The sequence below is a fragment of the Lentisphaera araneosa HTCC2155 genome, from assembly GCF_000170755.1.
Classification (GTDB): domain Bacteria; phylum Verrucomicrobiota; class Lentisphaeria; order Lentisphaerales; family Lentisphaeraceae; genus Lentisphaera; species Lentisphaera araneosa.
This window is the reverse complement of the sequence record NZ_ABCK01000005.1, coordinates 230,555-288,225: the sequence shown is the minus strand read 5'-3', so window position 1 is coordinate 288,225 and position 57,671 is coordinate 230,555. Positions and strand designations below refer to the sequence as shown.

Here is a 57,671-nt window from a genome sequence, read left to right as displayed (position 1 = left end):
GAGCATTCTGTAAGTCATATCGGATTGCTTATTACGCCAGACTTTTTCTATGGTTTCGGGTTTAAATTCTTTTGCCACAGGATCAGGCTCAGGGTTAGGACTTTGGGCTTTGAGTATGGAGGGTGCAAGTGTCAGTCCCAGAGTGGAGGTGACCGAAGTGCCAAAGAAACGGCGTCTGGAAAAATTATTTGAGTTCATGGAGTCCTTTGTTTTCGGTTTTTTGTACTTTGAGCTTAAAGATAGTTTTAAATAAAAAGAGGAGATAGTTGCTTGAGCTGAGCAAAATGCAGTGTGAGAAAAACCAAACTTCATTTCAAGAATCGTATTTTGACTTATATATAAATCGCATCCAAAAATAAGACCTTTACAAAGATAAATTTTTTATAATACAATTGTATGGGCTGATGATCTAAAGTGATACTTTTCTAGAAAATATAAATAATGGATCTGTCATTGTGAACTAATTCACTTTAAAATTTAAGGTGAATGTATAGATGGGGATAGTTGATTGCGTTTAGTGATGAAATGACTTGCTGAAAATCATCAATTGTCTTGAACTAATAATGATGCTCAGTGATTCTATAAATAACTTTGATTGCTAAAAGGGTTAGCTATGAACAAACAACTGCTCAATATTTCAATGATAATAATGCTTTTTACTTTGTGTGGTGCGAATACACTGCAGGCCAAGTCAACAAAAGATATGAATGTGCTTTTTATTGCCATTGATGACCTCAACGACTGGATCGGCTGCTTTGAAGGCAATCCTCAAATCAAAACTCCCAACTTTGATAAGTTTAATGCCAATGGCGGTATGGTGATGTTCGACGCTCATTGTTCATCCACCGTTTGCGGTCCATCGCGTTCCTCACTACTAACGGGTAAACACTGCTACAAGACCGGAGTGTACGGCAATAAAACTAATCTTAAGGATGCACCAAAGACAAAAGATGTGCTGACGATCCCTGAATACTTTAGTAAGCATGGTTATCATTCTTTATCCATGGGCAAGATTTTTCATAAACATGGCACAGCCGTGGCAGGTAAACTAGATCATGGAGAATGGGCTTTTGATGAATGGCACAAAGCCAGTGGTTATGCAGCGCCAATTAATAAGCAGCGACCAGCCAATGGCATCAAACCCTTGGATCATGAAAGAGGTTACCATAGAACCGGTTTTGATTGGGGAGCCACTCAAGGTAATGATGAAACAAAAATGAAAGATTACAATACGGTAAAATGGGCCTCAGAGCAGTTCAATACTCGCGACTTCGATGGCAAACCTTTTTTCATGGCCTTGGGAATCAGTCAGCCCCACCTGCCTTGGTATGTACCACAAAAATATTTTGACATGTATCCGCTGGATGAAATTGATCTTCCCAAAACCCTTGCCAATGACCGCGATGATATTATTAGCGATAAAGGCAAGCCCTTATATGCCTTAAGTACCACCTGGGAACGTTTTGAAAAAGCTGATAAGCACAAAGAGGTGGTGCAGGCTTATATGGCCAATGTCTCATTTGTCGACGATTGTTTAGGCGTTTTACTCGAGGGTTTAAATAAGAGTAAATACGCAGATAATACCATTGTCATTCTCTGGGGAGATCATGGCTGGCACCTAGGTGAAAAACAGCGCTATGGTAAAACATTGCTTTGGCAAGAATCGGCTCGTGTACCGATGATGATTAAAGTGCCTGGAGTGACGCCTAAGAGCAAGCGCTGTAATGGTGTGGTTAACCTCATTGATATGTACCCAACACTTGCCGATTTATGTGGTTTGCCTCCTTACTCAGAAAATGATGGACGTAGCTTTGCTGAACTGGTACACAATCCGGATATGACTTGGGATAAGCCTACCTTAACGACTTACGGTATGGGCAACCATCGCATCTATGACGGTCGCTACAGTTACATTATCTACAAGGGTGGCGAAGAACTCTATGATCATAAAACAGATCCAATGGAATGGACCAATCAGGCTCGCAATCCCGAGTTCGCATCCATAAAGAAGAGGCTGCACGCTTTCGTCCCCAAAACTAATGAGCCGACCTCACCCATAAATAAATTCGATGGTAACAAAAAACCTAAGAAAAAATAGTAGCGCACTTCGTGCTTAGGTAGCGCTTCGCTTAGGTTGCGCTTCGCTTAGGTTGCGCTTCGCTTAGGTTGCGCTTCGCTTAGGTTTCAGATGATAGATAAAAAACTAATTGGCTTATGGCAACACCTGGGAGCGCCGATTGCTAATCGGCATTAACTGCATGTGAAGATATTCAACCACGGATAAACACGAATAAACACAGATAGGGATCGCTTTGCTTTGCTTAGGTAGCAGGTGTTTGATAAGCAGCTGGGAGCTCCGCATTCCAATGCGGTATTAACTACATGTAAAATTTTTCATCCACAGATTCACACGGATTCACCCAGGTAGTGACTACTTCGCTTAGGTAGCGCTTCGCTTAGGTAGCGCTTCGCTTTGATTTCAGGAATCATTTGACAGATTAAAATTTTCTGTGTTGTTTTGTGATTTTCTGTGGTTAAATAAAATTATCTAATATTAGAAAAAAATCGAATCACTAAAGAGCATAAAAAAGCACAAGAATCCTAATGAATTTACATAAGTAATACGAGCGCCTAATTAATAATGTTTTATGATATATGCGTCGTTCCTTTAGAACGGGATGGGGCTTAAATGTAAGGTCCTATGGTTAAAAACCATAGGCTGAATTATGCTTTGTGCCTTTGGCACGATTACAGTTAAATGCTTTAGGTTTGAATGAAAATAATTGCCAAAATACTTATATGTTTTTTTGTGAAAACCTTGAGTGAAGAGATACCTAAGAACGCAGTGCGCTTCCTAAGGTAACTTGTTGCCGCTACCTTGAGCGAAGCGACATCTCTCTGTGTTTATCCGTGGTTCAATTTAGCTCTATAAAAAATATCTTTGCGGAGTCCGTAATAGGGTGCCGCATTGGAATGCGGGGCTCCCAGCTGCTTATCAAACACCTGTTTCCTGTCACCTAAGCGAAGCGCTACCTAAGCCGACAGGCGCTTCCTAAGCCGACAGGTGCTTCCTAAGGCAACTTGTCACTACGCTCAAACTTGGGTTTGTTTGAGCTTATATTGAAAAATAATGTTTTTCTATGTAAAGAGCGTCCCAGTTGTGTACGATTAAAGGTGTAGATTTTAAAACACAGGAAAAATGAATTATGATCAAAAAGTTTCTTACTCTCTTATTTTTGGCCTCGGCGGCCACAGCCAATGAAAAACCTAATGTTATCTTGATTAATTCAGATGATTATGGCATCGGCGATGTCAATTGTTATAATCCGGATTCGAAGTTCTACACACCCACACTAGATAAGCTCGCGGCTCGCGGCATGCGCTTTACGGATCACCACACGACGGCATCAACTTGTGCACCAACGCGCTACAGTATTTTGACGGGGAACTATGTTCAGCGTGGTTTAAATCCTCGCGGCGTATGGAATTATAGTACCAAGAGTCAGATCCTCCCTGATCAGAAAGTTACTATTGGTAAGCTCATGCAACAGGCGGGCTACAACACGGCTATGCTGGGAAAATTTCATATCGGCGGAACTTTTTATGAGCGTGGATCAGATAAGCTTGCGGAGAATGAGAAAGACTATAAAAAACTCGACTTTAGCCGTCCCTTTAAAATGGGGCCATTAGATTTGGGTTTTGATTATTCCTTTATTCTGCCCAATGGTATCCAAGAATCGCCTTATGCTCACTTTGAAAATGATGTGATGATTGGCGATCAGGATGATTTGAGATTACAGGAAGGTCGTTGGACACGTGCAGCGAAAGGCCAAAATACTCATCGTGGTTACTATCAGGTGGGCATGCCATATTGGGATTTTTTACAGGTGGGACCAACTCTCGCGAATAAAGCTCTTGGCTTTATCGATAATCATTATAAAGAAAATGAGGATAAGCCCTTCTTTTTATATTTCTGTACCCAAAGTATCCATGGGCCCAATACGGCAGCTAAAGAAATTAATGGTATTCAAGTTGAAGGGATTACGGCTGAGCGTCATCCTGATAAAAAGGGGAATTACAACTTCTGTTCTTATGGCGACTTTGTTTATGAAACGGACGTAACACTTCGTCTAATTATGGAGAATTTAGAAAAAAAGGGTGAGCTCAAAAATACTCTCATTATCTTCACTGCAGATAATGGAGCATCTCCGGGGGCGTATCCCTTTGGTCAAGACTCCAGTGGGATTTACTCTGGTTTCAAAGGTTCCATTTGGGAAGGTGGTCATCGCGTTCCTTTCATTGCAGCTTGGGGAGATGGTACAAAAGAAGGTTCGGTTATTGAGCCGGGTACAGTGAATGATAACCTCATTGGTCAGCAAGATATTTATGGGACTCTCGCAGAATTAACGGGTCAATCTACTCTACAGGGCGCTTGTGGTCAGGACTCAATTAGTTTCCTCTCACAATTAAAAGGTGATTCTAAATCAACTCGCGAGTATATGTACTCGCAGGGTAAAATCGAAGCTCGTATACGCAAGCCAAAAAAGGGTGGTTCAAAAGATCCAGAAGCTCGCATGATGCGCAAAGGCAAGTGGAAGCTCTGTGTTCATTGGGATATGAAAGACAAATCACTTAATAATAAGCCTTTTGCTCTGTATAATCTCGAAGATGACCCACAGGAAGAAAAAGATTTACTCAAGAACCCTGAATATAAAAAGATGGTTGATGAGATCATGCAAGAAGTACTTAAAGTTGCCAGTATAAGATAGTTAAATTTTTCAAAGCAATGGCTTTAGATCAAGTTTTAGAACAGGAAAAGAAATGATTAAAAATATAATCTTTGCGGCACTCTTTTTAGTGGCTTCACTAAGTGCGGATGAACTTAAAAAGACCAAAGTTCAAGTGCCGACTTTTCCTCATGAAGCGGCTGGGATTTATTCCTGGTGCAATTGGTCACCTAGAAAAACGAATCGTCAGACCGCACCTGATTTACGCGGGGTTGCCATTGTTTTAACTTGGAGAAAACTGGAGCCACGTGAGGGTGAGTATAAATTTGATGAGCGCTTTGGTGAATTACTCAAGCAAGCTCATGAGAATGATTACTACGTGCACACCATGATTTGGGTGGCACCAGGGACACCTAAATGGCTCTATGAAATCGGAGTTCCCAAAGTCGAGACGGATCGTAAAACTAATGCTTTGGGTGAAGCGACGAATCAAACCGCATTTCCCTATTATTTTGATGCGCTCTACCAGGAAAAGTACTTCAAATTACTGAAGGCCTGGGCCCAATATATTGATGCTTTACCCGAGGAACTTCACAAGCGCATTCTTTTTGTTCAAAGTTGCGAAGGTTCGACGGGTGACGGTTGGGGCTATAAAGGCAATCCCTTGGATAAAAAGTACGCTATTAGCCGTGAGCAATGGGATGATTATCGCATCAAGGTTTGGGGCAAGATGAAAAAGTATTTTCAGGAAGAAGTAAAGAGGCCGCTGCCCATAGCGGTGAACTCCGATGCAAATACTGAAAAATCTAATCTTTGGTTAGAGCAGAATTTAGGTGATTATGGATTGAAAATGGGAATGTCGAGTCATGGTTATCACGTTAGTGAAAATAGGGACCGCTTAAAAGCCTGGGAACAAACAAAGGCGAGTAATGGGCACCACTTTTCTCGAGGTGAAATGGATGGTGAACTCTACAAGATGAATTGGTCAAAAAGAGATGTTCCTATAGTTCTCTATTGGTCGGGACTCTTTTCGCTGCACATGAACTTGGATGTGTGGAATATCCCTCAGGGTGCCTTGGTAGATTCGGATAATTCTCATGCATTTGAGTTTTTTAATGAGTACGCTCCCATGCGGGATCCGCAAAAATCTAAGAAGGGTTTTTGCGCTCTTCGCAAAGGTTTAGATGCCTCTGATACAAAAGAATTTCCTCTAGCTGAATTTGGTTCAGGTAAAGAAATGGCAAGATTTGATAAAAAACGTTATGCGGATATTGCTGAAAAATTTCAAGCCTATGGAGCTCAGCAAAATGATACTAAATCAGCTATGGGCGGTGGCATGGCTAATCGCAATCGTACCGGAGTTAATGATGTGGGCTGGGGGATTATCTCAGGTAATTACGAACGTTTTGTTCATCAAGTGAAGCCCGATCAAAGCAGTCAGCCCTGGTGGAGTGTGGATAATTCGCTTTATGGGCGTTTTACCCGCTCATTTGGCATTAAGGGCGGCAGCATGTTTTTTAAACTGAATGAAGCTTTTGCGAAGAAGGCTAAAAAATTAAAATTGACAATTAGCTATCTCGACAAAGGTACTGGCCGTTGGCGAGTAAAAACCCCTCAGGCCGGTCTCAAGACTATTGAATGCAAAAACTCAGGAGAATGGAAGAAGGCCGAGTTTATTTATGAATTTAGTGCAAAGGCGAATGAGGAACCTGCTGATTTCATCATTAAAAAACTTTCAGATGAGGATGTACACTTTCACCTTATAGAAGTAGAAAAACTATGATTTTTTTATTTCTTGATCAGAAACTCATGCAAGAAAGCGATTATTGAGGAGAATATTTATTTAAATTATAAACATTAAGCTTATTGCTGTTAAGTTAAGCCCAGGTCAAGTGAATAAATTAGAGAGTATTATTTATAAATTAGGAGAAATAATGTTTTTAAAGAAATTGCTTTTCACAGGCATGTTAGGTGCGATGGCACTTTCAGCTTGTGCTAAAGAAAATCAACGTCCCAATGTGGTGTTCATTCTTACGGATGATCAGCGTGGAGATGCAGTAGGTTATCACAAGAAGCCTCTACTTGGAATCGATACCCCAAGTATTAACAAAATTGCAGCTGAGGGTGTGCAGTTCGAGAATATGTATTGTACAACTTCTCTCTGTTCCCCAAGTCGCGCGGCCTTTCTTTCCGGAACGTATACTCACACACACAAAGTGTACGATAACTTTACCGATTACCCCCATGACCTCAAGAGTTTTCCGCTGCTACTTCAGCAGGAAGGCTACACAACGGGTTGGATTGGCAAGTGGCATATGGGAGAAGAAGACGATAGCAAACGCCCAGGTTTTGACTATTGGGTAACCCACAAAGGGCAGGGTAAGTACTGGGATACCACTTTCAATGTTAATGGCGAAAGAAAGAAAGTCCCAGGCTACTACGCTCACAAAGTGACTGACATGGCGATTGACTTCCTCAATAAAGTTGACAAAAGCAAGCCTTTTGCTCTGTGTCTCGGTCACAAAGCTCCTCACGGACCTTTCATTCCGGAAGCCAAATACGATAGCATTTACAACGATACACCAGTTCCTTATCCCGATAGTTCTTGGAAGCTCGGCGATAAACCAAAATGGATTGTCGACCGTCTCCCAACCTGGCACGGTATTTATGGTCCTCTTTATGGTTTCCGTAAAGACTTTCCCAACGATAAAGCTTCTGCGATTGTCGATTTTGAACACTTTGTTCGCAGCTACACGGCCACGATCAATTCGGTAGATGACAGCGTAGGTCGCATTTATGATCACCTGGAAGAGATGGGCATTTTGGATAACACCATTCTCATCTTTACTTCTGATAATGGTTTCCTCCTCGGTGAGCACGGTATGATTGATAAAAGAACCATGCATGAAGCGAGTGTCAGTATTCCACTCACGGTTCGTTTCCCAAAGAAAATCAAAGGCGGTACAGTGATTAAAGAGCAAGTGCTTTCCATTGATATGGCACCAACAATTATGGAACTCACAGTCGGCAAGAAAATGCCTTCAGCTCAAGGTCTTTCCTGGGCAACTTTACTCGACGACACCAAAGATGCTGAGTGGCGTAAAACTTGGCTCTATGAATACAATTATGAGGTTCAGTTCCCTTACACGCCAAATGTTCGCGGCATCCGCCATGGCAAATGGAAGTACGTTGCTTACCCACATGGTGATGGCGGTAAATTGCGTCACATGGAAGAGCTTTACAATATGGAGCGCGACCCTTCAGAGAGCAGTAACTTAGCCGAGGATCCAGCATACGCTGATATTAAATCCATGCTTGCCATGGAGTTGGCAAAAACTCTCAAATCTACGGGAGCTAATCCCGATAAGATGCCGATTGATCAAGGCATTAAAACGGAATTGCCCGAAGAGTCCATTCGCTAAAGATCTCTTCATAATCATTTCATTAAGCTCCATCATTCATGCTGATTGATGGAGCTTTTTTATTTTCACTGTCCCAAAATGGCATTTCGTCGGTGCTTATATTACAAATATTAATTGATCCGAATGAAAATTTTTGCTGAAAAGGTGAAGGGAAAAAGGAATATAAAATGTTAAGAAAACTTCTAGTGACTTGGGCAATTTGTGCCTCATCTGTAATCAGCCAAGCTTTTGAGCTAGAGCGCCCTAATATTCTATGGCTGACGAGTGAAGATAATAATGCATCTTGGTTGGGCTGTTATGGTAACGAAAATGCCAAAACTCCAAATCTTGACAAGCTAGCGGCCGATGGCTTCTTGTATGAGAATACCTTTGCCAATGCACCCGTTTGTGCTCCCTCGCGTTGCACGTGGTTAACAGGTGTGAATGCCGTTTCTATGGGCACGCACCCAATGCGAAGTTCGCATGCAATTCCCTATGACAAGATCAAACTTTATCCACAGCAGCTGCAGAAGGCAGGTTATTTTACCGCAAATGGATTTAAAACAGATTATAACTTGGGGTCTAAGGGGCGCACGACTAAAAAGATTTGGGACTTTCAATCGAAAAAAGAAAACAAGGACATCCGCAGTACCTTTCATTTTTGGCGTCTGCGCAAGAAGGATCAACCATTTTTCTGTGTGATCAATACGATGACGAGTCACGAAAGTAAGGCACATGGCCTCAAGGACTACAAACTTGATCCAGCCAAGGTACAGCTCGCAAAGTACCACCCAGACACACCCATAATGAGACAAAATTACTCTAAATACCATGACCAAATATCGAAGATGGATACGGAAATTGGTTATACTTTGAAGCTTTTGGAAGAAGATGGTTTAGCAGATGATACAATTGTCATCTATTGCTCCGATCATGGTGGAGTTTTACCACGGAGTAAGCGCTTTCTCTTTGAGAGCGGAATTCATGCACCGCTAATTATTCGTATTCCGGAAAAGTATAAGCATCTCTGGCCAGCGGAGAAGCGAGGCGCACGCATTAAAGAATTGGTCAGCTTTGTGGATATGCCCAAAACTTGGTTGAGTATTACGGGATCAGAAATTCCACAATCAATGCAGGGACGTGTCTTTTTAGGAAAGGAGAAAGAAGCAGAGGCAGAGTATCACTTCAGTTTCCGTGGACGCATGGACGAACGCGTCGATAATGAGCGTTCAGTACGCAAGGGCCGATACACTTATATTAGAAACTACATGCCCTTTGCCCCTCGAGGAGCGATGTTAAATTATTTGTGGAAAATGCCTGCCGCGCAGTCCTGGGTCGCGGAGCATAAAGCGGGAAATACCAATGAAGTCAGTAGCCGTTTTTTCCATGCAAAGACGCATACAGAAGAACTCTATGATAGGAGCTCGGACTCAGATAATATCAATAACCTCATTGATCACCCAGAGTTTAAAGAAGTAGCAGTACAGATGCGTAAGGCTTTGCGAAATGCGCAGGAAAAGTATTATGATGCGGGACTTCTTCCTGAATATGAAATGCTACGCCTAGCTGAAAAACATAATACAAGCATGTATGACTTAGTTCGTGATCCCAAAATGTTTAATCATGCGGGGTGTTTGGATGCAATAGATGTGGCACTAGCGAAAGATCCCGCGAACTTAGAGCAGCTCATTCACTTACTTGAGGACCAGTCCCCGGAACTTCGTTATTGGGGCGCTATGGGATTGCTTCTCCTTGAAGAAGCTGCGAAGTCCGCAAGAACACCATTGATAAAGGCTTTAAATGACGAATCAGATCACGTGCGCATCATTGCAGCATGGGCACTTTTGAAAATTGGTGATGCGGATAAATGCTATGAGACTATCGGAGCGATTATCGAGAAGGAAGCTCCTGCTTTGTTATTTGCTTTGAATGTGCTTGACTGGATGGGTGAGCAAGGTCGACCTTTGGCCAAACAAGCTCTTGCGAGTAAAGCAGGGGGATATGTACCACGGATGCAGATGGCAATTGCCGAGACTTTGGGTTTGGAAGTGAAGATAAGTACAGGTAAGAAAGATAAAAAAAGTAAGAAGAAAAAGAAGTAAGACCGCTACGCTGAAAAACCGCTACGCTGAAAAACCGCTACGCTGAAAGATCGCTGCGCTGAAAGATCGCTACGCTGAAAGATCGCTACGCTGAAAGATCGCTACGCTGAAAGAAGCAAGAGGCCTGCAGGTTTTTTTGCTGGGAGCGCAGGAATCCTTCCTGCTTTAAAAAAGTGATTAGTTATCTGTTGGCAGTTTTATCTGTGTTAATCTGGGGAATCTGTGGATGAATTTTGTTTTCTCTATGCCGTACCTTCGGCACTCACGTTTTTGATCGACCTTATCTCCTAGCTCTCACGAGCCAAGCTTCTTTATGGCGTACCTTCGGTACTCAAAACTGCTCAATTGAATGCCGAAGGCATGATATAGTACGCCTATGCGTACACAACATCAGCGAGGTGAAAGACCTCGTCAGGGTTGACCGTCAGCCCTGTAGTCGAAGTCAACTGCGTCGTTGTGAAACGGGGTGGGTAGTAGGGCCTAGACGAAATATCAGTCCGTAGGATGACGAACGCGTTTCGGCCGGTCAGGGTGTCGAGCCTGCTATATCATGGCGAAGACCAGAGAGTGGGAGGAAGAGCTGCGTAGCCTGAGGGCGAAGTAAGCCAACTGCTCAAGTTATACACGCTGAAGAAAGGCGGAAAGAAAAGCGGTGTATAGACGCTGACAGGTGTTTGGTGACGGAATGGTGTGAAGGTGTTGTGGATCAAGTAGGGAGACCTGTGTGGGCAGTACGGATTAATCCGCCACGCAGGAGTCAGAGCCCTCATAGTAGCGATGAAGGTGGTGAAAGTCACTGGAGCAAAGGGGGGCAGGAAGGTGAAACTGAGAAGAAAAGAATAGAAGGAATATAAGAATGTCAGAAATGGCTAAACAAATATTAGGACGAGATGAACGCTTTGTTGAAATACAAGCGTGGGCGTCACCTTCTGTCTGGACGGATCAGATGCTGAAAACTCTTCATAGAGGAGTTGAAAGAGGCAAGTGGTACAGCTTATCAGATAAGCTGATGCGTAAGAATAATATTATGGAGGCTTGGGAGAAAGTGTGTTCAAATAAGGGCAAACATGGAGTGGACATGGTATCAATCGAGCGCTACGAATCAGAGCTGGAGTATAATAATGCTAAGCTTCTCGAAGAACTGCAAGACGGAAGGTATGATCCCAGTGCAGTGCGCCGAGTGGAAATCCCAAAAGGTGATGGTCGAAAGACCAGACCTCTGGGAATACCCACAGTGCGTGATCGAGTAGTTCAAACAGCTCTGAAACATGTGATAGAGCCGATATTCGATATCGACTTCTCGCCCTACAGTTTTGGATTTCGTCCAAAGCTGGGTTGCAAGGATGCACTTAGACGAGTGAATGAATTGTTAAAGCAGGGCTATCTCTATGTTATGGATGCCGACATCCAAAGCTACTTCGATACTATACCACATGAGAAACTCATGAGTCGAGTCAAGGAAAAGATCATTGATGGTAAAATTCTTGATCTGATCGAACAATTCCTCAAAGCCAATATCTTTGATGGTCTCAAACATTGGGAACCTGAAGAAGGTACACCGCAGGGAGGAATTATCAGTCCTCTGTTAGCAAATATCTATCTTGATCCCTTTGATCACAAGATGACCGAGGCTGGATTCGAGATAGTGCGCTATGCAGACGATTTCCTGATCATGTGTAAAAGTAAAGAATCAGCCAAAAGGGCATTGCGCAAAACGCGAAGGTGGATGAAAGCCAATGGGCTGAAACTTCATCCAGAAAAAACGCGAATTGCCGACATGACAGAGAAGTGCGAGTACTTCGAGTTTCTCGGATACCATTTCGAGAGAACGCGAAATACACATCGCATTAAACGTTGGCCAAGGAAGCAGAGCCTGAAGAAATGCAAAGATGCCATACGCAAGAAAACGAGGAGAAGCAATAAGGACTCAATAGAGGACATAATTGCTTACCTTCGGCCAAATCTTGTCGGATGGTATCAATACTTCAAGCACTCCACTGTGTATGCAATGCGAGGTATAGATGAATTTACACGCAGAAGACTGCGCAGCATTATAGCCAAATATAATCGCAAGAAAGGTTCTCATCGCATGATTGATACTCGTAAATACAATAAAGCCTACTTTACAGATCTAGGCTTCTTTTCACTGGAAGAAGCTTGGAAACTGGAATTTCAGTCTCTTCGGAGTAAGCACTGACTGGAGAGCCGTATGCGGGAGAACCGCACGTACGGTTCGGAAGGAGGGGAGACTCCGCAAGGAGTCTTCCCTACCCTTATACTTAGCCCAATGGCGGTAGCCTTGGGTGACGGAATGCACAATTCAAATTGAATGCCAAGGGCATGACATAGAGCTCTATGCCGTACCTTCGGTACTCAAAACTGCTCATTTGGAATGCCGAAGGCATGGTATAATATAGCCCAATGGCGGTAGCCTTGGGTGACGGAATGCACGATTCAAATTGAATGCCAAGGGCATGACATAGAGCTCTATACCGTACCTTCGGCACTCACTTTTTTTATCGACCTTATCTCCTAGCTCTCACGAGCCAGGCTAGCGTATGCCGTACCTTAGGTACTCAAAACTGCTCATTTGGAATGCCAAGGGCATGACATAGAGCTCTATGCCGTACCTTCGGCACTGAATGTGCTTATTTCTTACGTACTTTTTGAGGGATTTCTACGACTTGGTATTTTTCTCGAAGATTGGCTAATTCGATTTTCAGCTTTGCGATTTCCGCAGCGTATTCAGGGTTGCCGTATTGACTCGTCATTTCTTTGGGATCATTTTTCAGATCAAAAAACTCCCATTCTTCGCCATTTGGCACATCAATACCATAAAAACGAATGAGTTTGAAGCGCTTGCCAGAGACGCCTTCATGTCGTCGGACACTATGGACCGCGGGATACTCGTAATAATGGTAGTAAAGGTGACTTCTCCAGTCCGCAGGAGTCTCGCCTTTGAGTAAGGGGACCAAGCTCTCGCCCTGCATATCTTCTGGAGCCTTAATGCCTGCCATGGCTAGAAAAGTTTCAGCGAAATCAATGTTTTGAACTAGATCGGAATTGTGTGATCCAGGTGCAGTGACTCCTGGCCAATGAGCTAAAAATGGCGTGCGGTATGATTCTTCATACATAAAGCGTTTATCGAACCAGCCGTGCTCCCCCAAGTAAAAGCCTTGGTCTGCTGAGTACATGACAATGGTATTTTTATCTAAACCAGTTTCTTTTAGGTAATCGAGTAAGAAGCCAATGTTTTCATCTACACCTGCGATACAGGCTAAATAATCACGCATATACCACTGATATTTTAAGCGGATTAAAGCTTTTTTGTCATAGGGGTCTATTTTGCTCAACTCTTCTGTACGTTCGGGAAGTTTTGATTTTACATCACGGCTCATACGCATGGTTACGTCAATCGACATATCTTGCTTATTAGCGGCAGTTCCACGTCCTTGGTAATCATCAAAAAGTGTATCTGGCTCAGGGAAAGTCATCGCCTTAAATTTTTCTTTCCAACGTGTGGTTGGTTGCCAAGCTCTATGTGGGGCTTTGTAATGAACCATAAGCATGAAAGGCTTTTCTTGATCACGATCATTTTGTAACCAGTTCTTAGCGCGCTTAGTGATCACATCTGTGGAGTGTTCATCTTTGTAAGTAGTTTTTCCGTTAGTAGTTACAAATTCAGGATGCCAGTACTTGCCCTGCCCAGGTAAAACTTCCCAATAATCGAAGCCTTGCATGGCACCTTTTAAATGGATTTTCCCAATCATGGCCGTTTGATAGCCTTGCTTTTGAAGGATTTTTGGAACTGTTGCTGGTCGTGATCAAAGGGGCCGCCATTGGTCGTCTTACCGTTAATATGACTATGTTTGCCAGTCAAGAGAGTGGCACGGCTTGGAGCACAGATGGAGTTCCCCACATAAGCTCTATCAAAAGTCATTCCTTCTTTAGCAATACGATCGATATTTGGAGTTAAATTGAGATCTTTAAATCGCCCACCATAAGCACCGATAGCTTGGAAGGCATGGTCATCGGAAAACATTCAAAGAATATTAGGGCGTTCGCTAGCGAAACTGACTCCGCTTAGGAGCAGGAATAAAAAGACTAGAGCTTTTTTCATAGAGCTTCCTCATTGTTAAATTTAGTGATTGTCAAGTCCTGAAAAATAGTTGTCACTTTTGTTTATGTTAATTGACTAATATTTATGCACATTGTGTTTCATGAACAACACTTGGAAATGAATATTCCAAAGCTGTATGAGGGCGACAATTATTGTATAAGTAAATAGCCTGCTTAATTGCTTTTTTAGCATCTTTAAAGTTCTTAAATGTTTCGCGTAAATGATATTCATACTTCAGTATTCCGTTGACTCTTTCAGCTTTTGAATTTTCATAGCAATGGTTTTCTTCAGTCATACTGACAGGAAGATTTCTATTCGTCAAGATTTCAATGTAATCGTGACAGCAGTACTGAGACCCACGGTCAGAGTGATGGATGGGGTATGACCCTTTTGGGAGACTTTTTAAAGCCATCTTTAATGCTTTGATACATCCTACAGCTTCTAAACTCTCTCCCACATTATAAGCAATAATTTTTCTAGAGAAGGCATCTGTGATTAACGCTAGATAAACAAAGCTTTTTGCAACTCTGATGTAGGTTATATCACAAACCCACACCTGGTTAGGTGCGGTTAACACCTTATCCTTTATTAGATTTTTGTAGACTTTAAAACGATGCCTAGAGTCAGTAGTTCGACAGTACTTCCTCTTTCTTTTGATTAATAGGCGTTCTTCGCGAGCTATATCGAATAAGCGATCTCGTCCTATCTGTATAGAATTCTCTTTGAAGTTATCTACTAACATATTCTGCAGCTTTCGAATTCCGAGCTCAGATTGAATGCAACGTTGTTCTTTAATAAGATCGATCACAAGTTTTCTATCTACTTCTTTTTTGGTGCTTAAAGATTTATTTTTATAGAAATTTTGCCGACTCATATGGAGGTGATTACAAAGTTGTTTAACAGTAAAGTGGCTATTCATTGATCTGACTCTTTTGACCGCTTCACACCGACTTTTTTTTTGAAGGCTTCTTTATCAGATACGCCGAACTCATCACAAGCTATATCAAAGTAAGCTTTATTCATAACATCACTTATCGCTAGTTCGGTTACTGTTTTCTCTAACTCAGCAATATGCTTTTTAAGAGCTTTAATCTCATCAATATCATTTTCTGTTTCCACTTTAATCACCTTTGGTAATAAGTCTGTTCTACCATACTTTTTGACCCAGGCTCTTACTGTACAAGAGCCTGATATCCCATAAGCTTGGCTCGCTTCTCCACAGCTTATAAATTTACCTTTGGAGATCTCGTTTACCACTTTTTGTTTAAATGATTCACTATATCTTATTGTATCTTTCATAGGTTTTTCCTATTTTAGATGACAACCTATATCAGGACAAGACAATTACTACCTTGCACAGGCCACTGACGACTTATGTGACGCAAGAGGCCAGATAAATGTATGATAAGCTTGGGGTTTTTATATCTATTGACGGGGGAAAATAAGTTCTTGATCTATGTCGCTCGAGTAGCTATTGAGATTGCTTTATTTTTTTCTCTTTAGACTTTTTATCTTTTTTAGGTTTCTTACGCTTTTTTCGTTCTAAAGTAGGGTACTGATTGTGTAGATCCATGGCTTTTTGGCGTAGTTCATTAGTGATTTCAGGCATACTTGCAGAGAGGTCAGTCATTTCTGCAGGGTCATTTTCAAGATCAAAAAGTTGCCAGTGACCCTCGGGATATTTCTTTTCGTCTTTCATTGAAGCAATCACTTTCCATTTACCCTTTCTTGCCATGCGGTAATGTTTGTAAGAAAAGACGAATTCCCGATCAAGAATTGACTCACCTTTCAGGAGCGGTAAAATATTTGATCCATCCATTGGATTGAGAGTGCGTTCGCCGATGTTTTTTGGGTAGTTTGTTGCTGTTGCCGCATAGATAGTTGGAGCTATATCCATGATTTGTACAGGTTCACGGACATATGCCTCTGTGGCAGATTTTGCCATATTCCCAGGCCAGTTAACAATCATGGACGTGCGCATTCCTCCTCCCCATAAAGATTGTTTGGCTCCTCGCAATGGAGTGTTTTGGAAAGCGGCGACTACTGAGCCACTATCGCCTGCATGGGCATAAGGAGGGACGCCCAGTTGAGCGATTTCTTCCATTTCCATCTTATCCAATTTTGTATTGCCGTATTTTCCACGCACTGCACAGGCACCGTTATCTGAGAGGAAAAATATTAGCGTATTTTCATATTGATCCGTTTCTTTGAGCATAGTGATGATTCTACCTACTTGTTCGTCAGCTACATCGAGCATGCCCGCAATGACCTCTAACTTACGAGTATAGAGCCTTTGTTCCTTGCTGTTAAAGTCATCCCAGTTAAATACTTTGCTTTGTTCGCCATCATGTGAAAGTGGAGGGAGCTTCCAGGTCGCCGGATCAATAATGCCTTTACCCACCATTGTCTGGTATCTTTGATTGCTCATTTCACTGACGCCAGCATCATAGCGGCCCTTGTATTTGTCGACATATTTCTTAGGTGCGTGAAAATCAAAATGAGGTGTGTGAACTGAATAGTACAAAAAGAAAGGTTTATTTTTATCAATGGCTTCTTCTTTGACCGTTTTGATGGCGTGATCAGTGTAGGCAATGGTGCTGTACCAGTCATCGGGCAGACTACTTTTATCAATGGATTGATCCTGATGCATTAATTGCTTCACTGAGTCCTTAAAATATGAGGCTCTGTAGCGTTCACCGAAACGAAATTGGAAACCTGCCTCCATTGGTTCTGTGCGAATATGCCATTTGCCAGAGAGTATGGTGGTATAACCTGAGTCACCCAGGACTTCGGCAATGCAGGCGGCCTTGTTTTCAATAAAATCTCCACCTGCTTCACCTTGGATGCCCAATCGTTTAGAGTTCATTCCCGACATGAGGGCGCAGCGGGTGGGTGCACATTTGGCATTATTCATACAGTTTAGAAAAGTGGCGCCTTCATCAGCGAGTTTTGAGATATGGGGCATTTGAGCTTCGCCTCCCATGTATTCGGGATCGGAATAACCCATGTCATCAAATAAAATGATGATTACGTTTGTTTTTGTATTTTCTTTTGAGTGGACGCTGAGTATAAAAAGACCGGCGATAATCAGGACCTGACTGAAGGCGCGCATATTTAATTTCCTTTCTAAATTTGGGTGAAATGTTTACATACCTACACCAAAGATAACTTGAGTTCTGGACAGGGCTAAATAATAAATCAAGGGTTTATCGATTAGAGATAGAATCATAATTTATACATCATTCCATTCAAAATGGGGTGAGGATCAAGCCTTCGACACCTTATTTTTTTAAGGTAAATCTACAGCTCTCTAAGTATTTTGAATTAATTATTCATTTTCTTTTTAAGTCGTGTCCATAAGTTCTGTATCGCTCTGTGAATGAATTATTACATAGGTTGAGATGATGTCGTATCTACTTTTCTTCTTCTTGCTTTCAACAAGCTAGGCGAGATAAGACCTGGAATCAGTGATGTGCATAATCCTTGATTCTATCAGTTTATTTTTGTGCCGTATATAATTATAGGATGAATATTTATCGTGAGTCTTAGAATGAATCGAAGAACTTTATTGAGAGGCGCCGGTGTCGCTCTAGCTTTGCCTAATTTAGAGCTGTTTGCCGATGTGAAAAAACCTGAGAAAATCAGGCGTTTCGTAGGCTTCTGTGGCCCTTTAGGAGTTTATCCACCCACATTTTTCCCTCAGAGAGGCGGAAAGGATTACCAACTGACAGAAACGACTCAGCCCTTGGAAGCTCACAAAAAAGATATCACGATTTTTAAAAACTTAGACCACGGTTTAAGAGGTGGGCACAAGGGTATACACGCTTTTTTGAGCGGAGTAAAGTTACAAGATGCTACATCTAATATTCTTTATCCCGAAAAGAATATTAGCCTCGATCAAAAATTTGCCGACGCGGTAGGGCACAAGACACGTTTTCATTCATTTGCGGTATGCCCATCAGAGAAAAATCGCTTGGGTTTAATGAATACGACCACATGGACGAAAAACGGTATTGCGGTGCCCAACATCGAAGATCCACTGATTCTTTTTAATAAGTTGTTCAAACAAGATAGCCCAGATCAGATTCAGCAGAACCTCCGCCAAACCGATATTCGCAAAAGTATTTTAGATGCGGTTTTAGTTCAATCGAAGACGATGAACGCCAAGCTAGGTCGTGCGGATCAACAAAAAATGGATCAGTATTTTACTTCTATTCGCGAGTTGGAGCAAAAAATTCAGCTCCGTAGAAAATGGATTAATATGGACAAACCACGAGTGAGAGACTTCAATAATAATGCAGGGAGTCAAGATGAGCTTTTTGGCATCTTTTTTGAGCTCTTGCATTTAGCTTTAACGACGGACTCAACGAGATCAGCCGTTTTTCACGTTCCCTTTGGAATTGATTTAAGTGGGATAGGAGTCGACAATCGCGGTTACCACGGTTGTTCACACCACGGTAAGAGTCCTGAAATAGTCGCAGACCTTAAAAAGGTCGATACCTTTCTTATGAAAACATTGTCGGACTTTATTGCTAAGCTCAAAGAGAGTCAAATCTTAGATGACACTGTGGTATTATTCGGTAGTGGCATGAGCGATGGTTCGCCGCATAGTAATGAGTGTCTCCCAGTCATTGTGGCTGGAGGTGGATTTAATCATGGTGAGCACAAAATCTACTCAACAGAGCCAGGAAAGAAAATCCCTTTGTGTAACCTTTACTTGACTATTTTACAGTCTTTGGGTTTAGAGATTGATCGCTTCTCAAATAGTACGGGAACCATTAATAGTTTTGGGATGGTTTAATTATGGTGTCCTTTAACTCTGTAAATTTGGATGCGGTATGGATATAAAATTTTATTGCCCTCATTGTGACCAAAAGTTGGTTTGCGAAGACAGTGCTGCTGGTCAAAATATAGAATGTCCCCAGTGTGCAAGTTCTATTGCTGTTCCTAATGCGGCAGCAGCTGAAGAGGTGACGCCTCAGGAGCCATTAGTAAGTGAGCCTCAAGTCGTCGACTCGAGTAATCAGCCACAGAAACGCCCCAAAACTAATCCTTCGCGTAAAAAAACGATGCGGGGATCTAACCCTACAAAAGCTCGGAGTTCAACAAGAAGAAAAACTCGTGTTCAGCAAAAAAGTGGTAATGGCCTACTGGTCACTGCTTTTCTATTTATTGTGTTTACTGGAGCGGCCATATTTTTCTTTAAAGACAAATTCCAGTCTGCGATGGTGGACGATCAGAAGATTGCTAAAAATAATGCACCTAAAGTAGGGGAGCCTTTAGAAGCCTCTGAAGAGGCTAGCGCGTCGGAGAATAATGAGTTAGATAAGAGTTCATTTGAAGAAGATGATTATTCTGAGCCAGCAGTGATCGAATCTACAGCCCCTTACGTGAAGCCTGAACCTGTAGGACCTCCAGAAATCAAAGGAGTTGATGAAAAAGTTCAGCCTTTTTTAACTCAATATTGCCTCGATTGCCACAATAATAGCAAAGATAAAGGCGAGTTGAATTTGGAAGAACTCAATGGCTTTCATACCAATGCAGACACCTTAGAAATGTGGCATGATATATATGATCAAATCAAAGAGGGCGAGATGCCTCCTGAAGAGGAAAATCAACCGAGTGAGCAAGAACGAAAAAGTATGATGGCTTGGATTCAGAAGCAGATGGTCGCAGGCAAAGAAGATATGAAAAAGGCGACTTATACCCATTTGCGTCGACTTAATAACAATGAGTATAACAGAACAGTTGGCGATTTGCTAAAAATTGATACCTCCTTGCTCGATCTAAGTAGAAATTTCCCCACTGATGAGCTTAAAGAAAATTTTAAGAATAATGGTGAAGCCCTTCAGGTGTCGTCATTTCACTTAGAGGCATATATAGAGGCAGCAGAGGAGGCCATAAATAAAGCGGTCTATTTTGGCGATAAGCCAGAAATTCAAACGAATACTTTTCGTCCCCCGTACTCAAAAAGTAATAATGTTTTAAAAGCTGCAAGAGTTTTAGGCAAAGATAAGTTTATGGACCTTGTGGAGCAACGTTCTTACGCTTTTCACCCGGAGCAACTCAGTGGCGTGCCTGAGTCTGGTTATTATAAGGTGACGGCAAAAGTTCAGGCCCGCAATCGTAAGCACGATCTTAATCCCAAGTCCTTCAAAGTCCCACAGGATCAGTTACTCAGAGCCTCCATTGTGTTGACGGACCCACGAACAGGGGACTCCAATTATTTCACGGCTTCAGATAGAACGGCACAAGAGTTTGAACTTAAAGATGAAAAAGTCATGGAGGTTTCCGGTAAGTACTGGATCGATAAGGGTTACACAGCGAAAATAGGTTTTCCCAATTCTATCCCATTCTTCAAGCCTGCAAAAGGCAAATTTGATCGTAAGAAATTTAAAAAATTCTATAAAGGCAGAACAGGTCCTTTTGGTGGATTTTTAGCAGCTCAGGACGTTATGAGGGATCACGGTCCAGTTGTTCGGGTATTTGAGTACAAGATTGAGGGACCTTTTTATGACGAATGGCCAATTGCATCACATAAAAATCTATTTGCTAAAAAGACTTTAAACGAAATCAATATCAACACAGCGATTGATTCATTTGCGAGCCGAGCATTTAGGAGATCGATTAAGTCTGAAGATACTGCAGCGATTAAAGCAATGATGAAACGCTTATTAAGTAGTGGTTTCACGAAAGAAGAAAGTATTAAGGCAGGTTTAGTAGCGGTCCTGTCTTCACCCCAATTCTTTTACTTACAGGAAAATGAAGGCACCTTAAATGATTATGCCTTAGCAAATCGCCTTTCTTACTTTCTTTGGTCATCTATGCCTGATAAAGAGTTAATGGCTTATGCGAAAGCCGGGAGGTTACGTCACCCAAGCATATTAGAAAAGCAAGTTATACGCATGATGAAAAGTCCCAAGATTGAGGGCTTTATTAATAATTTTTCGGATGGTTGGCTGCAACTCAATAAACTCGGAACGATGCCTCCCGACCGCAAGCAGAATGTTGATTATTACGTCAATGACTTAGAGCATGCCGGGCGTCAAGAAACACTTCATTTTGTTAAAGACTTGTTGTATAGCAATGGGAAAATAAGAAACTTCCTCAATTCAGATTACACCTTTATGAACAGAGGTTTAGCGACTTTTTATGGTCGAAAAGATGTTTCCTCATTTAAGTACAATGCCTATAAAAAAGTGAAGTTGTCAGATCCACGAAGAGGTGGGCTTTTAGGACAAATGAGTTTGCTCACAGCAACGGCAGACGGCATTGATACGACTCCGGTTGTTCGAGGTGCTTGGGTGGTAGAAAATATTTTTGGAGAGCACTTAAAAGAACCCCCTGGAGTTCCTGCGATTGAGCCTGATATCAGAGGGGCAAAAACCATTCGTCAGCTTTTAGTTCAGCATACGACGGATAAAAATTGTGCTTCTTGCCACGATAAAATTGATCCGCCGGGTTTTGCCTTGGAAAACTTTGATCATGTAGGGCGTTGGCGTGATAACTATAATGAAAACCGTAAGAAAATGCAGGTCATGCCAGTGGATGCTTCTGGAAGAATGGCAAGAGGTCAACGCTTTGATGATATCGTGGACTTTAAAAAAATCCTTATCTCCAAGCAAGATGTCTTTACTCAGGCCTTAACGACAAAACTTCTTACTTATGCTTTAGGGCGCGAAGTTCGTTCTTTTGAAAAAGCAAAAGTCGCCAGCATTGGCCGAAGAAAAGAAAACTTTAGAGATCTTGTTATGGCGGTTGTGAAATCTGATTTATTTCGCCGGAAGTGAAAAATGAGGAAAAAAGGCGTTTTTAGATAAAAATATTATAAAAATGATCATTAAGGTTTTGGCCTTGAGATTTTATGTCCTTAGTTAATCTCATTGGTGACGAGTTATTATCGATGAATCTTTTGTAAGAATAGTAAATATATAAGGTTGAATATATGAAAAAATTTACATTGATTGAACTTTTAGTTGTGGTGGCCATCATAGGGATTTTGGCTTCTTTACTCATGCCTTCATTGAGTAAGGCCCGTAAGAAAGCAAAGAAAGCTATTTGTGTGAATAATCAAAAACAAATTGCAACAGCTCTTTTTATGTACACAGATGATTCAAATGGACACTTTCCAATTAATACATCTGGTGATCTTATAAAAAATATCAGTTGGGCTGATCGTATCTCAACTTACCTCAGTTTAAATTTGACTGAAACGCAAATAAAAAACAGAGATTTTGGAATCATAGATGGTAAGAACCAAGTGACGAGTTATCCAGCTTTTTCATGTCCAGAATTGATTCCGAGTAATGCTGGTTATGCAGATTTAACTGTCACAGCTTACAACCCGAGTAGGTTTCAACTGACTAATAGTGGCGATGTCAAAGGTAAAAAAAGAGGTTGGATGGCTCCTTGGGTAAAGGATGCAACTGATGGGGTGAGTATGACTGTAAATGAAATTAATAATAAGTCGATATTAATCGCAGAAGGCAAAGAGCAGGTTCTTGGTACAGCATCTAATACGGATGTGGAAATTACAGATTATCAGAGCGAGCAAAATGATCCAACGATTTGGCTACATGAGGGCTATAAATTAAACTGGACAATGGCGGATGGATCAGTTCAGTATATGAATTTTATGCAGACAACCTTACCACTGTACGATGCCTGGGGCACTAATGATGTGCGTGAGACACTGTGGGATTGTTGGCAGTAGAAATTTTCTTTGATAACAATGAATGCCTGTGGCTTAAAGGTCATGAAGGCTTTTTTTAAGGGTAGACTGATCTAAAGCGTGGGCGATATGCAGGTATAATTTTCTCTCCCAAACGCTGAAGCGTGGACTCCGCACGCTTTTGTCTTTCGGTACGCTGTACCTAAAAAATCAAAATAGTTTAGAATTATCGTGCCAAGGGTACGGAGCATATTCTAGCCTGATGCACTCCGACATTCTACGCAGCAACTTGAAGTTCGATTTGAGATAATAACTGGTAGAGTCTCTCCAAGTTGAACCCTATAGTGCTTATGAGCGTTTCCTGTCGAACTCTCTTTAAGCCACAAACGGTAAACCTCTCAAGATTGTGATAGTTCTTCATCTTTGAAATCCCCGCTTCAGAGATTGAGCGGATGTTTCTCGCCAGCTGATAGTTTTCACTTTCATAAATTTCTTCTCCCAGAAGCTTCTTGCCCTTTGAACCGCTGATACTGACTAATTCCACTCCCTGTTCTATGGCGTAATCCAAATTCGTTGCAGAGCTATATCCATCATCAACACTGACCATCATAGCGGATTCTCCAGTCATTTTTTTATTTTCCACAAGGCAATCTGCAAAGACTTTACTGTCACTGGTATTTCCAGATTCCAAAATGAAAGAAGTCAGAAAACCATTGGCACTAAAAGCAAAGTTTGGACGATAACCAAAAACTGTTTCACGACCGCCTTTTTTGATAAAGGCAGCGTCGTCATCACTCATACTGTAAATTTTTCTTGCCGTCTTGGCATCGTAGTCCTCAGGAGCCATCTTAAAGCGGTGCTCAACCATCAAAACTTTATCAATAAAGCGAGAAAAATCTTCATCAAGCATCGAGGACTTTATACTGCTACAGTGCTGTTTGATTTTAGGTAGAACCTTTTCCAGGCGTGTTATAAATTTTCGACACCTCGGCAAAAGTTCTTGTGTATAAGACTTATACCTCATTTTCTTGGCTCCTTTCTTCCCTTTAAACATCGAAATCACAAAATCCAAGTTACTCATATCATCACAGTAATTCTGTAGACGTTTGAGAGGGATTCCTCTACGTTCAAGGCAAGGGAGCTTATCATGTACTTTCTGAATATTTTTCATAACTTTACAACTAAGGTTCTTCAGTAATGCACTATCAACCGGCCAGGACGAATCGGCTTTGATGGCTGTGGAATCAATGATTACTGCTGAGAAATCATCTAAGTCACATGCTTTGACACAGTTCAAAATAGCTTGATGAAAAAGTGTAAGGGTATGTTCAGAAAGTGCAGAAATCTGTTCATGAATCGTATTGCGTGAAGGGAACTTCCCGATGCCTAGGCGCCCGATAAATTGATGTAATGAACTGTTCTCACATAACATGCTATAGCCGCGTTCCCCGTAACAATTATTATAAAAGTGACGGGCTATGAACAAGGCAACCACTAATTCCGCTGGTGGATGCTTTTTGGTATTGCCATTTTTAAATTCGCGATTTTTAGTAGCGGCCCTATCCATACTCAACTGGAATTGATCACTCTCAATCGCTTTTCGGATCCCTTCAAATTCAGGAAGAAGTATGATTTCCCCCGCAATCTTCAGCGGACCGCTTAAAATTCCTGCCGTTTGTTGTAGTTCCCCGATGAAATATTCGGAAAAAAGAGTATCGTTCATGATGAATTCCGCCTGCTATTTGTTTTTGTAAAGAACTACAATATAGCATTTTAGGCGGAATTTTTTACAAATAAATACATTTTAAAGCTATTATTTATGAGCCTCTTGAATGAACTGTCGGAGTGCATCTAGCCTATGGTTTTAACCATAGGAGATTTTGCGTAAAGCTCTACCGTGCTGTAGGAACGGTGCATAAATATTTGCTGACTATTATGATTTGATTAAATGATGAGGGACGAATCCCTCAACTTCCTTTGAAGGGCTTGCTATTGCTAGCCTTTTACCCAATGAAAACTACTTTAAATGCCAGTCTGTGCCGTCAGCCATGATGCTATCGTTGATTTGGTAAAGCTGCTTGATGAGCTTTTGAGTGAGCTCGGGATTTTGACTAGCAATATTTTTTTCTTGACCCGGATCGAGCTCTAAATCAAAGAGCTCAAAGTCTTTGTACTTACCACTTTTTACGATGGGGATAAGCTTTTCATCAAAGAGGTTGGCTTTTTTCATGTCGTAATCAGGTGCGGCATGTATCATGTATTTACCCTGACGCATAGCAACAATGGCCTTAGCTTTGTGAAGATGCCAAAAGAGAGCTTGCTGACGTTCAAATTTTGCGGGTTCCGCAAAGAGTAGGGGGCTGAGGTCAGTACCATCCAAGTGAAGGCCTGATGGGTTGGGGTTTTCTACAATCGCTCTTAATGTGGGCATGATATCTACCAAGGCTGCGGTTTCTTGAACGACTTGACTTTCTTTGACATGACCTGGCCAAGAAATAATTCCTGGGACGCGTAAGCCGCCTTGGTAATTGCTTCCTTTATTACCTAAAAAAGGTTCAGTGCGTTCGCTTAAAAAACTGCCGTTATCGGAACTGTAGATAATGAGTGTGTCTTCAGGCTTTGCGACTTCCGCAAGTTTGTTGAGCAATCGTCCAACAGCTTGATCCGTGTTGTCGATCGTAGCTGAGTAGAGGTCTTCGTTTTTAGACTTTTTTTGATCTTTGTATTTTTTGATGATGTCTTCTGGAGCGGCCATTTTTTTGTGGGGTTCGTGAAACCAAACATTCATGAAAAAAGGAGATTCTGTATCTTCACGCTTATCGAGCCAGTTGATGGCATCGTCCACAACAAGCTGAGCTGAATAACCTTCTAAAGGACCAACTTCTTTGCCATTGCGAACAAAGTTATTGGGGTTTTTGTGACTCGGAGCAGCATTGTTTCCCGTGGCAAACCAATAATCAAAACCGTGGGCATCGGGATTTGGTTTTTTCGCTTTTTTACCTGTCATACCGAGGTGCCACTTACCAAAGTGAGCCGTCATATAGCCCTTTTCTTTAAGCATTTCAGCGAGGGTGATTTCTCTTTCGAGTAGATGAGTTTTTTGGGTGGCGTCGTGAACCCAGCTATATATTCCCGTTCTTATATGGTGACGCCCAGTAATGAGGGTGGCTCGCGAAGGAGAGCAAACGGCGCTACCAGAATAAAAGGTCTCGAACTTGGTGCCTTTTACAGCCAGAGAATCAATGTTTGGAGTTTCGACTGGACCCTTATAACAAGCAATATCTTTGTAGCCAAGATCATCTGCAAGCAGAATGACTATGTTGGGAGTTTTTGCGGAGAGCGCAAAGACGCTGAAAAACGAAATGAGAATAAACTTGAGCATAAAAAAGCCTTTTTCTTTTTATACACCCCGAATTTTATAAAAAATGACTCGGGATTACAATTATTTAGTTAATATGTTGATCACAGTTAAGAAATAGGCTAATTCAGCTTCAAAAAACAGGGCTTATTTCTTTGGTTTCTTATTTTTGATTTTTCCCTTGGCAAGTTTCGATTTATACTTCTCTTCGGGTGAATATTTGGGATGTTTTTTATAAACTTCAGCTTGGATAGCCGCGACTTCTTTTTCCCAGTTCTGGTATTTCTTTTCGAGTTCAGCGACTCGTTCAGGGAATTTCGCAGCCAGATCATTTTGCTGAGTCCGATCGCTCTTTAAATTATAGAGCTGCCAGGGGGATTTTGGAGCATTTGGCTGTTTTTTATTTTTTCGATAGAGCTTCCACTCGCCATCGTGAATATTTTCGTGTCCTTCATAGTACTGAACAAAAGAACGTTCAAATTCTTTGTCTTCCAGTAAAGCAGGAAGGAGGCTCACACCATCGAGATCGAGTATTTTACGACCTTTATAAGTTTCTGGGTACTCGATTCCTGTGATATCGAGAATTGTCGGCATGAGATCAATAATATGACCAACCTGACGGTTAATTTTACCAGGCTTGCCGAAGCCAGCTGGCCAGTGAGCAATCATGGGAGTAGCAACACCGCCTTCATTGAGAGTAGATTTATTTCCGCGGAATGGAGTGTTGCACATTTGCGCTCCGATTCCATCAATTCTTGCGCGCGTTCCACGGGCGCCTAGTTTGCCACCTTTCGGGATCATTGTCTCGCTTCCTTCACCGCTGGCGCCATTATCCGACATGAAGAAAATCAGGGTATTGTCCCAAAGATCATTTTTCTTTAGGTAATCAAAGAAGTGTCCGAGTTCCACATCCATGCGGTGAACCATGGCGTAATGCACGGCTAAAGCGCGCTGGTAATATTTTTTGCGTTCAGGACTTAAGTCTTTCCAGGCATTTACAGCCGGTTCAAGTTTACAGCTTTCGGCATCGAAAATGCCATTTTTGATCATGTATTGATAACGTTTTTGACGAACGTCATCGGTGCCATTTTTAAAGACATCTAGGTAGAGTTGTACATCTTCTTCCAGGGCTTGCAAAGGCCAGTGAGGGGCATGTGATCCATAATACATAAAGAAGGGTTTATCACTCTTTTTTTGAATGATTTCTTCTTCTATAAAGCGATTAGCATAACGGGTGTCTTCTGTCGTTAGGTACCATTCTTCGAGGGGTACTTCCATATCTTCAACAGTGTACTGCCTGTCGTCGATTCTCATTTTTCCAGCATCTTTCTTTTTATCTTCAGTTGGCCAATAAAAGATTGCTGAAAGAGGACTGCCAAAGTAGCGAGAAAAACCAAGGTCCATGGGCTTGGGAGTGATATGCCATTTGTCGATCATGAGATTGACATATTCACCCTCAAGAGCTTCTGCGATGCTTAGTCCACCATAGTCGATGACATTACCAGAGCCGTGGTCGGCACCTGTTTTATGATTCGAAACACCCGTCATGAGCGATGCACGGGTAGGAGCACATTTTGCATTGTTATAAAAATTGGGGAAGAGCAAGCCGTCTTTCGCCAATTTATCGAGATTTGGGGTCTGAATATCACCGCCTACGCAGCCAAGATCTGAATAGCCCATATCGTCGGCAAGGATAATGACGATATTAGGCTTCTTTGCGGGGAGCTCTTTACCCGTTAATGATAGACAAGATGCGACAAAAGTCAGTGCTAAAGCGGTGCTTTGAGTGATTTTCCAATTCATAATTATATCCTTTATTAGTATCGATTCGATACACATAGCTAAAGATATAATATGGACATGAGGATGGCCAAAATAATGGAAACTAAGAAGGGGGGGGTAAATTTTTAAAAGTAGTTTTAACTACTTCTTTTGATCTTTTTTATAGATGCTTTTGCCGTAGGAATCCACTTTGCTAGCGATAGAGTCACTCCATTTTTTAGCATTGAATTTGGGGTTAATCTTCGGCATATATGCCTTTCTTTCAGCGAGCCAGTTCATTAATTTTCGTTCCATCTCTTTAGCTTTTTCTGGCATTTCTTTTGAGAGGTCTTTTGTTTCGCCGAGATCATTTCGCAAGTTGAAGAGTTCAATTCGTCCTTCAGCGGTGATTTCTTTACTTGCGGGGTCCGCAATATAATCGCCAAAGAACTTCACTAATTTATAATCTCCCATGCGAATTACACTACTTGGGGTGTGGCTGTAATGAGGGACGTAGACGGGCATGTGAATACAGAAGAACTCTCTTTCAATGTTCCCACCATTTACTAGGGGCATGATGTTCATACCATCGAGGGGATGATTGGCGGGGATGGGGGTATCTGCAATGCTTAAAAAACTAGGAAATAAGTCAGTTATGTGAACAGGTTCAGAAATCGTTTGTCCAGCTTTGATCCTTTCAGGCCAGTGCATGATAAGAGGGACGCGAATGCCACCCTCATAAGCAGAGCCTTTGCCACGACGAAGTGGTTCGTTTTCCCAAACTCGTGAGAGGCCACCATTATCTGACATGAAAATGACGAGGGTTTCGCGATCACTTTTCATTTCCTCGATGCCTTTCATCAAAAGGCCGATGCTTTGATCCATGTAATCAATCATCGCGAAGTAATCCGCAATCGGACGATCTTCCCAGCTGCCTTTTTTATCAGGGCTTTTGTTGTAGCCCATAGCCACATATTTTTGTATAAGTTCAGCAGGCGCCGCTAAAGCTGTATGCAATGTGGTGTGTGCGAGGTAGGCAAAAGTTGGCTTGGATTGATCCTGTTTGAGATAGTCAATAACTGCCTGTGAATAAGCCATGACACTTTTGGGATCATTTGGTTGCTTTTTCATTTTGATGTGATCAAAGCCCCACTGAGCAATATACTTTGGGGAACCCATTTGAGCGCGCACTCGGCTTTCCTCTACATCGATATGCCATTTGCCGATGACACCGACGCGATAGCCAGTGTTTTTGAGTTCTCGGCCAATATTGATTGATTTAGGGTCAAGAGTACGATTAGATTCAGGTTGGATGAGGCGAGCATTGGGTAGCAGATGTTTTTCGAGAACCACGGCGGTGTGATTCGTGCGCGCAGCCGATTGTCCAGTGAGAAATGCAAAGCGGGCAGGTGAGCATTGCCCCATTCCGTAGGCATCGGTAAAGCGTGCGCCTTCTTTTGCCAGTTTATCTAGATGTGGGGTCTGCACATACTTATTGCCATATGAACTCAGTCCATTCCAGCCAAGGTCGTCGATTAAAACAAAGACAATATTTGGGCGCTGGTCCGACAGGAGCGGGCTTGAAAGAGTGAAAAATAAAAAAGTGAGAATGAGTTTCACGTATGATCCCTATTTAATTCGTTTTATGTGTCCAGCTTAATTCCTAGGCTTGGTGTACTTCTATTAATCGTATCGAAATGAAAAATATATACAGGGAAAAAATAAAATGACTCGATTTTTTATAATGATTCTGCTTTCTGGCTTAGTTTTTGCGGAAGACGCAAAGAGTAAGAAACCAAATATTCTATGGCTTTTTTGTGATGACATGGCAGTCAATGCCATCGGCGCCTACGGCAGTCGCTTTGCCGAGATGAATATGACCAAAAATATTGATGGACTTGCTAGAGAAGGCATGCGCTTTGATAAAACTTATGTTTGTAATTCTGTGTGTGCTCCAAGTCGCGCGGCCTTACTCACAGGTAAGCACAGTCACAAAAACGGTAAGTACGGTAACGTTGAAAAGTTTAATCACGATCAGATGCAGTTTCAGAAATTGATTGGCAAAGGCGGATATCAGTCAGCTTTATTTGGAAAAACTCATTTGCAGGGAGAGATTCAAGGTTTTGATCATTGGGAAACCCTCCCGGGTCATGGCAAGTATATCAACCCAGCCTTACTAACAGCTGAAGGCAAAGTGAATCATGAGGGACATTCCTCTGATGTGATCACTAATCGGGCTCTTGAATGGTACAATGAAAAGCGCGATAAAGATAAACCCTTTATGTTGATGGTTCATTATAAGGCTCCTCACCGTGCATGGATTCCTGCGCCTCGCTTTGTCGAAAAGTTTAAAGATACGGTATTTCCTGAGCCCAAGACTCTTTTTGACGATTACAAAACTCGCGATATGGCCGTGCAACACTCTATGGGCATTCGCGAGCATATGAATCTGGAAAAAGACTTGAAAACAAATATTTGGGAACACAGAAAATATTTGTTAAATAAAGACCTATCTAAAGAAGAGTTGACACGTCAGAAGTACCAAGCTTACATGAGAGATTATTTTGCCTGTGTCGCTGGTGTTGATGAAAACGTGGGGCGCTTGCTCGATCAACTCAAAGCAGACGGCATTGATGACAACACTATTGTCATGTTCAGTTCAGATCAGGGCTTTTATCTTGGAGAGCATGGCTGGTTTGATAAGCGCTGGATGTATGAAGAATCTTTTAGAACTCCTTACATTGTGAAATGGCCGGGTGTGACCAAGCCGGGAAGCGTTAACACGGATCTTTGTCAGAATATTGATTTCGCGGAAACGTTTTTAGACATTGCAGGTGTTGAGGCGCCTAGTGATATGCAGGGAGAAAGTCTAGTGCCCCTATTTGAGGGTGAGACACCGAAAGACTGGCGCAAGAGCCTTTACTACCATTATTACATGGAGGGTCATGGCGTGACGATGCACGATGGCGTAAGTACTGGTGATTATAAACTCATTAAATTCTATGGTAAAAAAGCCAAAGGAAAAGATCATTGGGAATTCTATGACCTTAAAAATGATCCCGCTGAAATGAATAATCTCTACAATAATCCCGAGATGGCGTCTAAGATTAAAGAAATGAAAGAGGAATACACTAGCATCCGCGATTACTACGAAGTTCCAGATGAGCGCGTGGTCATGGTGAAACGCGATAAATCGAAGAAAAACAAAAAGTAAATAGCTTTGATATTCTCAGTTGATAAGAATGTCAGGTTTTTATGAAAAATGAAGTCAGTGATGTCCTAAAATTTTTAGGAACTTAGTGATTATATAAAACGGGATTTATAATTATGAAAAAATTCACCTTAATTGAACTCTTAGTAGTCGTGGCCATCATAGGAATTTTAGCCTCTTTACTTTTACCAGCTTTAGGAAAGGCACGTAAGACAGCAATGAAAGCGATATGTGTCAATAATAATAAACAGATTGTGACTGCTTTATTTATGTACACTGATGATCATGACCAATATTTTCCAACTAATTATACGACAGGGACGGGTGACAATGTTGGTTGGACAGATAGGATTTTTTCCTACTTAAATATAGACTTAACTGACAATCAGTATAAAAATCGTTCACCAGGTATTAGCGAAGGAAAAAATCAAGTCACAAGTTTTCCTACTTTTGCCTGTCCTGAATTTGTGCCTTCAGGTAATAACCCAAGCCATCCTATAACCTCCTATGGACCAACGAAGTATGGCCTAACAAATTCAGGTAACGTTAAAGCCCAGCACAGGGGATGGATGGCTGGTGACCATGATGGTACACAAGTAAGTATGAAAATTACTCAGCTCAATAATGATGCGCTCATGATTGGGGAAGGTGTGGAAAAAGTTATTGGGACGGGATCAAATGCCAATATTCAAATCGATGATTTTCAAGATAAAGTGAGTGACCTAGATTTTTGGCTACATGATGGTTATAAAACCAATTGGGGCATGAGTGACGGGTCCGTTCGGTATATAAACTTTATGCAAACCACTTTCCCTCTGTTTGACGCTTGGTCGACTAGTGATGTTCAAGAGACACTGTGGGATTGCTGGAAATAAAGCTTCTCATCAATTTAGTTGATATAAGCAATAGTCATTAGAATTGATCTGCTTTGCTGCCTTGAACCTTAAATTTATTTACGATTAAGCAATTAACGATGAGAACTCACATCGCAAAGCGATGTCACTTTAAATAGCCCCACATATAATGTGGGGTTTTGTACAAAGGTGAAAAATTGTGTGCCTTTAGGTACACTACTTCAACAGCCTTCTCAGTTTCATACCTAGAGGCATGATATCTTCCTCCCTTCGTTTATTTTAGGGCTTTGCCCTAAGCTAATTAAAGTTTAATGGTTTCACCATAATTTACCTATGCTGTAGATATATATACATCGTTAACTGGGTACTCTTAAATTTATTTATTAAGTCCTTTAATCGGGGACTTTTCATAAGTTTCTTGACGATAGGCAATCCAGGAAGGGAGCTGCTTGAGCTGTTCTTTAGTGAATTGACCCGGCAGAATAATTAAGATACGAATTTTTGTTTGGAATTGTAGAGGACTTAAGTCGCTGACTTTCGTACCTCGTATATCCAGTTTATTGATGTTGAGACCACGGATTTGATGCAGGTCAGAAAAAGATGTTTTGTAGAGGTGCAGTGAATTGATTTTCAGAGTGCTTAATAAGCAATAGGGGGTGTTTTGGTGATCAAATTTAGCGAGTGTTTTTAAATGGGGACCCGTGATAAGGAGTGAGTGCCTGACACTATATTTAAAGGCGCCATTCCATTCTGGGTTAAATTCTTCCAATAGAGATTTGACCACCACTGTATGGTCATCGTGATTTGCACGGGTAATTGAATCAAATAAGAGCATGGTGCGCTTTACCGGCCAACGAATAGGATTATTTATATCGCGAAATAACGCCCCTAAATCATCACCACTCAATAAGCGTCTATTGCCTTTGCGATCTTTATATTTTTTCGCGATGCGCATAAGTAAAAAATCTTTCTTGGCACCTGACTTTTCAAAAGCCTCGATACTTTTCTCAAAATCCTGCATCATAAAATAAGTATTGCCTAGTTCCAGCCACAATTTTTTGTTTTCTGGGTCATTGAGTATGGCTTGTTGCATTTTTTTCGCGGAAACTCTAAGGTTTGCAGTGGAGCGAAATTCTTTAAAGTTTTCCAAGAGATTACTTTGTAGCCGAGCTCGAACTTTTTCTTTTTCTTCCTGAGAGATTTTGTATTTTTGGAGGTTTTCTTCGGCAAGTAATTTTGCGTTCTGCGCAACTTGCTCACGCTGTTTGAGTGATTTGAAAGAAATGATCACGCCGATGGTAAACAAAGTGATGGCACTGATAATGGTGATTGACAAGGTTTTATTACGTTTGTAGAGAAGGCTTAAGAGTTTGATGATACCGGCGTTTTCTGCATGGGTGGCATGACCAGAGAGGTATTTTTCTAGTTCACTCTTAAGTTGCACACAAGATTCGTAGCGATCTTCTGGATTTCTTTCCATGGCCTTTGAAATGACCGCTTCCAAACTTTTTGGCACAGGAGAATCCGGCAGGCGTTCACTGGGGAGTAAAAATTCTCCCTGGGTTGTTTTTGCCAGCGCTTCCTTGGTATTTTCTGCTTCAATGGGACTCTTGAGGCAAAGAATTGTGTAGAGAATTGATCCGAGAGAATAGATATCGGTTTGTTCAGACATATCACACATTTTGTGGATTTGTTCAGGGGCCATGAAGCCTGGCGTTCCCTTGATGACGCCATCTAGGGTCATGTTGTTCAGAAGATCGGGATTCAGTAGGAGCTCATCAAAATCTTTTTCTTCTTCCTCTTCTGAGCCAATGATTTTACCGAGTCCCCAATCACAGATGATCACTTCACCAAATTGGCCCACCTGAATATTTTCGGGTTTTATATCTAGGTGCAAGACGCCTTTAGAATGAGCATAGGAAATCGCATCGCAGATTTTAATAAAAATTCGCAGGAGGTCATCCTGACTGTATTGACAAGTCGGGTCTTTGGCATTGAGTTGTTTTATGATCTCGGCAAGGGTCTGACCAGTCATGATTTCCATCGTAAAGTAAGGAAGCTCATTACGGTCGACTCCCACATCGTGGATGGTGATAATATTGGGGTGTTCGAGTAAAGCTGTGAGGCGACCTTCTCTCAAGAAGGGTTCGTAGAGCTCGCGAGGTGATTCGGGAAGGAGCTGAGCATAAGCCACATGACGATTGGATTTTTGATCAAAAACTTTTGATACCTGCTTCATACCCCCTTTGGCGAGGAATGAAAAATCGGTATAGCGCTTGGGAAGCCCCATGAGCTCATAGTAGATGGGGGCAGAGTCCTCTAGAAGAGCACTTTCGTCTTCATCGACTTCATCGTAGAAGTCGAGAAGACGGTAATCCATATCTACTTTGTTATCTGTCATGGGGGAAAGTGCTTTAGACCTAAAGCTTAGGGCTCGAGTTCGCGTTTGAGGGCTTTGATTTCAAGAATGAGGCGACCTTTGACGCGGTTCTTGAGTTTGTAAACTGAGTTAGGTTTAATGTTGAGTTTTTCGGCAATACTTTCGGTGCTCTCGCCATCCAAACTTCTTTGGAAAGCTTCTATTGCTTGAGGAGAGAAGAGGGGCGTGATCTTTTTCATCGCCAAGTTAGTGACGTAAACTTGCCATTCCTTTTCGATAAATTCGTCGAGTTGCCCATCCTTAGATTGATTAAATAATTCGGGTCGTACTTCTTGCTCTTCGCGAACGCGTTCCTGCTTCTTGTAGTTGCGATTTTTCTTGTCGATATAATTGAGAACAGTGTTTCGAACCACCGTACTCAACCAAGTGCGGAATTTGGCGCGGTCATTATCCACGTCAAATTTTTGTAGGTTTTTCCAAATTTTGAGCAAGGTTTCTTGGATCAAGTCCTCACAATCATTGTAAGGAATATTCATGTGCCGAATGACAATGAATATGAAATCCTTGTAGTAATTAACAAAGTCTTCCCATGCAGTGGCATCGTCCTGGTTCTTTGCACGGCTAAGTAGTGTTTCTCTTGTGAGAAATTGGTCTGGCTTATCGCTCATTTTGGCTCCCGTTATTGTCACTGGAATTATACAGACTTAACTTCCTGCTCACAAGAGTGAGAACTTATTTCTTTTTTCTTTTCGCAATTTTTGCGGCTTTTTCTTTCTTTTTCTGTTCATTTTCCTTGAGGTGATCCGTAAAGGAGCTGCCAGTCATATCTTTGAATTTTTGCTGCCAGGCTTTATTCATGGCCTCAACTTTTTCAGGCATTTCTTTGGCGAGATTATGTTTTTCAACACGATCAGTGGACACTTTGTAAAGCTCCCAGGGTTTTTTGTAGTTTCTTCTTACGAGTTTGTAATCACCATCGCGAAGAGCTGAACCGCCAGCATACTGAAAAAAGAGCGGATTCTCGCGATTGATGGACTCGCCTTTGAATAGAGCAGTCATGGAAACCCCCTGCATGGGAGGGATTTTTTCACTCGCTTTGTATTCAGCACCACCAAGTTCAACAAGTGTGGGCATAATGTCGACTAAGTGCACAGGAGTATGGTTATTTGTCCCTGTCTTTTTAATTCCTTTGGGCCAATGAACGATCATTGGCGTATTGGTTCCTCCTTCGAAAGAAGAAGACTTATAGAGATTGAGTGGTGTATTTGCCGTTACAGCCCAGCTTTTGCGAATGGAAGGGTAACTCGTTTCATCACCGGATAAGTTATTCACATCAAAGTTTTTAACACGACCGTCAGGGCTTTCGGGGCTGGCACCATTATCGCCAAGAAAAAAGATGAGGGTATTATCTAGGCGACCTTGTTCTTTAAGTTTAGTCACGAGGCGACCAATATTGTCGTCGAGGTTTTTCATCATCGCTGCATGGATTTCCATACGGCGAGCATACTGCTCTTTTTCTTTGGGGCTAAGTTCTGACCAAATTTCATTCCAATCTGGTACGGCTAATTCTTTTACAGATGGGCCGAGAATATTTTCATCCATTTGGCGTTTGAAACGAGCCGCACGAATGGCTTCAAAGCCAGCGTCGTACTTGCCCTTGAATAAGTCGATATCTTCTTTGTGAGCATGAAGGGGCCAGTGCGGAGCGTTATAAGCCATGTAGAGGAAGAAAGGTTTATCATCTTTGTATTCTTCCAGCCAAGCAATGCCTTTGTCAGTAAAAGCATCTGTCGCATACCAATCTTTATCAGGCGTGAAAGGCAGGGTTTTTTCATCGCTGTCGAGAATCCAAGGAGATTCACCGATGTTGGCAGGTTTGCCTACACCTTCTCGCTGAACCATGCTGGGGTTCCAGAAGCTGACCGCTCCACCGAGGAAACCGTAAAAGCGGTCGAAACCCCTCGTGCGCGGGTCAAAACTGGCGTGGTGTTTGCCGGCCCAGAGGCTGGTGTAGCCCTGTGGCTTAAGGACTTCTGCAATGAGGTTTGTGTTGGTGAAGTCTTTGTCGGTCTGCTGAAAATAAACTCCACTGAGGAGTGAGGCGCGTGTTGAGAAGCATTTAGCCGTGTTGTAGGCTTGGGTAAAGAGCATGCCATTACTGGCTAGTGAGTCGAGGTGCGGGGTGGGGATCTCTGAGCCCATGCAGCCGATATCCGAGTATCCCATATCATCCACGAGGATAAGAAGTACATTGGGCTTTTCGTTAGCCTTGATCGCAAAAAGTGAAAAAAGCAGTGCGAATAAGAAACACTTCATCAATTAGAGCTCCTTAATCATAATGTTGCGGAAGCAAACTTCTTTACCATGATCTTGAAGGCCAATGTGACCCTCGGTATTACTGCCATAAGTCTTTTTCTTAGCCATTTTTCCTTGGCTCTTTAGTTTTTGAAATTCCTCGCTATCGATATCAAAATCAGCAGTTTTTACACCATTGAGGAAAAATTGATAGTGTTTGCCCTTGGCGATAATATGTACCTGATTCCATTCACCCTGAGCTTTCACGGCTCCTTTGGGTGCAGCAATGATGCCGTAGAGTGCGCCAGCAGAGGTCTTTGGGTCTTTGCCATTGCCATTCTTTTCGTTGTCGAGGACCTGCATTTCGGGGCTGCCGGAAGCGCTTTTGGGAGTAACTCTGAGGAAGACGCCGCTATTGCCACCTGCAGAGATCTTCCACTGCAGTTTGAGCTCAAAATCTTTAAATGAAGATGTGCTGTGCATGTGGCCACCACCTTTTTTTACTAGCTTTAAGCAGCCATCTTCGGCAACCCATAGGGGGTTGAGTTTGTCAGATTGGTAATTAACCCAGCCATTTGTTGTCTTACCATCAAAAAGCAGTTGCCAGCCTTCGCTCTTTTGTTCATCACTGAGGGTATTCATCTCCGCTGCAAAAATGGAGAAACTGAAGAGACTGAGAATTAAAAATGATCGCATAGCTTTTGTCCTTACTTATGTGAGTAGTATGAGTGCCCGGAAGGCATTCGAAAATATTTATCGAATATACACAAGAGATCTTTACACATTTGGACACTCACCCGTCAAATTAAATTCTATTAACTAAGAAGTCTTGTAGAGGTTTATGAGCTTTTCTTGAAGATATAATGGAAAATGGCGTCCCATGTTTTAATTAGATTGAGTGAAGGCTTATAATATTTTGTTTAACAGTGCATGAGGTTTTATAATGAAGTTAATTCTTAATAAGAATAATGACTGACTTATAAGCTGGATGAAATACAAGTTTACAGCAAAAAACTGGGATAGATACAAAACAAAAACATGAAATACTTACTTAATGCTCTGATCGCGCTTATTTTTTTAGGACCGACGGTTTATGCGGAACAATATTTTTACCTTTTGAATAAAAAAGGTAAATCTATTGATCAATACCTAATTCAAGATCAAAACGGCGATTTGACTTTCATCAAAAGCTTAAAGTTTAAGAAGGGCCTTAGTAGTTTGGCACCAGCAAATAATGGGAAGTATATTTACACGATTTCAAATTCTGAACTACAAACTCTTTCTGTTGGTGAAAAGGGGAGCTTAACTGTGAAAGGTACAGGAAAAGTCTCATTAAGTGGTGCGGGGCAATTATCAGCTGATGGCCGTTATTATGTCATGTATCATTACCGTGCTAATCAAGTGTCGGTACAAGCAATGAGGGACTATGTTTCTACTGGGAAACAAGTTGATTTGCTCACTACAACAGACCATCCACATGATATTAAATTTTCGAATGATGGTGACTTTGTCTTTGTGCCCCATAATTGGGATAATCGATTGTACCAGTTTAAGTTCAACAAGGAGTCCGGCAAGTTAAGTCCTTTAGCTAAACCTTTTATTACGGGACCTGATTTGGAAAAAAAGGGCTATGCCAATTTTCGTAGTTTAGTTCAGCATCCTCAGCAGAAGGTGCTTTACTGTACTTACGAAAAAGGTGGTGGAGTTGTTTCTCTGAAATACGATAAAGATGGTCTTGAAATATGGCAGGAATTTTCAACTGTTAGAGAAGCTACTTTGGCTAATCCATCAAAGCTTGCCTTAAGTCATGATGGTCGTTTCCTTTTCATATCAAATAGAGCTGGCAAGGATGGCAATCAAGGAAGTATCGCAGTATTCAGTTTAGATATTGATACGGGGGAAATACTTAAAAGAGTTGGAGTTTATCTTAATAAGGCGATGAACTCTAGAGAGATAATAGTTGATCGATCTGGAAAGTTTTTATACAGTTCCTCACAGAAAGATAAGTCTACTATTATTTATCATATCAATAATGATGGCGCATTAAAATTCTTCAAAGAACTCAAGATTAGGGGTGGCCCAATGATCATTTTGGAGAGATAAGTTACACAGCTACCACAATTTCTAATTGTTATAGCTAGGCCCTTGGGCTTCTTATTCACCGCTCATTTTTCATTCGTCTGATAAAAATCACAACAAAGCGCATCTTATTTGTATATAAGCGCTGCTTTACTGTCGATTAATCTTTAAGTACGACAAGCTCGCGAATTATAATGTTAATAATTTGTTTTAACTGTGTCCCATCGGGGAGAAGGCTTGTGTGTAAAACTTATAAGAGATTTAACAACGAGATTTAAATGAACAATATAACTTTTAGAATTTTATGCATTTTTGCTTTCGCTTTTGCGGTAAACGCAAAGGATCTTCGCCCCAATATTGTTTTAATTATGGCGGACGATATGGGCTATGAATGTATTGGAGCCCACGGCGGAACTTCCTACAAAACACCCCGCATCGATAAAATGGCCGAGGAGGGCATCCTTTTCGAGCAATGTCATGCCCAGGCAGTTTGCACTCCTTCACGGGTAAAGATTATGACTGGTACGAGCAATGTGGTCAATTACATGAAATTCGGTAAGCTCGACAGAAGAGAAAAAACTTTTGGCCATTATTTTCAGGAAGCGGGCTACGCAACGGCAATCACAGGGAAATGGCAACTTGGTACAGAGGATGACTCACCACTTCACTTCGGTTTTGATGAAGCCTTTTTGTGGAGACATAAATTAAAGAGCTCAGTCATGGGTTTTACGGGCGAAAAGCGCGATTCAAGATTTGCTAGCCCTTGGATTCAGCACACTCAGAAAATCGATGGAAAAATCAAGTCAGAAGCTAAACAGTACCCCAAGATGTATGGCCCAGACCTCACCTCTGATTTCGCTTGTGAGTTCATTGAAGAAAATAAAGACAAGCCATTTTTCCTCTATTATCCAATGGCCTTAGTTCATTGCCCCTTTGATGTGACGCCAGATTCACCGGATTGGGCAACAAAAAATACTGGTAGCCCCACTTATAAAGGGGATGCAATGTACTTCCCCGATATGATGGCCTATACGGATAAGATAGTAGGCAAAATTCTTGATAAACTTGAGAGCCTTGGGCTAAGAGAGAATACTTTAGTTATTTTTACTGGCGACAATGGTACGGATAAGCCCATTGTTTCTATGATGGGAGAAAAAGAAATTATCGGTTCAAAAAGCCAGCCCATCGAGTGGGGGACTCACGTTCCTTTTATCGCGACCTGGCCGAAGTCGATTCCCAAGGGTGTAAGAAACTCTAATCTTATTGACTTTAGTGACGTTCTACCGACTATTTGTCAAGCAGCGGGTATAGCAACTCCTAATGAGCGTAATTTCACCGGTCGTAGTTTCCTCGATCAACTCAAAGATAGAAAAGGCAATCCCAGAGAGTGGCTCTACTGCTGGTATCACCCAAGAGATCATCAAGATGTGGTATCATTTACTCGTACGCTTCAGTACAAACTCTATAAGACGGGTGAGTTCTTCGATGTTTCAAAAGACCTCCTCGAGAAAAACCCTCTGAAGGAATCTGAACTCAATGAAGTGGCCCTCAAAGAACGGGCAAAACTTTACCAAGCACTGATGAGTTTTGAAGATTTAGAAGAACGCCGCAACACAGTTTATCCCGGGAAGAAGACTAAGGAAGGGAAAATAGGACTCAATGACCCATGCCCATGTGGCAAAGATGTACGTTACAAAAAATGCTGTGGCAAAGAAACTTATAAAACGGCTAAACAAAAGTCTTAAAAATAATTTTTATTAAAAACAAGGTAAACATATGATCAATTTTAAAAACATAAATCAGACCAAGCGAGGCTCACGTTTCTCAAGTCTCATGTTGATTGGAGCATTAGGTTTTTGTGCTTCAAGTTTAAATGCGGGTATAAAAATTCCTACTAAAGAAATCATTACTCCCGATTACATTACTGAAGCGGACTTGAAAATCATTGCTAAGTCAAAACACAAGAAAGCACTTGCTGAGGGTGAGAAAATTTATAAGCAGATCTGCTTTACCTGCCACGGCCTAAAGTTGGAAGGGGCGGTTGGTCCAAGTCTAAAAGACGGAGAATGGCTCCACGGCAGCAAACCTTCTGATTTGGTGAGAAATATTGCTAAAGGTTTCAGCGATAAAGGCATGATGGCTATGGAAACCATGTATTCGAAAGAGCAGATCGAGAGCGTTGCAGCCTATGTTTTGTCCCATAGTTCAGGCATGAAAGACCTCGCCTACGAAGTGCGACCTGGTGCCGGAGGCTTGGAAAAAGGCCTCACTCAAGCCGCATTCAAAAAGGGCGTACTTCCCAAGCAATTGATTCAGTTTGATATGATGGAGTCCGATGAGGCAGCCGTTATTTCCTACACGGGAAAAATGTACTTTGCCAATAACGTTAACTTTGGCTTACTGGTGACAGCTAATAGTGATTTTAGAATTACTATGGCAAACGACATTCTCTTAGAGAGTCTAAATGGCAAGGGTGCTGATTTTAACGATAAGACTCGCCGTGCCTGTGAAGGCGGGTGGTACCCCATTCGTATAGATTACCTTTACAGAGGTAAAGATAGCAAGTTTACTGCGACCTTGTCACCTCGTAAACAAGATAAGTTTGAACTCTCGGCCGATAGCAAAAAACTTAAAACACCTCCGTATTTTGAAACAATTGAAGAAATGCCTCGAGTCGTGCGTTTCGATTACAAAAACCTTCCACCAAGATCAATGGCAGTCGGTGTGCCCAAAGGCGAATATTACGCCTTGTTGAATGCGACAAATGGCGGCTTGTATTCCGTTTGGAAAGGCAAGGATTTTGTTGAATCTTCAGGTCAGCGTAATGGTAGAGCGGGCAGTCCAGCAATTATTGGTGACCCACAGGTCTTTAGCTCTGAAAAAGGCGTTTATCTCTGGGATGCAAAAAATGAGAAAAACCTCGATTACAAAGGTTATGATGTGGGTGAAAGTGTCGTTTTTCGCTATGAACATGAAGGCGTTGAAATCCATATCACCCCGCAACTTAAAGGAGCTCAATTCGGTCTCGATATTGAATTCTCCGCAGCCCTCAAATCACCTCTGGTCTTAAACTTAGGTGAGTCAAAAATAAAAGTATCGGGCGGATCCGTGAATCAAGGGGCCGTACAGTTGCCTAAAGGTCACTCAAACACCCTCAAGTTGAGTCTATAAGGAGCTATCATGAAAAATAAAACACTTAAATTTACCGCTTCATTGCTAACTTTCGTCGGTTCATTATTGGCCTCAGGGCCTCAGGGTTACAAAGTCGAAACGATTGATTTACCCGATGTAAAACAATTTAACGTGGCCGGTCTTGATGTGCACGAAGACGGAACGGTTTATTTCGCCACTCGTGAGGGAGAAATATGGAAAAGAAGCAATGATAAATGGTCTCGTTATGCTCAAGGTTTACATGAACCCTGCGGCTTAAAGGTTGTTGATCACAAAAATATTATTGTGAGTCAAAAGCCGGAACTTACCAAGGTGATTGATCGCAATGGCGATGGCATTGGTGATCGCTATGAAAATGTCACAGATGAATTTGGCTTTTTCGGTAATTATCACGAATTTCATTATGGGCCAATCATGGATGAAGAGGGTAACCTTTTTGCGACTTTAAATCTTCAGACCGATGGCTTTAAATATCAGGATAAAGCTCTTGGTTCAGATGGTGGAAATCGCGGCTGGATGTATCAGGTTAAACCCGATGGGACTTATCTTCCCTACGCTTATGGTTTACGTTCACCAGCGGGCATTGGTTGGGGTCCAAAGAAAACAATTCTAACAACCGATAACCAAGGTGGCTGGATGGGGTCATCTCGTTTGAATGTGATTGAAAAGGGGAAGTTCTATGGTGCTCCAGTATCTCACATCGATTTAGAAGGCTGGACGCAAGATAAAGTCAACTCACTTACACCAGAAGAATATGAAAAGAGATCTGAAGATCCCGCATGCTGGGTTCCTCACATCGAAGTTGCAAACTCGCCTGGCAATCCCATAGTCGATGAAACAAATGGTGCTTTTGGTCCATTTGCGGGTCAAGTCTTCGTTGGTGATCAGAGTAACTCCAGCGTTTTCAGAGCTATGCTCGAAGAAGTCAATGGCGTTTGGCAGGGTGCGATTACAAATTTCCTTACGGGTTTACAATGTGGCGCGATTCGCGTAAGTTTTGCACCCGATGGCTCCATGTGGGTTGGTCAAACTTCACGTGGTTGGGCGTCAAAGGGTGGCAAACCCTTCGGTGTTCAGAGAATTACTTTTGATAAGAATGCTAAGCCATTTGAAATGCACACAGTAAAAATCACCCCAAGTGGTTTCAAAGTAACTTTTACTGAACCAGTGGATAAGAGCAGCCTCAAAGATATCAATGGTCAAGGTTACTGGTTTACTTACAGCTCCAGCTATGGTTCAAAAAGAATCCGTCAGCAGGATTGCACTAAGTCGCCATACCGTTTAAGTGCTGATGGCAAGACCTTGGAAATTGATGTAAAATTAGGCAAACGCCTCGTTTATGAATACGATCTTGGTAAGCTCAAATCCACTTCTGGTCAGGAAATGGTGAACCACAAGTTTTGGTACACGGTTAAAGAAATTCCTGGCGCCAAAAGCCTAGCTTCTAAAAAGTAGTTTTAACTCATTAATTTAGGAAGTGATGATGAAGTTTTTAAGTTTAAAATTGTGGGCCTTAATCGGGATCTGCTTGTCTGCGCCTTTGGCCTTTAGTGCCGAAAAACCCAACGTCATTTTTATTTTAGTCGATGATATGGGTTATTCTGATTTGGGCTGTTATGGCTCGGAAATCAAGACTCCTAACTTGGATAAGTTGGCGGCAAATGGCATCCGTTATACGGCAACGCACAATACTTCTAAATGCTACACTTCCCGAGCTTGTTTATTGAGTGGTATGTACTACCAGAGACTCGATCGCGAGATGACCAAAGTTGCCAACCTCGGCGAGGTCATACGCCCGACTGGTTACCGCACTCTGTGGTCGGGTAAAAATCACAACGGGGGGAAGCCTTGGGAAAGAGGCTTTGACCGTTTTTATGGTCTCATGGGTGGAGCGAGTAATCACTTCAACCCAGGTGGCAAAGCACGTCCTGGCGAACCTGAGCCTGCCGGTAGTGGTGGCAAATGGATTATTGATGATAAGGAAGTCAAAGGCTATGTCCCGGAAGATAAAAACTGGTATTCCACAGATGCCATGACCGATGCTGCGCTCGGCTGGTTGAAAGAATATGAAAGCGAAGAAAAACCTTTCTTTCTCTACCTTGCTTACACGGCACCTCATTACCCCCTCCATGCTAAAGCAGAGGATATGGCTAAATACGAAGGCGTTTATGATGTCGGCTACGACGTCATTCGCAACGCTCGTTACAAGCGTCAGCTCGAAATGGGAATGTTTGACGAAGCGACAACGCCTCTTTCAGCTGTTGATCAGAAAAAACCATGGGCTGAACTCAGTGAGCAGGAAAAGAAAGATGAAATTCTTCGCATGCAGATTTATGCGGGAATGATTGACTGTATTGATCAAAACATTGGTCGTGTGACTTCTTACCTGGAAAGCGTAGGTAAATTGGACAATACCCTAATCATGTTTGCTTCAGATAACGGCGCCTGCGCCAGTACCGATAAGCCCGCTAAGAATCAAACGGGGCCAATTGGCTCAATCAATAGCTATGAATGCACAGATTTATCCTGGGCTAATGTTTCCAATACACCTTTTCGTTTCTATAAGTTAAACTCACATGAGGGTGGTATACTAACGCCGATGATTGCGTCCTGGCCCAAAGGAATCGATCAAAAAAATGTATTCAATCGCGAGAATATTCACTTCATCGATATCATGCCAACCTTGATGGATTTGGCGGGTGCGACATATCCTGGAGAGGCTAAAAATGTCGCACTGAAAAAGCCCGACGGCGTAAGCTTAGTTCCTTCTTTTACAGGTGAAAAAATCAATAGGAATGTCCCCATTTTCTATGAATACGGTAGTGGCAAAGCAGTTCAAGAAGGCAATATGAAATTGGTGGGTGTTAAGGAATGGGAGCTCTATGATTTATCAAAAGATAGGTCGGAGACCAAAAACTTAATCAATGAACAGCCCGAAGTAGCCAAGTCGCTCGCTGATAAATGGAATTCCTGGTACACGGGAATTACCGGCCTCAATTACGAAGAGGAAAAAGAACGCAAAAAGAAAGCCAAAAAAGCAGGTAGCAAAGAAAAAGCTGAGAAAAAGAAGAAGCTTAGAAAATCAGCAGCCTTATAAAGTTCGGGCTTCGCCCTCAAGGTATAATCTGGCTCGAAGGACGAAGCTCTGAGTTGTCTTAAAGATTTATTTATCGGAAATAATTATGGATTTACAAGAAGATCTTATACAGCGTAAAAATGAAATAGAAAAAATAAGTGCGTACACATCCTTGAGAAAGGGACTAGCACTTTTAATTAAACTCAAAAAAATCGCTGTTCTCATTTCAATGATTTTTTTGGTGATTGTTGCATTTCAGCATAAACACCCAGGTGCTACTCTGTTGCAAATTTTAGTTACATTAGCTTCTACAGCAATTTTACTGATTTTTTTAAGAGTCACAGAATTTTTTTAAAAGTAATCATAGACGGTGTTGATTTGCAATTATTGGCAAACAGAAGAAGTGAAATAGATCGAAAACAGCAAAGTTTAAGCACCCAAAAAGAAACTTAAAAAAAGTTTAGATAAAATTAGGCTTTATCTATTGATTTTTAGTCCAGTTTTCGAATAAGCTGAATTGAGGCTGATCTTGGTATTTGCGGATGATTTGGGTAAAGGCTTGAGGAGTCTTGCTAAGGATCATTTTTTTAATTTGTTCGGCGCAAGTTTCGGCATCAAGTTTACTTGTATCTATGCAGAAGTCATTTGATTTATAATCATAGCAGAATTCGACATGAGTTTTTGCCGCACCAATCGGTCGATCGGCTCTCTTCTTTTCACGTTCTTCCATAATCTCTAGATCACAGGTGACGTCGATTAAATAGGCTTCTTCAATAGCGAGCTTTTTTATTTCTTCGATTGTCATGTATTTGAGGAAAGTTGTATCGGCAATGACATTCATGCCTTCTTTAAGCATGCTTAAGATAAAAGAGTTATAGAGTTGAACTATGGAAGGCTTCTCTTGTGATTTTAAGTTTTTACGTACCGCAGAAAGGTATTCAGCGGAGTAGTTTTTTAAAGGAGCTTTTTTAGGTGGGTAAAAGCTCGAAAAGGTGTCTGAACTAATGTGTAGAAAAGTTTCTTCAAAAATGATTTGAAGTTCTTTAGAGATTTCAGTTTTTCCTGAGCTTGATGCTCCATTTAAATAAATGAGTTTACTCATATTTCATCCTCCGTTTACTTGGTGAAATATACCCGTTTATAACACTAAAAAAAGTCGCTGGAAAAAGAGTTTTTCGCCAGCGACTTTCTGTAAAATATTTCTTAAATAGACTACTTAGCTTTATTAGCGACCTTGGCTTTATTTTTGGTGTAGTCCGTCCAGCGCTTGTTGAAGTACTGGGTATTATCGAGATCATTCTGTGCTGTGAAAGCTGATTTTTTAGTGTAGTTTTCCGCGGCAATAGTGTTCCATTGCTCGGCCATTCTCTTAGTGAGTTCAGGGTTTGATTTGGCGAGGTTATTCATTTCAGAACGATCGGTTTCCATATCGTAGAGTTCCCATGGGGAGTCATTGATACTAGCAATTTTCCATTTGCCATCTCTAAGACCACGGTTGGTGGAGTACCAAAAGTGAATGGGGTTTTTACGAGTCACATCGCCGCCTTCAATGATAGGTAAAAAGGATTCACCAGTCATAGGATTGAGTTTGCGACCAGGCCATTCACTTGGGTAAGTGGCTTGGCTCATATCGATCATGGTAGGAAGTACGTCGATGAGGTGCGTAGGAGTGTGGTTGATGCTGCCCTTGGCCGTTTTTAAGCCAGCGGGCCAGTGCAAGATTGCGGGTGTACTAATGCCGCCTTCATGCTGATTTTGTTTGTAGAACTTAAATGGAGCGTTACGCATCCAAGCAGGACCAGAAGAGTCACGCCATTTATATTTGGTAGAGAAGGGCTTGGTGGTGCCATCAAGTTGGCTAGTGCCAAAAGGGCAAGCGCCATTATCGGATACGAAGAGAATCATTGTATTATCGAGGTCGCCGGCTTCTTCGATGTGTTTTACGAGGCGTCCAACTTCCACGTCAATGCGGTAGATCATTGCTGATACGGCTGCGAGGCGGCGAGCTTCAGAGGATTGCCACTCTGGAGTAAGGTCATCCCAAGCAGGGATTTGATTGGGGCGTGGAGATTCTTTAACTGGATTCTTGAAAATGCCGAGCTCTCTTTGTTTTTTCATGCGTTGTTCGCGAAGTACATCCCAACCCGCATCGTATTTCCCTTTGAATTTTTCATAATCTTCATTCAGGGGCTGAATAGGTGCGTGAGGAGCATTGAGTGCGAGGTACATGTACCAAGGCTTATCAATTGTCTCAGCTTCTTTAAGGAAATCGATGGCAAAATCGACTTTAGTCACCGTGGTGTAAAAGCCCTCTGAAGGGACTTTCCAAGGCTTGCCATTGAGGCGAAAAGTGTCGTCACCAGAAAAGAAATTTGTCGCACCACTGAGGTGACCGAAATAACGTTGGAAACCGAAATCAGTAGGCTCATTATCCAAGTGCCATTTACCCGACATCATGGTGTGGTAACCGGCGGTATTGAGCACTTCAGCGGCGGTTACTGAATTTTTGAGGCTGTTGTTACCAGCGGGCAGGTAGTATTGACTCGTGAGTAGTGAGATGCGTGAAGAGTGGCATTTAGCTGTGTTATAAAATTGCGAAAAGCGCAAACCATTTGCCGCTAAGCTGTCGAGGTTTGGGGTTTCAATTTCGCTGCCATAGCAACCGAGGTCAGAGAAGCCCATGTCATCCACTAAAATAATAAGAAAGTTCGGGCGCTTATCTTCCTTTGCCCACAGGGGTGAGCAGAGGAGAAGAGAGAAAAAGAGAAAAAGAAGGTTTTTCACAGTGATGGGTCCTTTAGGTGGATAGATTTTGTATAAATTTATGATGAGTTTGGAGACTCAATTAGAAGTAAAACTTTTTAAGTTCGTTTAAAAATTCGAGGTCAGATTTCTCGAATTCTTGCATCTCAAGAACTGATACGAAGGGTTCAACATCTTTACCCATGAGGTAGATATTACTCCACGCACGTTTAGAAGCCATGCCTCTGCTATTAATGATTTTGCCGAGTGTTTTGTAGCCCTCAGGCTGATTGTACTCGTTTTTGATCTGATATAGCGCAGCCATGGCAACGACATCATGATTTTCATGGTCATTTAAATCGAGCAGGGCAATTTTATTGATTGCAGCTTTGACTTCATCAGTGTATGCAGCACTTTTTAGGTTAAGGCAGGCGACAATGCCCCAATACTGCAAGGCCTCATCCGTGGAAGTGAGTAAGTCGAGAATTTTAGGTAAATCATTTTTTGTGGCAAAGCTCGAGAGCTCAGCCGCCGCCATATATTTGGCCTGATTATAGAGTTTGGGGTTTCTTAGGAACTCATAAATAGTGGTTTCATTTTTTCTAATTCTAGCGTCCAAAGTTGCCTCAGGAATAAAGCCGCAGTCCTGAAATTTGTTTTGAAAACCTTTTAGGGCGCTTACCATTTCTTTTTTGATTTGAGTATACTTTGGGTCATTGGCGAGGTTATTGACGTTGTCGGGATCTTCTTCGCAATCAAAGAGCTGCTCAATGGGTTTTGGATTAAAGAAAGCACCAGTGGTTTCATTTGTTAAACCCGCTTGGTGGTACTCGAGCCATGCTTTCATTGAAGGAGCTTTCCAAAGGTATTGGAGATACTGACCATTGGGACGGAAGGGTTCGTATTGACGGATGTAAAGGTATTTTTTACTGCGGACAGCGCGTTGCATATCGTGAGCGGCATCCATTCTTTGACGTTGTAAATAAACGTATTTATTGGCTTTTTCAGTTTTGGGACCGAGGAAGATTGTGCCCTGCATTTCTTCGGGGATTTCTGAACCGGTAATTGCGAGCCAAGTCTTGGGCATGTCAATGAAAGCAATGGGGCGATCAATGATTGAACCCGGTTGATCAGTAGGCCAGAGCTGTTTAAATTTTTCGGGGATACGAACCATGTGAGCAACGTGTGTGCCACTATCGTAGAGGAAGCGCTTACTTCTGCCGACAATGCCGCCGTGATCAGTTGTGTAGATCACAACTGTGTCGTCTGTTAAGCCATCTTTTTCGAGCTCATCTAGTATGCTCTTAAAACGAGCTTCTAAGGATCTGGAAACAATTGTTTGGTACTTAGCATAATCTTTGCGCATTTCAGGGATGTCCGGGTGATAAGCTCTGAGAGCCATGTTTTCAGGAGCGTAGTCTAAACCATTTTTATGTTCCTTATGAAGTCCTGATTCGTGGCCGTTACCAATATTGTAAACCTGAAAGAAGGGCTGTCCTTTTTTTCTTTTTGCATTTCTCCAACCGTAGAGTTCGTAGGAATCCCAGGTATCGAGGTAGATGCCTTTTGCTTTACCCTTTTTCTCATCCATGCGCTTACCAAAACGGTTTGAGATATTGTAGTCACACTTGGTGTGGTTGGAGGCAAAGTAACCATTAGCACGGAGTTGATCTGGGTAGAGTTTGATGTGTTCGGGAAGGCGGGTTCTACAGCGCATGTAAACTGTGCCGATAGAAACGGGATTCATACCTGTGATCCAGGAGCTTCGGGCTACTGCACATACTGGAGCTGTGGCAAAGGCGTGGGAATAGAGAAAGCTTTCTGATGCAAATTTATCAATATTAGGAGTCTTGATTGTTTCGTTGCCGTAGCAACCGAGCCATTTGGCACTTAGATCTTCACTGGTGATCCACAGGATATTGGGTTTAGTGAATTCTTCGGCATAAATTGTTATACTCAAAAAAAGAGCAAGCAAGAAACTAAAAATTTTGTTGCTAGATATGTTGGTATTTGAATGGCGCTTTGAGTATAGATTTTTCATATGAAGTACTTCCCTGTCGTTTAATCCGTTTAACTTTTATGATTGATCGATCAAAGTAAAGGATTCTTTACAGATCTATGAACTTTTCTTCTTCTTTTTACTCAGATTCTTTTTTTGCTCTTTTTTCTTTTTTTCGTTGGTTTTTCTTAGCTTTTTTCTTAGCTTTTTCTGCTGGGGAGTATTGAGGGTGCTTGACGTAGACTTCGCCTTGGATTTCTTTGACTTCCTTTTCCCAGTCTTCGAACAGTTTATTCATTTCGGTGACTTTTTCTGGGAACTTATTAGCTAAGTCGTTTTGTTCTGTTCGATCATCTTTTAGCTTGTAGAGTTCCCACTTACTAAGACTTTTTTCGGTCTTATTATTTGTTTGCTTATTTTTTCTATAGAGTTTCCAGTCACCAAGTCTAACGGCGTCGTTGGCTTCATATTGCAGGATCAATTGACGATCAAATTCTTTTCCTTGCATAAGTGTAGAGGCTAAGCTTTGGCCATCGATAGCAAGAATTTGGCGACCCGCATAGCTTTTTGGGTATTCGATTCCAGTAATATCAAGAATAGTGGGCATGAGGTCAATAACGTGACCAACTTGATGAGAAATGCTTCCGGGATTTTTTATGCCAGCTGGCCAATGAGCTATCATGGGTGTCCCCATGCCGCCTTCATTTAAGCTGGACTTATTACCGCGAAAGGGAGTGTTGCACATTTGTGCTCCAATGCGGTCAATGCGAGCATGAGTGCCACGGTCACCGAGCAGGCCACCCTCGGGAATAATCGTTGGATTACCTTCGCCGCTAGCACCATTATCTGACATGAAGAAAATTAGTGTATTATCCCATTTGCCATTTTCTTTTAAGAAGTCAAAAAAGTTACCCAGTTCCACATCCATGCGGTGCACCATGGCATAGTGAACGGCCAAGGCACGCTGGTAGTAGGCTTTTTGTTCTTGGCTTAAAGAATCCCAGGATTTTTCAGCAGGTTCGAGTTTGCAGGTTTCTTTATCGAAAATGCCGTTTTTGATCATGAAATCATAGCGCTTTTGGCGAACGGCATCGGTGCCATCTTTGAGTGCATCGAGGTAGAGGTCAACATCTTTTTTTAATGCCTGTAAAGGCCAGTGTGGAGCATGAGAGGCATAGAACATAAAAAAGGGTTTGTCACTTTTTTTGTCAATGATCTCCTCTTGGATAAATCTATTGGCAAAGCGCGTATCTTCGCTAGTGAGGTACCATTCCTCGAGGGGGACTTCCATATCTTTTTCAGTGTAGAGTTTATCATCGACTCGAAGAGTTTTTAGACTGTCCTCCTTGAGTTTGGTGGGCCAGAAAAAGATGGGAGCTAAAGGACTGCCGAAGTAGCGATCAAAACCGAGATCTTCTGGACTCGGTTTAACATGCCATTTGTCAATGAGTAAGTTGACGTATTCGCCTTCAAAAGCCTCGGCAATACAGAGTCCTCCATAATCAACGATGTTACCAGTAGCGTGATCGGCGCCAGTCTTGTGATTGGATAAACCAGTGAGTAGTGAAGCTCGAGTGGGAGCGCATTTGGCATTATTATAAAAATTGGTGAAAAGGATGCCGTCTTTGGCAAGTTGGTCGAGGTTTGGTGTTTGGATATCACCGCCAATATAACCAAGATCTGAGTAGCCCATGTCATCAGCGAGGATAATAACAATATTCGGTTTTTTGGCGGGTAGTTTATCTGAAGCAAAAGAAAAAGGAATGAGGGCTGCGGATGCCGCAAAAGCCGCCTTTTTGAGGAATTTGTTGAAATTCATGTTGTCTCCGAAAATATATTTTTATATAGACACCAAATCAACTGTAAAGCTTGGACGTATAAAAAGCCATAATTGCTTCATTGCAGAAAACTTCTGTGTAAGAGTTGAAAATTAATATTGATTTAGGAAGTGAAATGAAAAATATCTTATATGTTTTGTTGGCTTTGGCATCAGTAAATGCATTATCAAAAACTAAAGTATAAGATTGGGTGATTAAAGCTCAAAAAAAGGGGCGGGGCAAGGCTTGATTTAACTTGAACACTTCAAAGCCAGCTCTGAGCTGAATTGCTTTATTATTTTATTTAATGGTGGTTAATGGCTTATATACAGATAATTCATAATTATTTATCAAACCCGCAAGAATCGTGACCACTAAGCGAATATACTAATGAAACCAATTTGAGTGCCTATGCCTAAAGATATTAAGAACTTTACAGAAAATCTGGATTTTGATCTATCTTCCATGTATGACGAGGCTGATAATGAAGTGGATGAATCAGTGATTTATCCTTTGTCATCTTCTCTGAAGAATAAATTGGATTATCGCGAAGAAGAGGAAGTGGCGCGCGGTGGTGAAAAGAAAATATTTAAAGCCTATGATGCCCGTTCCGATCGCTACATTGCCATGGCGCGTCCCTTGCTTGATTCCCGTGAACACGATGAGCGCTTTTTACGAGAAGCGCGAATTTGTGCTCGCCTAGAGCACCCCAACATCATTCCGGTCTACGATATTGAATTGGATGAATCAGAGAAGCCTTATTTTACTATGGAGCTACTCAAGGGGAAAACGCTTAAAGATGTAATGGATAGCTACAAATCTATCGAAGAGCGGGGTGCTCACTTAGCTCAGCTTTTAGAGGTTTTTGTCAAGGTTTGTGACGCCTTGTCTTATGCCCATTCAAAAAATGTTCTTCACCTAGATGTGAAGCCTGAGAATATTAATGTGGAGGAATTTGGTCAGGTTTTACTCATCGATTGGGGATTAGCCAAAATCATTAATGATGATTCCTGCGGTGAGCTCTTTTTAAATCAAACCAGTCTTGATATGGATATCTTAAATGATATGACCCGAGTTGGAACTTTGAAGGGGAGCCCTGGTTTTATGGCACCTGAACAGACTGTGTCTAATGTTCAAAAAACGACTCAGACCGATATCTATTCTCTTGGGGCCTTGCTGTACAATATTTTATCAGGTGAGCTTCATGTCAGTGGCGATAATGTAGAAGAGTGTTTGAGTAGTACTAGAGAGGGAGCGCTGCGTCCTTTTGTAGAGAATAAAATCAATCCAATCCCCAAAAGCTTACAAGCGGTTTTTTACAAAGCCTGTAAACTCGAAGTTGAGCAGCGCTATCAAACAGTAGAAGAACTCAAGCAGGAGATTCAATCTTTTTTAAGGGGCTTTGCGACTCAGGCTGAAGAAGCGGGATTTTTGAAGCAACTTCAACTGATCTATCAACGCAACCGTATTCGCTGCCAGCTGGTTTTTAGCTTTCTGATTTTTACACTTGTGGGCACCTCGATCTTTATTCAGGCTCTTAGAGAGAGTGAAGCAGAAGCGATTTTGGCGAGAAATAATGCCGAAATGGCCTTGAGTCTTTATGAAAAAGAAAAGCGTGGTCGCGAGAGCATTATTGCTGAGTTTGATGATTCGCTGCAGGACTTCAAAGAGAACTTGGGGTCATCTAGCCAAATTGAAGCCCATTTTAGCAGGCTACTTGTGGGTTCGGCCATTGCCTCGAGTCGCAAGCTGGATTTTGAAATGGCCTTAGCATTGACTGAGTTGGCAATTAAGAAGAATCCACAGGACTATAACGCTATAGCTGAAAAGGGTTTTATTCACCTCATCCGTCATGAATTTGTTAAAGCCAACTATGAATTACAACGTTGCGCCACCCATGCGCCACATATCTATGATATCATTCGAGTGAGCAATAATTATGTCAAGATTAAACCAAATGATGAGAAGCGCTTGACCAATGAACAGTTTTTAAATTGTGTAGAAGAATTACCAGAAAATCGTGCGTGGTTAAAAAGTTATATGCTTATTTATGACCGTAGAGTTAATCCCTCTATAAAAGCTCATAGCGACTTAGTGAAAAAATATATCCTATCCTTAAACCCGAAGCTCACCAAAGAGAACTTTAATTATAAGTTTATAGAAAGGCCAGAGGGGAATCATTTGGATATCTCTCATAACCCTGAGCTCAGTTCACTGAAGATGCTAGGAGGTAAGGGGTTCCCTTATTTGTCCATTTTGCGAACGCTTGATCTAAAAACTTTAAATGTGAGTCATACGGGCTTATTCGGGATTAAGCAATTGAGTCAATTAGGTTTAAAAGAAATCAATATGGCTAATACACATATAAAATACTTTCCAGGTTTAAATGACTTTACGCTTAAACCAACTATCTATGTTTCCAAGTCACAGGACTTAAGTAAATGTCCCAAAGATATAAAAGTTATCTACGTGGATTAAAAAAAGGTTTCGAGTTAAATCTCGAAGCCTTTTCACATTTTAAATCTAGCTGATTTATTGCTGAGTCCATATAATTTGTTCGTCTGAAAAAAGTTAATCCTTAAGGGATCTCCAAGGTGAAAACGATTTTCGTGAACTCTGGCCAACTGGACTTTGATCCTAAAAAGAGGAAATTGATTGAGCAGAATTATAATCATTTACCTACTTAGATGATGTTTTGACTTATTTTATTCTTTAACTGTATAGAAGCACAGTATAGCTTTCGTTCAGTTTGTCAGATAAAAGGCAATTTGAAGATATTAAGGAATGAAATGATGAATAAAAATAGAGCTTTAGTCGGAGCAGTAACTTTTGCTATCGCATTATGTTTTGGGAGTGCACAGGCAGAAAGTAGTTCCCTGGTAGGTACAAAAAAGAGTCCCAATGCGAAGATGCGTCCAGTCGATTTTACTGCTGACATCAAGCCTATTTTTGATAAGCACTGTATAAAATGTCATGGTGAAAAAAAACAAAAATCAGATCTCAGGCTCGATAGCCGTGCTAATATACTTAAAGGCGGTGACCTTGGCGAACCAGCTGCAAGTCCTGGTCATCCAGAAAAAAGTACTATCATTGAATTCATTTCTTTAGATCCCGATGACGATGAGATCATGCCTCCCAAAGGCGATCCTCTCACGAAAGAGCAAATTGCCTTAATATCTAGGTGGATCAAAGAAGGCGCTAAAATGCCGGAAGCTAAAATCACTAAAGCAGAAGCTCTCTGGTCCCACAAACCCATCATAAAACCAGCAGTGCTCAACAATGAACAAAATTCTGTTGATTCATTCTTAGAAAAAAAGCTAAAGGAAAAAGGTCTAACTTTTAGCCAAGCAGCTGATCCCATAACTCTTCTTCGCCGTTTACATCTTATTTTGACCGGCATTCTTCCCAGTGCAAGTGAAGTTCAAGCATTTACCCAAGCTTGGGAAAATAATCCGACTGAGGCTTATGACGCAAAAGTAGAAGAGCTGCTTGCATCTGAGCACTATGGCGAGCGCTGGGCGCAGCATTGGCTCGACGCTATTCGATGGTCTGAAACAAGTGGTTCTGAAAGTAACCTCTACCGAAAATACTCCTGGAGGTACCGCGACTACGTCATTGACTCATTCAATAATGACAAACCTTATGATCACTTCATTATCGACCAACTTGCAGGAGATCAAACAGGCTTTCCAAGAGCAACCGGGTTTATGGTGGCTGGCCCTCACGTCCCGCCAGCAACAGTCGGCCATGAACCTTCGGCTATAAAAGAAGCCCGTTATGACCGCCTCGATCAGGTCATGCAGACTGTAGGGGCATCAATGATGGGTATGACTCTCGGTTGTGCCCGTTGCCACTCTCATAAATTCGATCCTATTAAAATAGATGATTACTACGCCATGCTCGCTAACTTCCAAGGCTTGGAATTTGGCATTAGAAAACCAGAACTTAGTGATAATGCTCCAGCGGTTAAAAACGGCAAAGCCATTATGGAAGAAATAAGTTCTATTCGTCAAACACAGAAGAAAGCTTGGGTTGAACACTGGCGCGATCATTTAGAAGTCCACCTTCCCCAAAAAGAAATCTCAGGTATTCGCCTCAAATTTACCGGCAAAAAGACAAGTGTCGATGAAATAGAAATTTTTGACCCTAAGCTCGTCAATATTATCTCTGAGGCAAATATCTCAACTAACCTTTACGGGCCAAAAGCTCAACTTGAAAAATTGAGCGATGGCGAAATAGGAACTTTCTATAGATTCGTAGGACTAATACCTGATAAAGAAAAAGCTTTCCTAAGCTTTACATTTGAGCGACCGCTAAAAGTGAACCACTTCACCTTCAGTCGCGATCGAAAACAACAAAAAAATACTGACTATGAAATATGGGGAGATTGGGAAAAGAGCTTGCCAAATTTCGCTGTTGAAATTCAAACTACTGACGGAAAATGGCAAAGTATCATGAAAGATACAAAAGAAGACAAAACCATAAACGCCATTCAAGCACTCATTGAAAAGCACCTTGAATCTAGCGTTCAGCACGAATTTATCGGTCGTTTTATTAATCCAGTTAAAACAAATGTCCTACTGCGTGGCAGCCCAAGTAGCCCAGGTAAAGAAGTGGCTCCCAATGGCCTCATGGCTATTAGCAAAAGCCTCAATATGACATCGGCGACTTCAGATGAAGAACGTAGAATGAAGTTTGCTCATTGGATTGCATCTAAAGAAAATCCGCTAACAGCACGAGTTATGGTCAATCGCCTTTGGTACCATGTATTCGGCACTGGAATCGTTTCTACACTCTCTGATTTCGGTAAGGCTGGGACCTTACCATCACACCCTGAACTTCTAGACTACCTAGCGACTGAATTCATGGAGAAGCACTGGTCTGTTAAAAACATGCTGAGGCTCCTCGTACACTCAAAAGCCTTCAAGCAAGATAATAAACCTATTGAAGCAGGATTAAAAAACGATGCTAACGCTAGACTCTTATGGAGGTTCCCACCAAGAAGGGCAGAAGCAGAGGTTTTAAGAGACTCTGTTTTAAAATTCACCGGTTCTCTTAACACACAAGTCGGTGGCATTAGCTACCGCATTCACAATGTTAAAAAACGCTATGCCCTCTGGGACGTTGTCGATAATCACAGTGAAAGCACTTGGCGCCGCATGATCTATCAAGAAAGAATGCGCGGTATTGACGATCGAATGTTCACCGCTTTTGACTTCCCGGATTGCGGGCAGGTACTTTCTAAAAGACCTTCATCGACAACTCCACTGCAAGCATTGAACTTAATGAATAGTCAATTCATGATCACGCAGTGTGATATATTGGCTAATAAAGTCCACTCAAGTGACAAGAAAGAATCTGTTAATAAACTGTTTCAAATTGTCTATAACCGCGAGCCAGATGCCAAAGAAATGGCTATGAGCTTGAAGGTTCTTAAAAGCGAAGGTATGCACATTCTCTGCCGCGCTCTTCTCAACAGTAACGAATTTGTTTTTATTCAGTAGAGGTTAATCATGGATCCAAGAAATATATCAACTCAAGGCCGCAGCTTACTAAACCGACGCCAATTCTTAGGTCAAACCGGCGGAGTCTTTGGCTCTCTAGGGCTCATGGGCCTACTAGGTCAACAGAACCTACTCGGCTCATCTGGTGAAAGCAAAACTCCGATTAGACCAAAAATAAATCCGGAGGCACCCTACGCACCACGAAAGTGTCACTTTCAAGGCAAAGCCAAGCAAGTTCTTGTCGTTTACTGTCCAGGTGCAGTTAGTCATCTCGATACCTTTGACTACAAACCGGACCTAGTTAAATTTCACGGTAAAAAGCCTCCTGGTATTCCGGCAGTAACTTTCGAAGGGCCAACCGGAAATATCGCCAAACCTTTCTGGGACTTTAAACCGCGTGGTA

General features: G+C 41.8%; 37 protein-coding genes and 1 pseudogene (2 of these 38 running past the window's edge). 21 read left to right on the top strand and 17 right to left on the bottom strand.

Going from position 1 to position 57,671, the window contains the following annotated elements; genetic code table 11:
• Positions 1-198: the 5' portion of an aldo/keto reductase gene (locus LNTAR_RS06930; protein WP_157473336.1), read on the bottom strand. The gene continues 996 nt to the left of window position 1, outside the view; only the first 198 of its 1,194 coding nucleotides appear in the window; the start codon lies at positions 196-198; its stop codon lies off the left edge, out of view.
• Positions 199-613: 415 nt separating this feature from the next.
• Between LNTAR_RS06930 and LNTAR_RS06925 the strand changes: the two genes are divergently transcribed.
• From LNTAR_RS06925 to ltrA, 7 genes are all read left to right on the top strand, one after another.
• Positions 614-2,098 (top strand): sulfatase, encoded by a 1,485-nt coding sequence (locus tag LNTAR_RS06925; RefSeq protein ID WP_007277947.1) that lies wholly within the window; start codon positions 614-616, stop codon positions 2,096-2,098.
• Positions 2,099-3,206: 1,108 nt separating this feature from the next.
• Positions 3,207-4,769, top strand: coding sequence for a sulfatase family protein (locus tag LNTAR_RS06920; RefSeq protein WP_007277946.1), 1,563 nt, complete (start codon positions 3,207-3,209; stop codon positions 4,767-4,769).
• 52 nt (positions 4,770-4,821) lie between these two features.
• Entirely contained in the window at positions 4,822-6,510 is a 1,689-nt protein-coding gene (locus LNTAR_RS06915) for a beta-galactosidase (RefSeq protein ID WP_007277945.1), read from the top strand.
• 151 nt (positions 6,511-6,661) lie between these two features.
• Positions 6,662-8,149 carry a sulfatase family protein gene (locus LNTAR_RS06910; RefSeq protein ID WP_007277944.1) on the top strand — a complete coding sequence of 496 codons (1,488 nt, stop codon included), beginning with the start codon at positions 6,662-6,664 and terminating at the stop codon, positions 8,147-8,149.
• Between the two features lie 167 nt (positions 8,150-8,316).
• Positions 8,317-10,230, top strand: coding sequence for a sulfatase-like hydrolase/transferase (locus tag LNTAR_RS06905; RefSeq protein WP_007277943.1), 1,914 nt, complete (start codon positions 8,317-8,319; stop codon positions 10,228-10,230).
• Between the two features lie 677 nt (positions 10,231-10,907).
• Entirely contained in the window at positions 10,908-11,084 is a 177-nt protein-coding gene (locus LNTAR_RS27115; protein WP_007276686.1) for a hypothetical protein, read from the top strand.
• 2 nt (positions 11,085-11,086) lie between these two features.
• Positions 11,087-12,427, top strand: a complete 1,341-nt coding sequence (ltrA, locus tag LNTAR_RS06900; protein WP_007277055.1) for a group II intron reverse transcriptase/maturase — start codon at positions 11,087-11,089, stop codon at positions 12,425-12,427.
• 451 nt (positions 12,428-12,878) lie between these two features.
• On the opposite strand, the pseudogene LNTAR_RS06895 reads toward ltrA, so the two are convergent.
• From LNTAR_RS06895 to LNTAR_RS06880, 4 genes and pseudogenes are all read right to left on the bottom strand, one after another.
• A pseudogene (locus tag LNTAR_RS06895) lies at positions 12,879-14,272 on the bottom strand (sulfatase family protein).
• 160 nt (positions 14,273-14,432) lie between these two features.
• Positions 14,433-15,269 carry an IS3 family transposase gene (locus LNTAR_RS06890; protein ID WP_007277234.1) on the bottom strand — a complete coding sequence of 279 codons (837 nt, stop codon included), beginning with the start codon at positions 15,267-15,269 and terminating at the stop codon, positions 14,433-14,435.
• Positions 15,266-15,649, bottom strand: a complete 384-nt coding sequence (locus LNTAR_RS06885; RefSeq protein WP_007277235.1) for a transposase — start codon at positions 15,647-15,649, stop codon at positions 15,266-15,268. Before LNTAR_RS06885 ends, LNTAR_RS06890 begins: the two co-directional genes overlap by 4 nt.
• A 172-nt stretch (positions 15,650-15,821) precedes the next feature.
• Positions 15,822-17,462: an arylsulfatase gene (locus tag LNTAR_RS06880; protein ID WP_007277940.1), complete on the bottom strand. Its 1,641-nt coding sequence runs from the start codon at positions 17,460-17,462 to the stop codon at positions 15,822-15,824.
• 438 nt (positions 17,463-17,900) lie between these two features.
• Here LNTAR_RS06880 and LNTAR_RS06875 point away from each other — a divergent pair, with 438 nt between their 5' ends.
• From LNTAR_RS06875 to LNTAR_RS26555, 3 genes are all read left to right on the top strand, one after another.
• Positions 17,901-19,151 (top strand): DUF1552 domain-containing protein, encoded by a 1,251-nt coding sequence (locus tag LNTAR_RS06875; protein ID WP_007277939.1) that lies wholly within the window; start codon positions 17,901-17,903, stop codon positions 19,149-19,151.
• 37 nt (positions 19,152-19,188) lie between these two features.
• Positions 19,189-22,140 carry a DUF1592 domain-containing protein gene (locus tag LNTAR_RS06870; RefSeq protein WP_007277938.1) on the top strand — a complete coding sequence of 984 codons (2,952 nt, stop codon included), beginning with the start codon at positions 19,189-19,191 and terminating at the stop codon, positions 22,138-22,140.
• Between the two features lie 155 nt (positions 22,141-22,295).
• Positions 22,296-23,063, top strand: a complete 768-nt coding sequence (locus LNTAR_RS26555) for a type II secretion system protein (RefSeq protein WP_007277937.1) — start codon at positions 22,296-22,298, stop codon at positions 23,061-23,063.
• A 235-nt stretch (positions 23,064-23,298) separates the two neighbouring features.
• Here the strand turns inward: LNTAR_RS26555 and LNTAR_RS06860 are convergent, their stop codons facing one another.
• The 4 genes from LNTAR_RS06860 to LNTAR_RS06845 all read right to left on the bottom strand — a co-directional run bounded on the left by LNTAR_RS06860 (position 23,299) and on the right by LNTAR_RS06845 (position 29,760).
• Entirely contained in the window at positions 23,299-24,744 is a 1,446-nt protein-coding gene (locus LNTAR_RS06860; RefSeq protein WP_007277936.1) for an ISNCY-like element ISLar6 family transposase, read from the bottom strand.
• 294 nt (positions 24,745-25,038) lie between these two features.
• On the bottom strand, positions 25,039-26,403 hold the full coding sequence (locus LNTAR_RS06855) for a sulfatase family protein (protein ID WP_007277935.1): 1,365 nt from the start codon (positions 26,401-26,403) through the stop codon (positions 25,039-25,041).
• Between the two features lie 123 nt (positions 26,404-26,526).
• Positions 26,527-28,182 carry a sulfatase-like hydrolase/transferase gene (locus tag LNTAR_RS06850; RefSeq protein WP_007277934.1) on the bottom strand — a complete coding sequence of 552 codons (1,656 nt, stop codon included), beginning with the start codon at positions 28,180-28,182 and terminating at the stop codon, positions 26,527-26,529.
• Positions 28,183-28,302: 120 nt separating this feature from the next.
• Positions 28,303-29,760 carry a sulfatase gene (locus LNTAR_RS06845; RefSeq protein WP_007277933.1) on the bottom strand — a complete coding sequence of 486 codons (1,458 nt, stop codon included), beginning with the start codon at positions 29,758-29,760 and terminating at the stop codon, positions 28,303-28,305.
• Positions 29,761-29,866: 106 nt separating this feature from the next.
• On the opposite strand from LNTAR_RS06845, the gene LNTAR_RS06840 reads away from it, so the two are divergent.
• Entirely contained in the window at positions 29,867-31,354 is a 1,488-nt protein-coding gene (locus LNTAR_RS06840) for a sulfatase family protein (protein ID WP_007277932.1), read from the top strand.
• Positions 31,355-31,467: 113 nt separating this feature from the next.
• Entirely contained in the window at positions 31,468-32,226 is a 759-nt protein-coding gene (locus tag LNTAR_RS25295) for a DUF1559 family PulG-like putative transporter (protein WP_007277931.1), read from the top strand.
• A 355-nt stretch (positions 32,227-32,581) separates the two neighbouring features.
• On the opposite strand, the gene LNTAR_RS06830 is transcribed toward LNTAR_RS25295, so the two are convergent.
• From LNTAR_RS06830 to LNTAR_RS06815, 4 genes are all read right to left on the bottom strand, one after another.
• Positions 32,582-34,606: a protein kinase domain-containing protein gene (locus LNTAR_RS06830; RefSeq protein ID WP_007277930.1), complete on the bottom strand. Its 2,025-nt coding sequence runs from the start codon at positions 34,604-34,606 to the stop codon at positions 32,582-32,584.
• 26 nt (positions 34,607-34,632) lie between these two features.
• Positions 34,633-35,253 carry an RNA polymerase sigma factor gene (locus LNTAR_RS06825; protein ID WP_007277929.1) on the bottom strand — a complete coding sequence of 207 codons (621 nt, stop codon included), beginning with the start codon at positions 35,251-35,253 and terminating at the stop codon, positions 34,633-34,635.
• Positions 35,254-35,317: 64 nt separating this feature from the next.
• The gene (locus LNTAR_RS06820) at positions 35,318-36,901 is read right to left on the bottom strand and encodes an arylsulfatase (RefSeq protein ID WP_007277928.1); all 1,584 of its coding nucleotides are present in this window, start codon (positions 36,899-36,901) and stop codon (positions 35,318-35,320) included.
• A gap of 3 nt (positions 36,902-36,904) precedes the next feature.
• Positions 36,905-37,576, bottom strand: a complete 672-nt coding sequence (locus tag LNTAR_RS06815) for a 3-keto-disaccharide hydrolase (RefSeq protein WP_007277927.1) — start codon at positions 37,574-37,576, stop codon at positions 36,905-36,907.
• 342 nt (positions 37,577-37,918) lie between these two features.
• Between LNTAR_RS06815 and LNTAR_RS06810 the strand changes: the two genes are divergently transcribed.
• From LNTAR_RS06810 to LNTAR_RS06785, 6 genes are all read left to right on the top strand, one after another.
• Positions 37,919-38,983, top strand: a complete 1,065-nt coding sequence (locus LNTAR_RS06810) for a lactonase family protein (protein ID WP_007277926.1) — start codon at positions 37,919-37,921, stop codon at positions 38,981-38,983.
• Positions 38,984-39,237: 254 nt separating this feature from the next.
• The gene (locus tag LNTAR_RS06805) at positions 39,238-40,704 is read left to right on the top strand and encodes a sulfatase-like hydrolase/transferase (protein WP_007277925.1); all 1,467 of its coding nucleotides are present in this window, start codon (positions 39,238-39,240) and stop codon (positions 40,702-40,704) included.
• Positions 40,705-40,735: 31 nt separating this feature from the next.
• Positions 40,736-42,130 carry a c-type cytochrome gene (locus LNTAR_RS06800; RefSeq protein ID WP_007277924.1) on the top strand — a complete coding sequence of 465 codons (1,395 nt, stop codon included), beginning with the start codon at positions 40,736-40,738 and terminating at the stop codon, positions 42,128-42,130.
• A gap of 9 nt (positions 42,131-42,139) precedes the next feature.
• Positions 42,140-43,585 (top strand): PQQ-dependent sugar dehydrogenase, encoded by a 1,446-nt coding sequence (locus LNTAR_RS06795; RefSeq protein WP_007277923.1) that lies wholly within the window; start codon positions 42,140-42,142, stop codon positions 43,583-43,585.
• 25 nt (positions 43,586-43,610) lie between these two features.
• Positions 43,611-45,227 carry an arylsulfatase gene (locus LNTAR_RS06790; RefSeq protein ID WP_202944937.1) on the top strand — a complete coding sequence of 539 codons (1,617 nt, stop codon included), beginning with the start codon at positions 43,611-43,613 and terminating at the stop codon, positions 45,225-45,227.
• Positions 45,228-45,312: 85 nt separating this feature from the next.
• Positions 45,313-45,561, top strand: coding sequence for a hypothetical protein (locus tag LNTAR_RS06785; protein ID WP_007277921.1), 249 nt, complete (start codon positions 45,313-45,315; stop codon positions 45,559-45,561).
• Between the two features lie 126 nt (positions 45,562-45,687).
• On the opposite strand, the gene LNTAR_RS06780 is transcribed toward LNTAR_RS06785, so the two are convergent.
• From LNTAR_RS06780 to LNTAR_RS06765, 4 genes are all read right to left on the bottom strand, one after another.
• Positions 45,688-46,308: a phosphotransferase-like protein gene (locus LNTAR_RS06780; RefSeq protein WP_007277920.1), complete on the bottom strand. Its 621-nt coding sequence runs from the start codon at positions 46,306-46,308 to the stop codon at positions 45,688-45,690.
• 110 nt (positions 46,309-46,418) lie between these two features.
• Positions 46,419-47,990, bottom strand: coding sequence for an arylsulfatase (locus LNTAR_RS06775; RefSeq protein ID WP_007277919.1), 1,572 nt, complete (start codon positions 47,988-47,990; stop codon positions 46,419-46,421).
• A 61-nt stretch (positions 47,991-48,051) separates the two neighbouring features.
• Positions 48,052-49,989, bottom strand: coding sequence for a sulfatase family protein (locus LNTAR_RS06770; protein WP_007277918.1), 1,938 nt, complete (start codon positions 49,987-49,989; stop codon positions 48,052-48,054).
• A gap of 97 nt (positions 49,990-50,086) precedes the next feature.
• Complete coding sequence (locus tag LNTAR_RS06765; protein ID WP_007277917.1) at positions 50,087-51,766, bottom strand: sulfatase-like hydrolase/transferase; 1,680 nt, start codon at positions 51,764-51,766, stop codon at positions 50,087-50,089.
• Between the two features lie 409 nt (positions 51,767-52,175).
• Here LNTAR_RS06765 and LNTAR_RS06760 point away from each other — a divergent pair, with 409 nt between their 5' ends.
• From LNTAR_RS06760 to LNTAR_RS06750, 3 genes are all read left to right on the top strand, one after another.
• Entirely contained in the window at positions 52,176-54,242 is a 2,067-nt protein-coding gene (locus LNTAR_RS06760; protein ID WP_007277916.1) for a serine/threonine-protein kinase, read from the top strand.
• Between the two features lie 311 nt (positions 54,243-54,553).
• Positions 54,554-57,268, top strand: a complete 2,715-nt coding sequence (locus tag LNTAR_RS06755; protein WP_238527728.1) for a PSD1 and planctomycete cytochrome C domain-containing protein — start codon at positions 54,554-54,556, stop codon at positions 57,266-57,268.
• A 9-nt stretch (positions 57,269-57,277) separates the two neighbouring features.
• A protein-coding gene (locus LNTAR_RS06750; RefSeq protein WP_007277914.1) for a DUF1501 domain-containing protein crosses the window boundary here: on the top strand, positions 57,278-57,671 show its 5' end (the start). Its footprint extends 1,091 nt past the window's final position; the window shows 394 of its 1,485 coding nt (coding positions 1-394); the start codon lies at positions 57,278-57,280; its stop codon lies off the right edge, out of view.

Coding starts and splice junctions, on each gene's coding strand:
- LNTAR_RS06925 (WP_007277947.1), top strand. CDS start 614: ATGAACAAACAACTGCTCAATATTTCAATGATAATAATGCTTTTTACT.
- LNTAR_RS06920 (WP_007277946.1), top strand. CDS start 3,207: ATGATCAAAAAGTTTCTTACTCTCTTATTTTTGGCCTCGGCGGCCACA.
- LNTAR_RS06915 (WP_007277945.1), top strand. CDS start 4,822: ATGATTAAAAATATAATCTTTGCGGCACTCTTTTTAGTGGCTTCACTA.
- LNTAR_RS06910 (WP_007277944.1), top strand. CDS start 6,662: ATGTTTTTAAAGAAATTGCTTTTCACAGGCATGTTAGGTGCGATGGCA.
- LNTAR_RS06905 (WP_007277943.1), top strand. CDS start 8,317: ATGTTAAGAAAACTTCTAGTGACTTGGGCAATTTGTGCCTCATCTGTA.
- ltrA (WP_007277055.1), top strand. CDS start 11,087: ATGTCAGAAATGGCTAAACAAATATTAGGACGAGATGAACGCTTTGTT.
- LNTAR_RS06890 (WP_007277234.1), bottom strand. CDS start 15,269: ATGAATAGCCACTTTACTGTTAAACAACTTTGTAATCACCTCCATATG.
- LNTAR_RS06885 (WP_007277235.1), bottom strand. CDS start 15,649: ATGAAAGATACAATAAGATATAGTGAATCATTTAAACAAAAAGTGGTA.
- LNTAR_RS06880 (WP_007277940.1), bottom strand. CDS start 17,462: ATGCGCGCCTTCAGTCAGGTCCTGATTATCGCCGGTCTTTTTATACTC.
- LNTAR_RS06875 (WP_007277939.1), top strand. CDS start 17,901: ATGAATCGAAGAACTTTATTGAGAGGCGCCGGTGTCGCTCTAGCTTTG.
- LNTAR_RS06870 (WP_007277938.1), top strand. CDS start 19,189: ATGGATATAAAATTTTATTGCCCTCATTGTGACCAAAAGTTGGTTTGC.
- LNTAR_RS26555 (WP_007277937.1), top strand. CDS start 22,296: ATGAAAAAATTTACATTGATTGAACTTTTAGTTGTGGTGGCCATCATA.
- LNTAR_RS06860 (WP_007277936.1), bottom strand. CDS start 24,744: ATGAACGATACTCTTTTTTCCGAATATTTCATCGGGGAACTACAACAA.
- LNTAR_RS06855 (WP_007277935.1), bottom strand. CDS start 26,403: ATGCTCAAGTTTATTCTCATTTCGTTTTTCAGCGTCTTTGCGCTCTCC.
- LNTAR_RS06850 (WP_007277934.1), bottom strand. CDS start 28,182: ATGAATTGGAAAATCACTCAAAGCACCGCTTTAGCACTGACTTTTGTC.
- LNTAR_RS06840 (WP_007277932.1), top strand. CDS start 29,867: ATGACTCGATTTTTTATAATGATTCTGCTTTCTGGCTTAGTTTTTGCG.
- LNTAR_RS25295 (WP_007277931.1), top strand. CDS start 31,468: ATGAAAAAATTCACCTTAATTGAACTCTTAGTAGTCGTGGCCATCATA.
- LNTAR_RS06830 (WP_007277930.1), bottom strand. CDS start 34,606: ATGACAGATAACAAAGTAGATATGGATTACCGTCTTCTCGACTTCTAC.
- LNTAR_RS06825 (WP_007277929.1), bottom strand. CDS start 35,253: ATGAGCGATAAGCCAGACCAATTTCTCACAAGAGAAACACTACTTAGC.
- LNTAR_RS06820 (WP_007277928.1), bottom strand. CDS start 36,901: ATGAAGTGTTTCTTATTCGCACTGCTTTTTTCACTTTTTGCGATCAAG.
- LNTAR_RS06815 (WP_007277927.1), bottom strand. CDS start 37,576: ATGCGATCATTTTTAATTCTCAGTCTCTTCAGTTTCTCCATTTTTGCA.
- LNTAR_RS06810 (WP_007277926.1), top strand. CDS start 37,919: ATGAAATACTTACTTAATGCTCTGATCGCGCTTATTTTTTTAGGACCG.
- LNTAR_RS06805 (WP_007277925.1), top strand. CDS start 39,238: ATGAACAATATAACTTTTAGAATTTTATGCATTTTTGCTTTCGCTTTT.
- LNTAR_RS06800 (WP_007277924.1), top strand. CDS start 40,736: ATGATCAATTTTAAAAACATAAATCAGACCAAGCGAGGCTCACGTTTC.
- LNTAR_RS06795 (WP_007277923.1), top strand. CDS start 42,140: ATGAAAAATAAAACACTTAAATTTACCGCTTCATTGCTAACTTTCGTC.
- LNTAR_RS06790 (WP_202944937.1), top strand. CDS start 43,611: ATGATGAAGTTTTTAAGTTTAAAATTGTGGGCCTTAATCGGGATCTGC.
- LNTAR_RS06785 (WP_007277921.1), top strand. CDS start 45,313: ATGGATTTACAAGAAGATCTTATACAGCGTAAAAATGAAATAGAAAAA.
- LNTAR_RS06780 (WP_007277920.1), bottom strand. CDS start 46,308: ATGAGTAAACTCATTTATTTAAATGGAGCATCAAGCTCAGGAAAAACT.
- LNTAR_RS06770 (WP_007277918.1), bottom strand. CDS start 49,989: ATGAAAAATCTATACTCAAAGCGCCATTCAAATACCAACATATCTAGC.
- LNTAR_RS06765 (WP_007277917.1), bottom strand. CDS start 51,766: ATGAATTTCAACAAATTCCTCAAAAAGGCGGCTTTTGCGGCATCCGCA.
- LNTAR_RS06760 (WP_007277916.1), top strand. CDS start 52,176: ATGCCTAAAGATATTAAGAACTTTACAGAAAATCTGGATTTTGATCTA.
- LNTAR_RS06755 (WP_238527728.1), top strand. CDS start 54,554: ATGATGAATAAAAATAGAGCTTTAGTCGGAGCAGTAACTTTTGCTATC.